This is a genomic window from Bacillus sp. RC240, assembly GCF_044907945.1.
In the GTDB taxonomy this organism is placed as follows: domain Bacteria; phylum Bacillota; class Bacilli; order Bacillales; family Bacillaceae_G; genus Bacillus_A; species Bacillus_A mycoides.
Genome location: NZ_JBIYCT010000004.1, coordinates 173015 through 230685, shown reverse-complemented (window position 1 = coordinate 230685; position 57671 = coordinate 173015). Strand labels below are relative to the sequence as shown.

Sequence of the window (57671 nt, the reverse complement as noted above, 5' to 3'; positions counted from 1 at the left end):
TTGTTTTGGAATGTAAATTGTTTCACCTTGTATATACTTTTGAATTTCGGTAATTAAACTTTCTGGTAAAACCGTCGCAGCTTTTACGTATTTCATGTCTGCTCGCCCCTTATTTTTTATGGTTCATTTCAATAAGGTGCAAAGCCAAATATAAAAAATGATACGAGCTCATTTAGGCGATTGTATATTACTTGTCTACCTCACGCAAAGTATCGCCATTTCCATACTTGGCTTTGCATGAGACGTTGCAGTGTCTGGCAATTGAATTATAATCGCCATATAAACACCTCCTAATATACCTTTTGCATTTTATTATATGATAAATTCCTTCCCCTTGCATCCACATCCTTTTCAAAGCAAAAAATTACTTAGTTTGATATAATACTTTTTAATCGAATCAAAAATAAATATGAGGTTGTATTATGAAGAAAAAAATAATCACTACACTAGTTACACTATTTATTATTACCATAGCATTATTCGGAACTTACAAATTAATGAATGCAAGAAGTTTTCAATTATTCGGCGAACTGACAAACCGCATTGAAACAAATGAAAAGATAGTTGCCTTAACTTTTGATGATGGCCCTACTAACAATGTAAAACAAATACTACCACTACTAGATAAGTACAATGCTAAAGCTACTTTCTTTGTTATTGGAAACGAATTAGAAAACAATTTACCATTAGGTGAAGCGATTGTTCAATCTGGGCACCAACTTGGAAACCATACATATTCTCATAATAGAATGGTTTTCAAAACTCCTTCTTTTATTAAAGAAGAAATAGAAAAAACGAACTCGATAATCCGTCAAACAGGATATACAGATAAAATTGATTTTAGGCCACCTAACGGTAAGAAACTAATAGGACTGCCATACTATTTAAATAAAAATAATATCGAAACAATCACATGGGATCTTGAACCTGATACTTTTTATAAATCTACAGCTGATAAAATTGAATATGTTAGTAAAAATGTAAAACCAGGTTCTATCATTTTATTACACTCTATGTATGATGAGTCTAATGAAAATTTACAGACCATTGAAGGTATTTTAGACTCTTTATCTAAGAAGGGCTATCAGTTCGTAACAGTAAACGAATTACAAAAAAGAGCAAAATAAAAAGGTAGCGTATCATAGAACGATACGCTACCTTTCTTTTTATATAATTCCAAGTACATTTAAGAATACGATAACAATCGCAATTGGTGCAATATAGCGAAGTAAGAATAACCATAATACGAATAGTTTATAGCCTTTATTTTCACTTACACCAAGCTCTTTCATTAATACATCTTTCTTCATTTTCAACGGAACAAAGATGGAAACTAATAAAACACCAAGCGGCATTAGTATGTTACTAACCGCATAGTCTGCTAAATCAAAAATTGTTTTTCCAAATGGCTTCACATCGCTTAACAAACCGAATGATAATGCTGATGGAACCCCAACAACAAAGATTAACAACCCAACAATTAAAGCCATTTTTTCACGTTTCCCTTTGCTTTTACCTTTTGTTGTTAAGGACGCAACGCTAATTTCTAACATCGAAATTGCTGATGTAACAGTAGCAAAGAAGAATAGTAATAAGAAAACGATGAAGAATAATTTTCCGAACGCCATTTTACTGAAAATAGCTGGCAATACGATAAATAATAGTCCTGGTCCTTGAGATGGTTCCATTCCAAATGCGAACACAACTGGGAAAATTGCAAGCCCTGCAAGTAATGTAATAACAAGCGTTAAAGCTACGATAGAAAATGCTGAACGCGGTAAACTTTCTTCTTTCGGTAAGTATGAGCTATACGTTACCATAACGGCTACACCGACGGATAGCGAGAAGAACGATTGCCCCATTGCATATAAAATGATTTCTGATGTTACGTTTGAGAAATCAGGTTGTAAGAAGAATCGAATTCCTTCTCCAGCACCGTCTAACGTAAGTGCACGAACAATTAATACAAAGAATAAAACGAATAGTGCTGGCATGAAATATTTATTTACTTTTTCAACACCATTTTGTACACCTTTACTTACGATAAAAATAGTAATAAGGATGAATAATAGCTGTGATCCAACTGCTAAATACGGATTGGAAATGATTTCACCAAACGTAGCTTCGTATGCTCCATTTCCTTCCCATAATCTACCTGTAATTGCATTCCATAAGTATAATAAAATCCAACCCCCTACAACACTGTAGAAAGAAAGTAATATGAAACATGTTACAATCCCTAATTTACCTAACCACGGCCATAACGTTTTAGGAGCAATCTCTCTATACGCATCAACAGCCTCTTTTTGTGTACTTCTTCCAATAACGAATTCAGCTAATAATAGCGGTAAACCAATTAATAATGTGAAACCGATGAAAATAAGGAAGAATGCTCCGCCTCCTCCGATGCCGGCCATATACGGGAATTTCCAAATCGCCCCAAGACCAATTGCTGAACCTGCTGCAGCTAATACGAAACCTAATTTCGATGTCCATTGCTGTGAATTCATCTTTTTATCTCCTCTCTTTTTCTTTTTCTTTTTCTTTTTCTTTTTCTTTTTCTTTTTCTTTTTCTTTTTCTTTTTCTTTTTCTTTTCATTATAATTCGCTCTATGTTCATATTGTTCTATTACTAGCCCGTTCTAATCCAACCACTTCCTCTCAAATAAAAAACGCCCCTACGTAAATACGTAGGGACGACAAAAATATCGCGGTACCACCCTAGTTATGAAGATACAACAAAGTTAGGACCTAAATAAAAAACGTCCCTACGCAAATACGTAGGGACGATAAAATATCGCGGTACCACCCTAGTTATGAAGACACAACAAAGTTAAGACCTAAATAAAAAACGTCCCTACGTAAATACGTAGGGACGATAAATATCGCGGTACCACCCTAGTTGTGAAACAATCTTCACCACTTTATTTGATAACGGTATAAACTACCGTCTTTCATTTCCTCATAATGTGAGATTTATGAAAGATGCTCCAGGACGAACTTCATGAATAATCTATATACTGATTCACACCAACCATCAGCTCTCTGAAATAGGGAGATTTTCACTACTATACCCTTTCATTGCCCAAATATTATTTTCCGAATTGATTACTATCATTTTTATCATACATTAAAAATAGTGTCAACTTATATTTTGAAATTTTATGCATTACATTCTATTTAAAAATTCAAAATATGACTTTTTTATGAATAGTATTAGAACATTTATGGTTTATACTGTATTAACTTCTCTAGCAGGTTTATAGTAGTATACGATAAAGTGAAACTTTAATCAGTGGGGGTTTTGTTCATCCCTCACTGATTATTAGTTGAACCAATCGGGCGTTTACGGGCAGTTGATCTCCCACCTAACTTCTTTGCTCCAGTCGCATTTTGAGGTGGGAGTCTTACTGCCCGCAAATAGCGGGATAAATGCAAGACAGCACGAGTAGGAGGAAAGAATTTTGTCTACTTCAAAAGTTTTAAAAGGTACCGCTTTATTAAGTGGTGCAACAATGATTTCACGAATTTTAGGTTTTATATACTTTTTCCCCTTTCAATTATTAGTTGGAACGCAAGGGGTCGCTTTATATGGATACGCATACTCTTGGTACGGTATTTTATTAAGCTTTTCAACAGCTGGTATTCCTATTGCCGTCTCAAAATTTGTTGCAAAACATAATGCACTTGGTGATTATAGTACAAGTAAAAAATTGTATAACTCGAGCGTAAAATTAATGATGTTTATGGGCTTTTTAGGATTTTTAACTTTATTTATTGGAGCACCGTACATATCACAATTTATTATTCGCTCGAAAACACCAGATCCACAATTTATCGCAGACGTAACACTTACGATGCGAGCATTAAGCTTCGCGCTTATTATCGTACCAGCTATGAGTGTTACACGTGGTTATTTCCAAGGTTTTCAACATATGAAACCAAGTGCTGTTTCTCAAGTCGTAGAACAAATCGCACGTGTCGTTTTCATTTTAGTTGGTAGTTTTATCGTCTCAAAACTATTAGGAGGTTCAGTAGCTTCTTCTGTTGCAGTTGCTACATTTGGTGCTGTTATCGGGGCACTTGCAAGCGTCTCTATTTTAATGATGTACTGGAAAAAATATAATGGATTAAAACCTCCTGAGGGTGAGCTGAAAACGAGATCATCAAACATTCCGTTAAGAAGTATTTATATGGAGTTACTACGTTATGCAATTCCAATTGTATTTGTAGGCATTGCAATCCCGCTCTATACGTTAGTAGATCAATATACCGTAGCTGATGTCCTTAGAGCGATGGGAGAACCTTTAGAAACCGCGAATGCAGTTTTCGCTTATATAACGAACTATGCCCAAAAGTTAATTATGATTCCGGCTTCACTTGCAACTGGATTCTCATTAACAATTATTCCGGCTATAACGAAATCATTTACAAGCGGGAAGCTAGATGAATTACAAGGACAAATTTCAAAGATATTTCAAGTGTTGTTATTCTTCACTATCCCAGCCGCATTCGGTCTTGCTAGTATCGCTTACGATGCATTCCGCATGGTTTATGTAAATCCTGAAATTGCACTTAGTGGATCACAATATTTAATTTCATTTGCACCTTCTGCTGTATTAAGTGCGATTTTCACAGTTTCAGCTGCTATATTACAAGGAATTGATTATCAAAGAAAAACAATGATTGCATTCTCAGTCGGTATTCTCGTTAAAATTGTGGTGAACACACCGCTCTTACATTTATTCGGTGGACATGGTGCTGTGCTTGGAACAATTCTTGGCTATCTCGTTTCAAATATTATTATGTTGTACTGCATCGTTAAGTTTGCGAAATTTAAAATTGGCGAAACAGCAAAAACAGTATTTCTTATTACGCTTTATTCCGCGGCAATGTCTGCTGTTGTAATCGCATTAAGAGCATTTATAAGTTGGATTATTCCTGGCCAATCTTATATAGAATCATTGATTATTGTGTTTATATGCGCCTCAGCAGGAGGACTTGTTTATCTTTTATTCGTACTAACGAGTGGACTTGCTTCGCATATTCTCGGTGATCGTATTCAACGTTTACCTGTATTAGGAAAGTTAGTAAAATAAAAAAACAAGAGATGTAACGCGTTGTTACATCTCTTGTTTTTTTACTTCGCATATTGAATGCGCTTTTGTTGTTCAGCAATATTTAATTCTGGAGCATATTGTTCTACTAAATGTAATACCTCTTCGATCAACACTTCTAACTCCTGTACACTATACTCCGGTTTCCCTATTAACGTATTCGCCATACGCTCATATAGATTTTCAGGTTTGATATTCATACGCTCTACATTATAAGCCATCCATTTAAATGCAGGATGATGTACATACAGTTTATTCAAACCAAATAAAACACCGAATAAATCTCTTTGTACTTCACAAATAACATCGTAAAGCATAAGCCAATCCTTTCGTGTTAAAAGAGCCTCTCGATTATGCCAACGATTGCTTAACCAAAGATTTTCTGAAATCATCCTTTTCGCCAATTCTTCTGGATATACTTCAATCCTATCTTTTAGAGCATGTACTTTTACTTCTCCATACAAACTTACACCATCATGAACCGATGATACAATACATTGTTTCTCATAATTTGTATCATACTGCTCTATAACTTCTGAAATAATTTTTTCTACTGTTAATGTTAAAAAGTTACTAATCTCTAGTTTAATTCCTTCTTTCGTCAAATACGTTTCCGACCATTCTTCGTCCTCGTAAGGATGATATGACAAAATCGTTCCACCAATATTATTAATTGGACCTAGACGCTCTTCATCCTCTGGTGGTTCTGACCATAAAATATGTAATTCAATATCTGAATGTTCATCTTCTAACTTTCTCGCTACAGATCCTGCTAAAATAATAGCTTCGACTTTCTTGTTTTGCCTATAAATCTCCGACATCTCTACCGCTTTCTCTTTTAATCCCATTGCATTTCCCCCTAAAACTGCAGTACTCCCCTTACTTTTCATTTATCTATTTCGATATTAAACATTACATTACCTTTTCAAATTCCTACTAAATCATATTTCTACCCAATAACGCTGAACAATTTCGCCAGAATTAGAAGAAACTACTTCATTTTCTAGCACACCGCCAACCTTTTGTATTGTTTTAGCAGAACCAATATTTTCTTTATCACAAGTTATTAACACTTTCTTCAACCCTAATTTTTGCGCCTCAGCCAATGAAAGTTGCAGTTGCTTCGTAGCGTAACCTTGGCGACGTTTATTCGGATGGACACTATAACCGATATGACCGCTTTCCAGTAATAATTCTGGATTTAATCGATGTCTAATATTCACAAAACCTATAAGTTCTCCTTTTTCAACACTTAAAAACTGACTAGACGGCACTCGATTAGATGGTAAGTTTTCTCCTACTTCTTGTATACTCACTTTTGCAAACCATTCATCGAGAGAATCAAAATTTTGTAGAGAACTGCTGCCGTGTGGTTGTTCTCCTGATTGTAAAAACGCATGTCTATATGCCATAATTTCCCCACTATATTCATGTATTGGTTTTAATAGTTTCATTGTCATTCTCCCCTCTTAATAACCTAAAACAAACACCTTAATAGCTCTATTTCGCTATTAAGGTGTTTCTATCAATTTCATTCAAATAATCCCATACTCAAATAACGCTCACCTGTATCAGGTGCAATACATAAAACTTTTTTACCAGCGCCTAATCGTTTCGCTATCATAATTGCTGCGTAAACAGAAGCTCCTGAAGATGGCCCTACTAATAAGCCTTCTTGTCTTGCTAAATTTCTCATTGTAGTTAATGCTTCTTCATCCGCAATTTGAATAATTTCGTTATACACTTCTGTATTTAAGTTTTTTGGAATAAAACCAGGACTTGTTCCTACTAGTTTATGAGGGCCTGGAACACCGCCAGATAACACTGGTGATCCTTTCGGTTCTACTACTGCAATATATAAGTTTGGTAGTTTCTCTTTTAATGTTTCACCGGTCCCTGTAATTGTTCCACCCGTTCCCGCCGTTGCTACAAATGCATCAAGCTCTCCATCCATTTGTTCATAAATTTCAAGTGCAGTCGTATAACGATGTATATTCGGATTTGCTGGATTTTCAAATTGCTGCGGAATAAAACTATTTGGAATTTCTTTTTGTAACACTACCGCCTTCGCAATTGCCCCTGGCATTCTTTGTTCAGCTGGTGTTAAAACTACTTCTGCGCCGTATGCTTTCAATAAATTAATACGCTCTTTGGACATATTATCTGGCATAATTAAAATCGCTTTATATCCTTTAGCAGCTGCATTCATCGCTAAGCCAATTCCTGTATTCCCACTTGTCGGTTCAATAATTGTATCACCAGGTTTTATAAGTCCCTTTTCCTCAGCGGCATGAAGTAAATTATAGGCTGCACGATCTTTCACACTGCGTGACGGATTAAACATTTCCAGTTTTACATACACATCAGCTGCGTCCTCTGGAATAAATTTAGATAATCGGACGACAGGTGTATCTCCTATTAATTCTGTAACGTTTTCACATAATTTCATAGCGCATCCCCTATTCTATCGTTTTCTTATCATTCGGCAGTAACCATGAAGTAAGTCCAATTAATGGTAAACAACTACATAATAGCATAATAAATTGAAGGCTATACATATCAGCTAATTTTCCAAGGACTACAGCACCTAATGCTCCAAGACCAAACGCAAGGCCAACAATTAACCCTGATACCATCCCTACTTTTCCAGGAACAAGCTCTTGTGCATATACAACAATTACACTAAAACTACTAGAACTAATAAAACCAATACATAAAAATAATGGTACAACCCACACGAGCGAAACGTGAGGTAGTAAAAGTGCAAGCGGCGCTGAACCGAGCATTGAAAATACAATTATCTTTTTCTTACCGAATTTATCTGCTAACGGACCACCAAAGAAAGTACCTAATACACCAGCAATCATAAATGCGAATACGAAATACTGGGCATTTTTTATAGATAAACCGTAATGCTCAATTAAGTAAAATTGATAAAAATTCCCGATACCAGCACCGTACCAAGAACGTACAAATGTTAGAAAAACAAGAAGTATAATAACAAATTTAATATGTGTACTTACAATTGCATTTTCCGCCTCAAGTGCAGCCCTCTTTTTCCTTCTTACAGCACCATTGGCTAATTCATTTTTATACCAATTTGATACAAAAATTAGTAATACAATTCCTACTGCTGCAAAGGCTGTAAAACCTAAAGAACCAATTTGACCGAGCGGAACGAAAATTAATGCTGTAAAAATAGGTGCTAGAGAATTCCCTGTGTTTCCTCCCACTTGATAAATCGCTTGTGCTAAACCACGTTTGGCACCTGCCGCCATATAAGCAACGCGGGCACCTTCTGGATGAAAGACTGCGGAACCTAATCCAATAAATAAAACAGAAATAATAACAATAATAAAATTCGGGGCAAACGCGAGCCCTATCATCCCAAGCATGCTCGAAAACATACCGAGTGGTAATAAAAATGGTGACGGCTTCTTATCTGAATACATACCAAAAACCGGTTGCATAATCGATGACGTCATATTTAACGCGAACGCTATCCACCCTACTTGCATGTAGGATAAATTCATCGTTTTTTCCAAAATAGGAAACAACGCCGGTACAACTGCTTGCATCGAATCATTCAAAAAATGTCCGAAACTAATCGCAAATAATATTCGATATATCGTTGGTGTTTCCACTGCACTTTTTTGTGAAACTGCCGGCATATACGAATCTCTCCTTCCCGTACAAAATATATATTTATTACAGTAAGTGTAATAAATTCTGAGTTTTGAAACATTTCTATTCTATACTGGTTTCATTTCTTTTTCCAGAAATATCACTTCATAAATATTAAATTTTCCCTATCTGTTTTATCAGATTTATTTATATGAACTCTCTGTACTTTTTTTCATGCTAAGTTAGGACGACGGGAAGGCTTGCAATTATGAAGAAAAAGACGACCCTAAAACATATTAGGATCGCCCTTTTTATTAAATAGCAAAACGCTTATACTTCTCATAATCACTCGTCTTACATTCTAGTGCAATTTTCGTACCTTCGTTTTCATAACTCGTAGATAAAACGTGCGCATGATTGTTGAAATACGAAACTACCTGTCCTTGATCATATGGAATTAACATTTCACACTTCGTATACTCTTTATAAATGTGTGAGCGAACTAATTCTATAAGCTCTTCAATTCCAACATGTTTCTTCGCAGATAGATACACGCGATCTTCTTGCACTTTCGGAATTTCAACATCTACCATATCTGATTTGTTGTATGCATAAATCGTCGGGATATTTTCCACGCCAATTTTCTTCAACGTTTCATTTGTAATATCAATTAATTGCTCATAATTAGGATTTGAGTAATCTACGACGTGAATGAGTAAATCTGCTTCCGCCACTTCCTCTAGCGTTGAACGGAATGCTTTCACAAGATGATGTGGTAATTTACTTACAAATCCAACAGTATCCGTTAATAAAAATGATTTATTATCCGGCAAATCAATATTTCGTACAGATGTCTCTAATGTCGCAAATAACATATCTTTTTCAAATACTTGTTTTTCTACAGTACCATTAAAAATTTCAAGCATTGTATTCATTATTGTTGATTTACCTGCATTCGTATATCCTACTAATGACACAACTGGCATTTCATTTTTCTTACGTTGTTTACGCTGCGTTTGACGCTGTGCAACAAGTGCCTCTAATTCTTTATTTAGAGCTGCAATTTGTTCTTCAATTTTACGACGGTCTAATTCCAACTTCTTCTCACCGACACCTTTATTTTTCGTGCCAACTCCCCCGCTCTGTCTTCCTAACGATTCACGAAGACCGATTAAACGAGGCATCATGTACTGAAGATGGGCCACTTCTACTTGCAACTGCGCTTCTTTCGTTTTCGCACGTTGCGCAAAAATATCCAAAATTAAAATGGTACGATCAATTACTTTACAATCTAAATCCTCTTCTAAATTTCGAATTTGTGAAGGAGACAATTCATCATTAAAGATAACCATATTCGCATCGGCTTCTTTCACATACGCTGCTACTTCTTCAATCTTCCCTTTTCCAATATAATGCGACGGATTTACTCGTTGTAAATTTTGCGTCACTTGACCGATTACTTCCACATCACAAGCTTCCGTAAGATTGGCTAACTCTTCCATCGAATATACAAAATCAGCTTCATTACCTAAATTTACTCCAACTAATATTGCTCTTTGTAATAATTCTTCCATATATTTATTCCTCCATTTCGATTACGCAAAATAAAAAACACAGGTCACTGCCTGTGTTTTCGTAAACGGATAAGGGTTCACCAAAGAAATAGAAGAAAGCAGTGCTTTCATTCTATAACATGGTCAAAAAGTCCCAAGATAGTATACGTATCCAACAAGTGTTCACCTATACTATCCCATTCTATTTATAAAGGCAAAACAAAAAGAGGGCGTATTCGTCCCTCCCTCTTTTTCACATATAAGCTTAATAAAAAGGGTTCCTTTAAAATAGGCAGACCAATCCCGTTCACTCTGTACACAGACAGAGCCTTTGAGCGCTATTCAATTATCGGCACAAAGTATTGAGACGTAATCTGATTAAGATCAAAGGAAGCCCCTCCGTTCATTTTAAGTTACATAAAGTGTAGCATAAGTAATTCGCTTTCACAAGGTTTAACAACCTATATCACACTAAAGAAAATCTTTATATTTTTACTTTAATCGGCATTTTTTGCGAGTTCTTTTCACAATAAAAATAACCACAGCTACAATGAATAATACACCTATAACAATAAGCACAACTTGCCACGAACTTAAGCCGCTCACCATATCACCTTTTAAATCCACTTTCTTCGTAGGAATAGACTCTTTTGCAATATGGCTTAAAGCTGTTTTATCCAACTCTGCCTCATCTAATCTCTTCGTTCCACTGCAGATAGATGTCTCTAACTTTTCCTCTCCTCTATAAGAAGAAAAGACTAAGTACTCTCCTCCCTCTGCAAAACGAAATGCACAGCTACTTACACTTGTATATATAATAACTTGCGAAGAACTTGTCCCTTTCCAAAAAGAGACAATACATATACGATTCTTTTCAAGAATCTCAAACCCTTCATTATCAATTTTAGAAGCTTTCCGTATATTATTTGGACATCACTCCTCAAATCCCTTTCCTTTTATTAAAATATATTAATTTTATTAAACAGAAAATCTTTATTGACATTTTTATAACCTGATATTAGTATCAGGTTATAAAAATAAGTTAGGAGATGTTCCTATGAATTCTAAATCTCGTATTACCGCAATTGGTACTTATGTTCCAGATCAAGTATTGTCTAATAACGATTTAGAAAAGATGATCGATACGAATGATGAATGGATTGTGCAAAGAACAGGAATGAAGGAAAGAAGGATTGCTAACGAAGACGAATACTCCTCACACTTAGCCATTAAAGCAATCGAAAATTTGTGTACAACATATAAGAAAAACTTAGAAGATATTGACTGTATCATCGTCGCTACAACTACTGCTGACTATGTTTTCCCTAGTATTGCTTGCCAAATACAACAATACTTCAACATACCTCATACACTAGCTTTTGATTTAAATGCGACTTGCGCTGGTTTCACATACGGACTGCATGTCGGTAATAGCTTAATCACTTCTGGATCACATGAAAAAGTACTCGTCATAGCGACAGAGACATTATCTAAAGTTACTGATTACACCGATAGAACGACCTGTATTTTGTTCGGTGATGGCGCTGGAGCTATTTTATTAGAAAGAGATGAAAATAAACCAAGCTTTATCGCTGCTCACATGGGAACAAATGGTGCTGGTGGCATTCATCTATACAGAACAAACTTATCTACTACTATGAATGACACACCACTGCAAACAAATGAAAAAATCGTTCAAAACGGAAGAGAAGTATATAAATGGGCAACACGCACAGTGCCAGCAGGTATAAAAGAACTATTACATACCACAAATATGCAAATAGATGATATAGACTGGTTCGTACCACACAGTGTTAACTTACGGATGATTGAATCTATTTGCGAGAAAACTGAAATTCCAATTCAAAAAACTTTAACCAGTGTAAAATACATGGGGAATACATCTTCAGCTTCCATTCCACTCGCTTTAGATTTAGCTAGAAAAGAAGGGAAATTAAATAACGGAGATACACTTTTACTGTACGGTTTTGGCGGTGGTCTTACGCATTTAGGGCTTATTGTGGAGTGGGATTTAGACTAACACTTTTTATACAGCTAACATTACGGTAAATGAAATTATATCAACGATTCCAGTTAAACTATTAGTTAATCACAAAAAGCGGCATTCAAGGATTTATTAGCTCCCTTTGAACGCCGCTTCTTTCATTTAAATTTTATTTACCTGTCCGAGACCATATCACAACTGGAATAAGCAGTAAGGCTACAGCCCCTCCCGCTAATGATAATGCCGCATAACTGGAATTAGCTACTACCATTCCTGACATCGCTCCACCTGAAGCTCCGGCTAACGCAATAAAAACATCTATTTTCCCTTGTGTTTTAGCACGTGTAGAAGGAGTTGTGGAGTCAACGATTTGAGCTGTACCACTAATCAATCCAAGGTTCCACCCTAATCCAAGTAAAGAAAGAGCAACAATTAATAATAGTAAAGAATCACTCGGTGCTATCGCAGCTATGACACCCGCTGCAAGTAAAATCATCCCACCAGCTATACTCATCGTAGTACGGCCAATTTTATCAATTAACATTCCTGTAACAAGCGATGGAAGGTACATTGCCCCTACGTGAAATCCAATGACTAGCCCTACTTCACTTAGTCCATGACCATGGTGTCCCATATGTACTGGCGTCATAGTCATAATCGCAACCATCACTATTTGAGTAAGTATCATTACGATTGCTCCAACAGTAACACCACGTTTATTTTCTATCATTTCTTCTGTTACTGGTTGCCCTTTATATGTATGTTCTTGTTTATATGTTTCTATTATGTTAGCAATAATTAACGGGTCTGGACGAAGCATAACGAAAAGGACAAGACCCGCAAGTATAAATGCCACTGCCGATAATATGAACGGACCAGCAAGGTTAGGAATTCCAATTGAATCGGCAAAATCTCCCATTACGCCTACTAAATTCGGGCCAGCTACCGCACCAAAAGTCGTCATAACCATCGTAATACTAATAGCAGTTGCTCGCTGCTTCCTATCTGCTAAATCGGTACCAGCATAACGAGCTTGTAGATTCGTCGCTGTACCTGCACCGTATATGAGTAAAGAAACTAGTAAAAGAATAATACTATTTGTTAACGCAGCCAATACAACTCCAATAGCCCCTAGTCCCCCTACTATAAACCCTGTTGCAAGTCCTATTCGGCGACCATATTTTTGCGATAACTTCCCAACAAAGAAAGCCGCTACCGCAGATCCCATTGTAAACATAGCAGCCGGTAATCCTGCATATGCATCTGTCCCAAGCATTTGCTGTGCAAGTAGTGCACCTACTGTAATACCAGCAGCTACCCCTGCTCCGCCGAACATTTGTGAAATACTTACTATTATTAACGTTCGTTTATATAATTTTTGCTGCTCTTCTTCTGTATACATATGGTTACTTATTGAAGCATCCGCCTTACCTAGCATTTTCTCACCCTCCTTTTGAAATTAATTCCTCTTGTTAATGTACTATGTTTAACGTTACATATTCAATGTCATTTTTCATCCGTCGCTTTAATTATTAAAAAATCTCTAACTATACTTTACTTATCTCATGCTATATTAAAAATACTACTATTCACAATATACAAGGAGAAAACAATGAAAAAAACACTAGAATTATGCGAAGCTTGCAAACATAATCCAGTACAGCAAATAGAAGAATCTGATGAAGCAAATCAACCTTATAAATTATGTAGCCAATGTCATGAACGTCTTATCTCGTTATCTTTACATCCAAATGAATGGTACAATCTTGCAATCGTTCATTCACCTTATAAGTATTATTTGCACGACGATTTTTATGAAGGAGATGGTGAGGCGACGCAACCAGAATTAGAGATGGATGAGCATAAACTTGCACCCGCGCCTACTTTAGAAGAAGTTCGCTCAAACTTTAAAAACTTACTTGATTACACAATGACTCGATGGTTTCTTCAAGAAGAAGAAATTGAAGCTCTTAATATGTACGATAAAAGCGAAATATTAGATGCTGTTATGAACCGCTTTTCTAACACGATAAATGGTGTAATTAAAACTCGATTACTCGAGATTGTTATATGTGTATTAGGAGAAAATGCCTCTGATTGGATAAGAAAACTGTGGAAGGAATTTGATGAAGATTTAATTGCACCTCTTTCACACGCTGCCGCTTACTGTTTACCATTTGAAGAAGCATTCCCTTTAGTAATAGAAAAGCTAAAATCAGTATTAGAATGTGAGCTTCCGACCACTTCCTTCATTTGTTTACATTCTTTTCAATCCTCAGCAATATTGGATTGGATAGAGGAAAATGCAGTATCATTTCATAGCGATTGGGGACGATTAGCTGCAGTATCACAACTAACTTGGACGCGGATTAAATCTTGGCTAACAAAAGGACAACCATTAAGTTTAATAGCACTGGAAGCAATGGTTAACTGCATACCTTCAAATGAAGATATAATATATGAAATGAATCCCAAAATTTTATTAACAGATCCTTCAGAAATAGAGTCTATTTTAATAGCATACAAAGAAAAAGACAGTGTTTCTAATGTTAAAACAAGTGTTGAAACTATTTTAGAAAACAAAACGGTAATATTTCAACATGCGAATCCTTTACAAATATCTATCAAGAAGAAACCAAAAGACTTTTTAGTTATGGATGGCACAGTACAAATTCATGAAAACAGACTGGATGAATACGTAGAATTCATTAATACAAACAACTATACCCAAGTTTACATTAATGACCTTAGGTATAGTATGGAGCATCTTGATTTTCTAGAACGCTGTCCGCAAATCGAAGCGCTACAAATTAATAGTACCTATATTACCGATTATTCAGCTTTATATAAATTAAAAAACTTAAACTCTTTATCACTAGAAGAACCACAAGTCCCTTTAAACTTAACAGCACTAGAAAGCTTTAAAAATATAGAGGAACTTTACATACAGTGGAATAAAAACATTACAGGGTTCGAATCTTGTTCTAACTTAAAAGAACTATACATTTGGAAATACAAACCGAAACAAAAAAACCTTGAAGAATTAATGTCTTTACAAAACCTTGAAAAACTAAGAATTACACAAGGGAACATTAACTCATTAAAAGGATGTAGAGCATTTCCTAAATTAAAACATTTAGAAATCAATTATGTAAGAAATTTAGAACATATTGATGAAATTGAAAACAATGCTTCAACTTTAAAATACGTCGAATTCGATCATTGCAGTAAAATTAAAAATCACGACTATTTGCGTTATTTAACAGAGTTAGAAACACTCATTCTATCAAGTTGTGGTAACATACAAAATCTACAATTCATTAAAGAGCTACCACGGTTAAAGCATTTTAGCTTCGTGGATTCTACTATTGTAGACGGCAATTTAGAGCCTTGCATCGGAATTGATTTTGTTGGCTTTAATAATAAGAGGCATTACAGTCATAAGTTTAACGAATTAAACCCAGATTTTTCATACTAGCATAAAGAAAAACAGGCTAATAGCAGCCTGTTTTTCTTTACACTTCCTCTACCACTCTTTCCCTTCTCTTTTTACTCAAAGCCTTGCCTTCCCAAAATAACAAACTTACTAAAGCACAAACTAAAATAATTGGCACACTCGCTTTATATAAATCTGTAAAACTCATAGCCATCTGATTCTTAGCATAATGATTCACATCATTCAAAAATGCGAGTACCTCTTTCTTCATACTTTCCTCTTGTCTTTCAACTTCTTTTGTCACTTGACTCATAACTTCTTCTCTTTTTACATCTCTATATTCTACTGGAACTCCGCTTAATACTTCATCCACCTTTTGGTGAATTAATTCTTCTTTTTTCTCTTTATTTAGCCCTACAAATGTTCCATTTTGTTTCTTTTCTATATTTGTTTCTATACTTTGTTTCTCTATCTTTTCTTTTGTTACTTGTAATATTTCAGTTTGCTGAGCACTATCCACATGAATATTACGCACTTTTTCTTCTGCATAACGATATACATTCTCTTTATTTACAGATAAGTTGTGTGTTAAGTTAGATACAAATATCGCTACTGCTAATACAATACCTACTTGACGTAACATCGATACGACAGTTTGAGAAGCAGTTAATAATTCCCCTTCAAACGAAGATGCACTTAAAACTGTAATTGGCCCCACTACTAAACCATATCCAACACCTAATATCATACATGGAATAATAATTTCTATATTTGTTGAATTAACGTCAATCATTTGCAACCAATAGTAGGATAGGCCCATAACAAGAAACCCTGACAAAATAATAGTTACTTTTCCAAGCTTTTTAATTAAAGTTGCTGCAACAGGTGAGATAAAAAATATCATTGCTGAAATAGGTGTCACTAGAAAAGCAGCTTCAATTTCCGTTCGGTGCTGTATTTTTGTCAAAAAAGTTGGAAGCAATACAGTAACGCCAATTAAGAATAAATTACTTAATATAACAACGATAGACGCTCCGACAAACATTCGATCTTTAAATAAATTTAAATTCACCATTGGATTATGAATCTTTCGTTCCACTAAAACAAATAGAATAAGAGAAATAGTGCTAATTACATAACAAGACAAAGCAATATTACTTTGCCATCCCCATGTATTACCTTTTACTAGTATGAGAGTAAAAGAGAAAATCGCTGAACTACTTAATATGAGCCCAATCCAATCTATTTTTGAGATAATACGTTCTTCATCTTTTATTTGTAGCATAATACAGCATAAAATGATCCCAATAATACAAATTGGAACATTGACGAAGAACACCCATCTCCATCCTAAATTTTGCGTAATAATCCCGCCTATTACTGGACCAATTGCAGCTGACAACCCCTGTGTTACTCCTAAAATGCCAAGTGCAACATGTCTCTTTGCTAATGGCATAGCCGATACACCTATTACCATACTCGTTGGAAATAAAATTGCAGCACCAATACTTTGTATAAAACGAGAAAAAATAAGAAAATCGCCTGTATTAGCAAAAGCACAAAGCACTGATCCACCACCAAAAATAATTAAACCGAGAATATACACCTTTGCTTTCCCAAAAATATCAGCTATCCGTCCTAGCGGGATTGCGAGTACTGCAATCGTCATTGTATAAACATTTAATACCCAAGACATCTTCTCTAATGAAGTATTTACACTCGATTGTATTGCTGGTAAAGCTATATTCATAATCGTTGTATCAATCATACAAAGAAAAATACCTAAGCACATTAAAAAGACAATCTTAATACCCTTTGACTGCTCCATGTTAATCTACCCCTTTATTTATTGCGAACACAGTTTCTATTCTTTTGTTTTATTGCTTTCTTTCACTTCTAATTGCTGTAACTTCCTCTTCAACGTCTCTACTTGTGCACTATATGATGCAATACCTACATCGAGCGAAATTTCTTCAACGAAAGTAATACCTTCTCTCCATTGTTCATATTTCAAACGAAGATCTGCAATGTACGCTTCTTTCCTTTCAATTTCGTCTTCAATCCATTTTTTTATCGCCTTATGATCACTATAATTACCAAAATACATCCTCATTAAAAAATCTGAACGTAAAACGTCTTTCTCTACATCCGTTTGCATGTATTGATAAAACTCTTCACGCCCTTCATCTGTAATAAAGTACATTTTCTTATTCGGTTTCCCTTCTTGCATAACAACCTCTTTTTTTATTTTCCCCTCTTTTTCTAATTGTCTTAAAGTTGGGTAAATCATTCCAAAGCTTCCATCAAAAAAATGAGTAAATACATCTTCAAACAAAATTTTAATATCATAACCAGACAATTCTTTTTCCATTAATAAACCTAAAACAACATCTCTTCCCTTCAAAATAAGACCCCCACATAGCATATAATCAATAATCATATTAACAATGTTAATATGATTATTGATTATATACCTTATTCTGTAAATTGTAAAATGTTTCTAACTAAAAAAGCTGCCCTGTAATTTGGTTTTTCCAAATTACAGGACAGCCTCTCTTCATATTTCCTACACAAAACTTTTTACTATTTAACTCCTACATCTTGCATAGATTCAGTTTCCTTTTTCTTACCTTCTTTTATTTCATAGTAATAAGAAGGTAATTCTATATTATGCTCTAAGAAATAGTCCTCAATTAATGTAGTAATCACTTTCAATGTTTTCAAACGAGCGTATAATTTATCATTACTCGCAATAATATTCCATTTAGCATTCGGCTTATTTGTTTCTTCAAACATATCTTCCATTGCTTCGACATACTCATCCCATTTTTCACGATTACGCCAGTCTTCGTCTGTAATTTTCCATCTTTTAAGAGGGTTGTTCTCTCTTTCTGTAAATCTTTTTAATTGTTCGTCTTTACTAATATGATAGAAAAACTTTCCGATTATGTAATGATCATCAGTTAATAGTTTTTCGAAATCATTAATTTCACCATACGCTCTCGTCCACTCTTCTTTTGTAGCAAAACCTTCAACACGTTCAACTAATACACGCCCATACCAAGAACGGTCGAATATAGTAATTTGCCCATATTGAGGAAGTTTCCGCCAAAAACGTTGCAAATAATGATACCGTTTTTCATGAGGAGCAGGCGCGCCAATTGGATTTACTTGGAATCCACGCGGATCAAGATGTTCAGTCACTCGCTTAATTGCTCCGCCTTTACCTGCTGCATCCCAACCTTCCATAACGAGCATAACAGCGATTTTTTCTTCTTTTAAAATTTGCTGCAATGCTAATAAGCGCATTTGATATTTTTCGAGTTTTTTATTGTACTTAGATTTTGATTCAATTCTTTTCGTTACATCTACTTTAGCAAGATGTCCATTTTCCATAAAACAAATCCCCCTTGTTGTATGACAATGTTATTTTAACATATTATTGGGAATTTTTTCATATTAGTACACCTCTTGATTCACGTTTTCAATGAAGAACAGAAATGATAAATCACATCTGCAAATACTTTATAGCAACATCATCAAAGAACGTATATTCCTATTAACTCTTTTCGATAATTACCTTCTAAATTATATATTCATTGATTTTGCCTCACATCGGCTCAATGCTACATAACATGCTCCATATACACCGGCATCATTATGTAATGATGCTAAAGCGATGTTCGTCTTATTTTGATAAATGTCCATTACTTTGTCGTGGAACCTTTCCTGAATTTCTCTCAAAAATGGTTCACCTTGTTCTGTAATACCTCCCCCTATAATAATTAATTCGGGGTTGAACATATGGGTAATATTCACTAAACCAGTAACAACATACTGCAAAAACTGATCATATACATTTTTCGCCAACTGCTCTCCTATATATATACGTTCTATAATTTCTTCACCTGTAATTGTACCTATCTCTATTCCTTGTATTTTAGATGCTTCTTTATATTGACGAATCAGCGCCGAAGTCGATGCATACCTCTCGTAACACCCTGCTCCACCGCAACTACATTTTTCTCCATTATGAAGAATTATCATATGGCCAAGCTCTCCGGCTAGCCCTTTTGCTCCCTGAAGCAATTGGCCATTTGTAATAATCCCACTACCAATCCCGGTTCCAAGTGTTATTAAAACAATATGTTCTTTACCTCTCCCCGCTCCTTTCCACATTTCACCGAGACAAGCTGAACGAACATCATTTTCAACAGTTGCCACGTACCCTGTCTCACTATAAATGTAATCTGCTATTTTTGTACCACTATATCCCGGAATATTAGCAGAAAACATAACTTCTCCTTTTATATTATCAATAATCCCACATGATGATATACCAACAGAATGAATTGTATAACTCTTTTCAAACTCATGTATTACTTCACAAATGCGATGCAAAATTTCTTTTTTTTGATTTTGTCCTGGTGTGTTTATTTTTCCTTGTTCATATACTATTCCTTGTTCATCAATCATTGCATATTTAATAAAAGTTCCTCCAATATCAAAACAAGCAATACACTTCACCATATTTCTCCCCTCCCTACTTTTACACAATTGTAATTTCATTATAGAATTTCTCTACAGTTTTAAGCTGTATATAACCTGTCGCTTGCTCAGCTGCATTCGCCATTCCACACGCCACTGCTAATCGAAGTGCATCCTTTACCTCAGCGAGTGCAAACGTTATTCCTGCTACCATTGCATCTCCTGAGCCAACAGCATTGATAGAGTTTATTTCTGAAATAATTGCCCTAATGCTTTCAACTTTCGTGATAAGTATCGCCCCTTCTCTTCCAAGTGACAGAAGAACATACTGCACGCCTCCCTCGCATATTTTAGTTGCTTCCGCAATCATTTCTTCCTGTGATACATGCTCCTTTTGAAGCAACTGGCAAATTTCTTGCCTGTTTGGTTTAATTAAGAATGGCTTTCCTTGTATGCCATGAAATAATGGCTCTCCACTTGTATCTAATATAAATTTCTTACCATTTTCAGCAGCTTTTTGTGCCAACTGTTTATAAAATGAGTTTGGGATACCCTTAGGTAAACTTCCCGATGCAACAATAAACTCAAAATCTTTTACTATTCTTTCATATTTTTTTATAAAAAGAGCTATTTCATCCTCCGAAATAGCTGGACCTACTTCTAATACTTCAGTAGCCGAAGCAGAATTTTTTGTTACTAACGCTAAACAATTGCGAGTTTCTTCTTTCACGGAAACAAACTCATCTATAATTGATAGTTCTTTCAATTCTCCTCTTATGAACTCACCATTTCTACCACCAAGTAAACCAATACCTGTTACCGCTTCTCCTAGCAACCGAATTACTCTCGATACATTAATTCCTTTTCCACCCGCAGTTTTTTCATAGTCCTTCGTGCGATGCACTTTGTGTGGTTTTAATTCTCCTAATTCATATCGCATATCAACAGATGGATTCAATGTAATTGTCGCAATCATAAAAATATCTCCCTACACTCGATTCAAACTTTTGCACATCTTTATTTTATCCGCAACAACTTGTTTCATGGCCAGAATTGCATCTGAAAAATATTTACGCGGGTCATTTTCTTCTGGATTAGTATGTAAATAATGGCGTAATGCTGTTACAAATACAATTTTTAATTCTGTGGCGATATTCACTTTACAAATTCCTAAGCGAATTGTTTCTTGGACTAGACTGTCCGATAATCCAGATGCTCCATGTAGTACAAGCGGAATATCAACTTGCTTCCGAATTTTTGTTAATCTTTGTAAATCTAATTTTGGTTCCCCTTTATATAGCCCGTGAGCCGTCCCAATTGCAACTGCTAGTGAATCAATGTTGGTACGTTCTACAAATTCTTTAGCTTGATAAGGATCTGTATAAATTGAGTTTTCTACTATTATATCTTCTTCTATTCCTAATAATTGCCCTAACTCAGCTTCTACTGTTGCTCCATATTGTTTTGCATACGCCACAACTTCCTGAACAATCTGAATATTCCTTTCAAACAGATGATTTGATGCATCGATCATAATAGAACGAACTCCTAAATCGATACAATTTTTAATATCTTTTATATCTTCATGATGATCCAAATGTAGGCTGATTGGTATATCATATCGCTTCCTTGCTGCTTCAATCATATACAAAAGATATTCTTTTCCCATATATTTTATCGTACCTGGTGTAGCAGCAATAATAACAGGTGACCTAAGTTCTACTGCGGTTTCAATTACCGCTTTTAAAGTTTCTAAATTATGAATATTAAAAGCAGGAACCGCATAGCCATTTTCTTGTGCATTTCTCAGTATAAATTGAGTTGAAACAAGCATATTCTCAAATCCTTTCTTTTTTCTTTTTATATTTCATTTCTCCCCCGACAAATGTCCCTATAAGGTTTAAATCCTCTGTTAATATAAGAAAATCAGCTCTTTTCCCTGGTGCAATACTTCCAATTTCATTGTCAACTCCAATACTTTTAGCCGGTATTAGCGAACCCATATGGACGCTTTCCCATAACGATGCATTTGTCCATTTCTCCATATTCTTCACACCATCAATAAATCGAAGTGTGCTTCCCGCTAAAGATCCCGCCTCTGTTCGGGCAATTCCTTCTTTTACATGGACAACAAATTCCCCTAAATTATATGCACCATCCCCTAATACGCCTGCTCGCATACAGTCACTAACTAAACAAGTTTTATCATATCCTTTACATTTATATAAAATATTCACTACACTCGGATGGACATGATGTCCATCTGGAATGATTTCACCATACACACCCTCAGTAGAAAGTACTGCCCCAACAACGCCAGGTTCACGATGATGTAACCCCTTCATTCCATTAAACGTATGCACAAAGATTGTCGCTCCTGCCTGAATCGCTTTCTGACATACCTCATAGTTTGCATTCGTATGACCAATTGCTACACGGATATTCTTTTTCACAGCTTGCTGTATAAACGTAATAGCACCTTTTCTCTCTGGTGCCATTGCAATTTTTTTAACCGTCCCTTCTGATGCAATAATCCACTCCTCTAATAATTCAATAGTTGGATCAATAAAATACTTTGGGTTTTGTGCACCTTTATAGACTTCCGTAAAACAAGGTCCCTCAAGAAAAGATCCAATAATACTTGCCCCTGCCACTCCCCTCTTTTTTGCATGAGCTATATTCCTTAAGGATCTTACTGTATTTTCTAAAGAATCAGTTAATATAGTTGACAAAAAGCTCGTAACACCATTTTCCAATAACATAATAGAAATATTATTTAACGATTCATATGTGCTATCCATTACATCATGTCCCGCTACACCGTGAATATGCGTATCAACAAATCCTGGAGAAATAATACTTCCTTCAAAATCCATTACCAGCGCTCCGTCTACTGTTTCTTCAACATGTTTTAGAAAGTAGCCATTTACAATATGTAAATATCCACTTTCACAAACACCATCTTCTAGTAGATACATAGATGCTTTGACGTAATAATTCATAAATTGCTATTCCTTTCCTTTATAAGGATGTACTGTTACCCCTTGAACGATACGATTTACACTTCCACTCGGACAAGGATTATCTGGAGTAATCCCTAACGCAATAGATTTATATAGCGCTAAAATTTGACCATATAATACATAAATGAACGTGATATATATGTCATCTTTCATGTCTCGCCCATCATTACATAAAAACGTATTACAATGCTGCCTTGCTTCCTGATTATCTTGATGTGCTATAACAATAATCTCGCTTCTTTCTTTCTCTTGAAAAATCTCTTTTAATAAATCAAGATCATATTTTTTCGTATGTTCATCATTAGATAAAAATAATACAACAACTGTATCCTTATCTAAAATTGATTTCGGTCCATGTCTAAACCCAAGCGGTGTGTCAAACATAACTGGGATACGCCCAGCAGTTAACTCTAAAAATTTTAAAGCAGCCTCTCGAGAAAGTCCTTCAAATACACCTGATCCTAAAAATACAATTTTATGAAATTCTTTTTCTGCAATTCTTTGAATTTCTCGTTCTTGTTTTTCGATAACATCTTTTCCTAAACTTACAATATCCATAATGCTAGATTCTAAAAGGTGGATATGATTATAGTTACATAACATAAGCGCACTTAACATCATAGAGGTAAAACTTCCTGTCATCGCGAACCCTTGATCATTTGCCCCCTTCGGCATATACATAACAAAAGAGTTCTCTTTATGTTGAAATTGCTTCGCTAAATTTCCTTCTTCATTACATGTTAAAATAATATGATAAACTGAATGAATAATTTGTTCTCCTAACTCAACTGCCGCTACACTTTCTGGACTATTACCAGAGCGGGCAAAAGATACTAAAACTGTTGGGATGTCCGGCTGAAGATAGTAATAAGGACTTGAGACTATATTTGTTGTTGGAATACTTTCAATGTGCATTTTCTTTAAATTTGTTATTCTTTTGATATACGGAACAATTGTGTCTCCAACAAAAGCGGATGTCCCTGCACCAGTGAAAATAACTCGCACTTGTTCATGCTTTCTTGAAATACGTGAAAAGAAATCTATAATTTCATAATGATTACTTTGAAAATTCGAATATACTTGCTCCCAAAGATCTGGCTGTTGTGCAATCTCTTTCGCTGTAAAACATGCTCCATATGTTTCTCTTACTTCATCATTTGCATGTAATAACATTTGAGACCCCCCTTATTATTAGTTCACATCTTATCACGTCATCATTACCAGTTGAATTACAATAAGTATAATTATACTTATTGTAATTCAACTGTGTAAGTAAATTTATCTCCTCTTGCAATTGTCTGTGTGTATTCGATTATATTTTCTTTCGCATATGCAATCCGTTCTAGTGATAAAGATGGTTCATTCTCTTCAATTTGTAGCCATATTGCATGCTCTTTTTCTGCTGCAATCGCTTTGAAGCTTTCCGCTGCGCGCGTGATATGGACTTGATATTTTGTACGGAAAATCTCATACATTGGTGTTTCTTCTAACTCTTTCTTCGTTAAATATGGAAAGAACTTTACAGGAATATAAGATGTTTCAAATAGCATTGGTTCTTTATCAGCTAACCTTAGTCTAGTGATTTGATAAACCTCTTCTTCAAAATCAAGATTCATAATTTTCGCTATTTTCTTATCGCAATGAATAATGGAAAATGATACGACGGTTGATGACGGAACTTTTCCAAACTTTTTCATTTCTTCTGTGAAACTATAAAAGCGAACAAGACTTTGATTAAATACACGAGGTGAGACAAAACTACCTTTACCATGTTTTTTATAAATATATCCTTCTTTTTCTAATTCCTGCATCGTCTGTCTCACTGTTGTTCTACTTACATCATGAATCTCACATAACTCCCGTTCGGATGGAAGCTTATCATGTTCTTGTAAATTCCCAGTTTCAATTTGTCCTACAATAATATCCATTAATTGATAATATAATGGTGTTCGATTATCTTTTACAATCATGTTTTACTCCCTCATCTATAAAGTTGTTATAACCAGTTTATGGCTATTATATCGAATGAAAATAGGAATTACCATCACTTTCTCACATACGAAGATAAGCTTATTCCATCGGTAAAAACTCATTTCAACTGTACGTTTAGTTTGTCCCTTTATATGCACTCTTCTCACTTCGCTGGATTCATCGCTTCTTTTAACCCTGTCACATATTGCTTAAGAGATACCGTTTCACCCGTTATTCTTGATCTTTCAGCTGCAAAAGCAATCAAATGACTATTTGCCGAAGTCATTGCAGACGTTAAACTTTCTGTTTTATTGCTTTTTACTTTTTCGATGAAATCAGTCATAATTGCATTATCTGCTCCCATATGTCCACCTTCTATTGTTTCTGGGTAAACAGTTTCAACCTCACCAGAAAAATATTTGACCTTCAATTCATTTAGTACATCATGACCATGAATTTCACCATGTGTGCCCATAATTTTAAACGTACGGCAACACTCTTTCGTAAATGCAGACATTGTAAAAGCAACTGTTACATCATTATCAAACAGCAAATTTACAACTTGATGATCCACAACATCATTGTCACAATGGTACACACAACGCCCATAAGGTCCTTTTTTTAGTGCCTCCAGTCTATTTTCAATACTTGTATCAATAGAAACTACATTCGCCGGCCATTCATCTCTCTCATGTAAATACCACTTTAAAGCAGAATATTGGCAACTTTCCTCAACTTCACAACCATCTGTACATCGTAGCGTCGAACCCTTAGGTGCATGTTCAGATTTAAAATGAGTCAAACTTCCAAAAGATGAAATCTTTTCACATTCTGCACCAACAAGCCATTGTAGCACATCCATATCATGACAACATTTTTGCAAAATCATTGAACTTGATTCAGACTTATTACGCCAATTTCCTCTTACAAAGCTATGTGCTTGATGCCAATGACCTACATTTTCATTCCATTGAATCGAAACGATATCCCCTATCTTCTTTTGATCAACAATTTCTTTTAAAGACCGATAAAATGGTGCATACCTTAATACGTGACATACGGTTAATAACACGTTATATTTCGTTGCAGCCTCTGCAATTTCCAATGCCTCTATAGGGCTTGGTGACATTGGCTTTTCTAATAAAATTTTGTATCCCTTCTCAATTGCTTGCATAACAGGTTTATAATGAAACCGATCTGGCGAACAAATAAGCAATACATCACAAAACTTTTCTTTCGCTAATAACTCTTCCCATGTTTCAAATTGCATATTTTCCGAAACGCTATGCATTTCAGAGAATTTCCGTCTTTTTACATTATCCAATTCTGCAACTGCAACAAAGGTTATCTCTGTTGGATGTTCTAACGCGTAAGAAGCATAAGCGTACATTCCACGACTTCCTGCCCCAATTAAGGCTGCTGTAATCATAAGTATCCTCTCCTATTCTATTATTCTTATTTTCCACCTGTAATTGTAATTCCTTCAATAAATTGTTTTTGCAAAAATACAAATAATAACAACATTGGTAAAATCGCTAAAAATGATCCTGCCATTAACACCGGATAGTTTGTTGCATATTGTCCCTGTAGTGAAGATAAACCAACTGACAATGTCATCATATCTGGTGAATTATTTACAATCATCGGCCACATCAATTCATTCCAAGACCAAAGTGTTGTAAATATACCAAGCGCAATTAAACCTGGTTTTGCAAGTGGCAGCATAACATACCAATAAATTTGGAAATGATTGCAACCATCTAATCTTGCTGCTTCTTCTAGTTCCTTTGGAACACCCATAAAAAACTGACGTAATAAAAAGGTACCAAATGCACTAAATAACCCAGGCACAATTACTGCTTGTAATGTATTCAACCAATCCAGTTTTACCATAATTAAATATTGCGGGAGTAAAAATACTTGAGCTGGAACCATTAAGACAGAGAGGGTTAGTAAAAACAATATATTTCTACCTGGAAATTGTATTCTAGCAAAAGCATACGCTGCTAATGAGCATAAAAATAACTGACCGACCGTTCTAGCTATTGTAACAATTAAAGTGTTCATCATAAATTTTAAAAATGGTAATAAGTTGAATACTTCCGTATAGTTACTCCACATAAATTGAGACGGGATAATAACTGGTGGAACTTGAACGGATTCTGCATATGTCTTTAGAGACGTTAATATCATCCAAATAAAAGGACCAATGGTTAATAAAGCACCTATGATGAGCATTGCATGAATCATAATCGTATTTTTATTGACTGCACCTACTCTTTTATTCATCATAATGCACCCACTTTTTCTGTAATATCATTTGAATCGCTGTAATGACTAATATAATAATTAATAATACAACTGCTATGGCTGCCGAATATCCTTTTTCATTTAAAATAAAGGCATTTTGATAAAATAAATAAACAATAGATTGTGTGTTTTCAATTACATTACTTGTTCTACCAATCATCATAAAGATGAGATCGAATACTTGAAATGCTCCAATTAAAGACATAATCGTTACAAAGAAAATAACTGGTGATAAAAGTGGCAATGTAATCTTAAAAAAAATTGTAATTGGCCGGGCTCCATCCATAATTGCTGCTTCATAGTATGTTTTAGGGATGTTTTGGAGACCTGATAGAAAAATAACCATGTTATACCCTATCCCACCCCAAATCGCAACTATAACAATTGAATATAATGCAATGTTTGGATTGGTAAGCCAATTAGGACCATCAATTCCAAACCATGATAATATGTAATTGAGTAGCCCATAGTCAGAATTATAGATCCATTTCCATACCATCGCGATTGCAGCCGGCATTGTAATAACAGGTAAAAAATATAATGTTCTATAAAGGGATTTCCCTTTAATGTTTTGGTTTAATAGTACTGCTAGTATGATGGATAAAAATATACCAATTGGAACGGTAAGTACGATATAAATAAATGTATTTTGAAATGCCTTTCCTAAATCTTTATCAGTAAACATCTTTTTATAGTTTTCTAATCCAATCCATTCATAGCTACCAAACGCATCCCACGCTGTAAAACTAAAATAAATATTTTGCAAAATTGGCCACATATAAAAAATGAATAACCCTAACATAGTTGGGGCAATCATGATATATGCCCATATATAATCTAATTTCTTTTTCTTTTTATATTTTTTTTGTATTTGTGTGTTTTTTTGATCCACTATCTTTATTGATAGATTCTCCATCTCTTCACTCCTCCCATAATTTTTGATTTAAAGCAAGGAGAGGATCCCTCTCCTTATTTTTTAGAAAGAATTTCATTTGCTTTCTCTGTTAATTCTTTTGTTGCTTCTTCAACATTCACCTCTCCTCCCCATACTCTTTTTAATGTTTTTGTTTCCTGCTCCCATAAAGCCCCTGTATTTTTCACACTTGGTAATGGGTAAGAATAGTCGACTCCAGTGATATACGCTTGTAAATTCAAGTTTGGAACGGATTTAACCCATGCTTCTTGTGTTCCATTAAAAGCAGGAATGACTGTTCCAGTTTCTGCAAATACATCTGCGGCCTCTTTAGAACCTAAATATTTTATAAATTCCCAAGCTGCATCTGGATATTTTGTTTTCGCTGAGATAACATTTGCTAGACCATGAATCATAACAGCTCTTTCTTTCCCTTTTGGCATAACAGCAATATTTAAATCAGGATTTTTCTTATATTCTGGTACCATCCATGGCCCATCAAAAATCATCGCTACTTTACCTGATAAAAACAAATCAGATGCTGTTGTCTCTGTCATTTGAGCAAATGTTGGTGATAATCCTTCTTTAATAAAACTAATGTTATAATTAAGTGCGTCAATTGCTTCTGGTTTATTAAATCCAACTGTTTTTTTATCTTTAGCAAGAACATATCCTTTGTTTTGGTAAATAAGATCATAATAGCCACCTTGATTACCCATCGCTGCTGCAAATCCCCATACATTTTTTTCCTTTTTTGTCAATTTCTTTGCTGTTTCTTTCATTTTCTCCCAGTCCCATGAATCATCTGGATAAGCTACTCCAGCTTCATCAAATAATTTTTTATTGTACCAAAGTGCCGTTGTATCAAAATCTTTTGGAATACCATATGTTTTATTATCCACTGTATATAAATCAACTAAAGATTTCGGATAATTTTCTAGTTTATACTTATCCTTTTTCGCTTTATCATCCAAAGGCATCAATACTTTTCCCGAAGCGTATTTCACGACATTTGGTCCATTCATCCAAAATACATCTGGCAATGCATTTCCTGTTGCTGCTGTTTCAAGCTTCTGAAAATACTGCCCATACGCTGTTAATTCTATTTTCACTTTAATATTCGGATGTTTTTCATTAAACTGTTGAACCACTTTCTCCACTGCTGGTAGTTGTTTCTTATCCCAAAGTGCATACCGTAATTCTACTTTTTCATCTTTAGATGACGTGTTAACCTTTTCGCCACTATTAGAACATCCCACTACCGCCAATAGCAATACTGACAAAAAGAAAATAAACCACTTTTTCATCTCATTCCCTCCTCTATAAACAATCATCTATATAACAAAATCTTTACTTACGTTTCTTGTAACTCACTGATGATAAATTAAACTAATAAAAGCAACTTTACAAAAGGTCTGAAACGCCTTGTTAATAAAGCGTTTATAAACTTAATTTTATTAATCTATAAAGACAATGCTCTTCTCTCCCTTCTCTATCAATTTAAGTAGACTTATGTCATTATCAGTTGAAGGAATAAACTATCATTGATATATTATTTATACATATACCAATTCGATAACGACATGATGTTGTCATTACCAGTTGTTATGAAGTATAACACTATCACTTTTTCCTTCGCAATATATTTTCTGAATCTTTTGATTTTTTTATTGATTATATTCTATTTAATTTTATATGCCGCTAACATAAGTAGAAATATTTTTCTAATCCATTACCCCTATAAAATTTGTTATTAATAAATAATATAAAAATAAGGAGTGTTTATATGATTCAACAATTAAAAAGATATTACGATAAAGATATAAAAATTAATGAAGCAATACTTTCTGAAGATTTTAGTTGGTTTTTAATTGACGGGAATAGAGTAGGAATTCGTAAATCTCGCTTACACCAAAGGGAGTGTCAACTACTTTCCTCTCTCTTAACTCCCCTCTATACTGAAACATGTTTTGAAACAGAAAAAGAAAAGTATTGGCACGAAGCGTTATATCAAAGTAAAGATATTCAAATAACATCTGTGCGCTTTTTACACTTCTTCACAACGCATCCTATAGTGGAACGTGATGAATTTCATAATGCTTTACAGTCGATACTTGATTTTGATACCCCTACAATATGGGAAACTTCACAAACTGGAGTTCTCATCTTAGCAGAGAATATATCTGAATATAGATTGCAAACAGCCCTTGATACGCTAGAAACAGATTTTTTTATATCCTTATCCTTTTTTGTCGGCAGACACTACACCCAAACAAATCAAATTTCTCACCTGTATCAATGGGAGCGAAATTTATTTTCTTTTCTTTCTCCCTATTTATCAAAGAAAATTACATATATTGAACAACTCCTTCCTTACCAATTAATGATCTCATTACCAAAAGAAAAGAGGGAAAAATATACACATCATTTATTAGCGCAGGTTTCCAGTGATAAAGAACTAATAGAGAGTGTTAAAGTATTCTTCCAATGTAATTTAAATGTATCACTTGCTGCCAAGCAATTATATTTGCATCGAAATACCTTACAGTATCGAATTGATAAATTTATTGAAAAAACAGGTTTGAATATAAAAACATTTGAAGGTGCTGTGGCTGTTTATATGGCCTTTCTTTCTTTGAACATCTCGTAATTTTGCATAAAAAAAGTAACATTTTTTGTGCAACTTGCCGATTCATCTTGCGACTAAAAAGACTTATAATTCAATTAATTATAGAAATAGAGGTGATTCATAATGGCAGAACTCGTATTAGATCACATTTTCAAATTGTATGACAATAAAACAACTGCTGTTTCTGATTTCAATTTACATATCCAAGATAAAGAGTTTATTGTATTTGTTGGTCCTTCTGGTTGTGGAAAATCAACTACTTTGCGTATGATTGCAGGTTTAGAAGACATTTCTGATGGCTCATTTTATATTGATGGAAAACTTATGAATGATATCGCTCCAAAAGATCGTGACATTGCTATGGTATTTCAAAATTACGCACTATATCCACATATGTCTGTTTATGATAATATGGCGTTTGGTTTAAAACTGCGAAAACTACCAAAAGATGAAATCAATCGTCGTGTAACAGAGGCAGCAAAGATATTAGGACTTGAAGATTATTTAAAACGAAAACCAAAAGCATTGTCAGGCGGGCAGCGGCAGCGTGTTGCATTAGGAAGAGCTATCGTTCGTGACGCAAAAGTGTTTTTAATGGACGAGCCTCTATCCAATTTAGATGCTAAATTACGTGTAAGTATGCGTTCAGAAATTTCTAAACTTCACCGCCGTTTAAACACAACTACTATATATGTAACACATGACCAAACAGAAGCAATGACAATGGCATCACGCCTTGTTGTTATGAAAGATGGTATCATTCAACAAGTTGGTACACCTAAAGAAGTATATGATACTCCTGAAAATGTTTTTGTTGGCGGATTCATTGGTTCTCCGGCCATGAATTTTTTTATCGGAACATTGAAAGATAACTATTTTTATATAGAAAACATTCGTTTCAAGGTACCTGAAGGACAATTGAAAAAATTACAGAAAAAAGGGTATAGCGAGAAAACACTTATACTTGGTATTCGCCCAGAAGACATTCACGATGAACCAATTGTCCTTCAATCTTCTCCTGACTCGACTGTCGAAATTACAGTTGAAGTAGCTGAGTTATTAGGTGCTGAGACTATGCTACATGGAAAACTTGTAAATCAAAGTTTTGTTGCACGAATCAACGCTCGATCAGAACCGAAAGCTGGCGATAAGCTTTCAGTAGCATTTAGTCTAACAAAAGCACATTTTTTTGATATTGATACAGAACAACGTATACGTAACAACTAAACATGTCTAATTGGCCGTTCCCAGCTTAGTTGGGTATGCAAACAAGCTGTGCAGAAAAATCTCTACACAGCTTCTTTCTCTAATTCCCCTTTATAAATACTATTTATCATCACTTTAATAGTATTTATCCATTGACACATCCTCTTTACTTTTTAACATTCTGTTGTTGAGTTGAAACGTTTCTAATATTTTTTCCCCTTCCTCTGTTGAATGCAAAATAAAAATATATAGTGTTGCAACAAAATAGCACATACACTTCATAATTCAATAGCACCTAATTATAAAATAATCGAAATACATATTCCCCACTTTTCATGTACAATCCCTAAGCTGATATACATGACTCCAATCATTAAAATATACGGTATATTATCTTAAAAAGTCCAAATAATAACAAATAAATCCATTAAAGAATGGGAGCTCTCTAAAATGAAACGAAAAATAATAACTCTCTTTACGCTTATATGCTTAGCACTACCAATACAAGCTAGTGCATACACATTTCAATCACTACCAATTGCGTCAAAGTCTAAACAGTGGTATATCGAAATTGACAAATCTCATAACTCAAACAAGCAAGCCGTGCAGCCAAAACAAGGTGTATATGATACGTATAGTTTACTCTTAAAAAATATTGGTAATGATGTTGCAAATGTATCGGTGGAAATACTTGATAACACACCTACATCTAAAGCTACCTTTAATCCTACTTCATCTAATAACAACGTTTCAAAAAGTCATACAAGCTTTGACTACATGGTATTCCCATTAGACTTTAATAGCCATAATTTTAAAGTTGTCATTACTTGGGAAGAAAAGAATTTCTCTTACAACGGTCATCCAGTACATGAGAGTAAAAAAATGAAGCAAACATTTGTGTTTAATGAAGAGTAAGTCCTAATTTGATTAGGGCTTACTCTTTATTTACAAAACCCGATTGAATTGCTTCTGTCACTTCTTTTGCAATATGTATTTTTGTAGCGTCTACACAGATTTTTTTGTCCCAAACATGTACGGAAGGCTCTTCATTAGACAAATGCTTAATTAAGATGAATCGATTATATGTCATTTTATTTTCTATAGGAGTAGCAATATACACCGTGAAATTCCTTGCTTCAAATACCTTTTCTCCCAAAACGTATTTACATCCCAACTCATGTACTACTAAATCATGTAGATTTTCTATAGTCATATACCATTCCCCCTTTTTGCCTACATAATCAATCGAACCGCCGAATACTTGGTACAGACAATGCCATTCCAATTGTTATGAGTACTAAAATAGCTAGCATTATAATTGTTATCTTTCCACCTATTACAGTAGCTAACCAGCCTACCACCACATACCCTAATGGTAATAAAGCAAATGAGCCTAACATATCAAGACTTGCCACTCTTCCAAAAGCTTCTTCTGGTACAAGCTCTTGTAAACTTGTTTCCCAAATAAGCCCAAATATCATAATACCGAATCCTTCAATTGCCATTAATCCAATTAAGGCGGGTGCCCAAGAAACGAAAGGCATAATTAATAACGCCATTCCACTAATTAAAACACCACCATACGCAAGTAATCCTCTCTTATGCCACCGCTGCCTCCCACCAAAAATTAGTGCTGCAATTACAGCTCCAGCACCAGAAGCAGCCATACCTAAGCCATACACGTAAGCTTCAAAATGATGATGAACATTAAACAACCATGGAATTAATACAACGATAACGCCTGCATAACAAATATTAATGAAAGAAAAGACTAGAATGGTAATCCACAACCACGGATGACTTTTTAAAACTAAAATACCTTCCATAAACTCTTGTTTGTAATCGATCTTACTCTTTTCAATGGGTTTTACTTTTTTAAACTTAATTTCTTTTAAAAATAATAAACATAAAAATGATAACAAATACGTTGCTGCATCTAGTCCGAAGCCTATCCCTGCAGATGTAACTGATACTATTAACCCACCAAGTGCTGGGCCAATTAATCGTATTCCTTGATTACTCATTTGCGTTAATGCATTAGCTGCATTTCGAATTTCCGGTACAAATACTTTCGCTCTTACAGCTGAATACGCCGGCTGAAATATCCCTTCCATAAGTCCATATAATGCCACGAGTACATATAGAAGTGGAATTGTTAAAACGTCCATAAATATAAGCGTTGCAAATAATAGCATTAATATGCAACGGATTATATCCGTAAATAACATCAATTTCACCCGGTCAATTCGATCCACGACTAATCCAGCAAACGGTAACGCAAGAATATTAGGAAGCATATACATTGCCATAGTCATTCCCATTACAACTGTTGAACCAGTTAATGAATATACAACGACTGGCAGAATAACCATCGTTATCGAACTACCTAAAGTCGAAAGTAATTGCCCAATCCATAAAAACTTAAAGTGCGGTGACACTTTAACTGGCAATAACAATTTACCGACATAACCTAAATTTTTCTCTGTTGGTATTTCTCCTTGCATATCTCTCTCCTCTTTTCAAACTAAGTTAATACCCGAAAATAAACACAGAAAATTCAATCTTTAATAACTTTAATTATATATGAAACTGTTAAATTATTGGTAGAAATATAAAAAAGAACATCGTAATGAATCTACACATATTATGTGTTGAATATAAATAAAAAAGGTGTTTTCATATATGAAAACACCTTTCCACTTTATAATTTTAAGTTCTTCTTCAATGTCCAATATTTTTCTGGAGCATTTTCAAGTGAGAATTCTACCCAGCCATTTGGATCTTCACGATATACGTTTACTTTTGTACCATTTTCTAATTTCCCAACTTCATTTTGTGTAACGTTTGGTACACTCTTAATTGGGTTGTTAAACGGGAATGGAACTTGATAGTAAGACCCTACCGACTGAACAGTAGTTTTTGCGTCTTTTGCATAATCTTTATATGGAATTGTTTCGCCTAATGCATCTACATTTAATGTATTAGGGTTTTTCGGTAATCGTTTGACATTTTGATAATCCTTGTTATTGAAAGGCTTAATACGTTCCATAATATTAGCAATTTTGCCAGCCCATTCTTTATCAGTTGAATACATTACATTCATCGCAGGTAATGTGTAACCTTTGAAATACTTAGCACCTTGTTCTAAGTAATTCTTTCTCACATAATCAGCATTGTATGAAATACTTAATCCATAAGATGGTAAATATTTTGCATGTGCGAATGGATCCCAATCATACGCTCGTAGTCCAAATAAATTATGTTTACGATATGCAATTTCTGATTTCCCGTATCCAGACTCTAAGATTGCATGTGCTGCTAAATATAAAGAGTTCACGCCATACTCGTTTTGCGCTTTAATAAAGTCTTGTCCAACTCCAACAAGCGGACTATCGGGATGATATCTTTTAATATAATTATCAATCTCTTGAGCTGTTACATTAGAAGGTAATGTTACATCTAAATCGATATATGATGCCATGGCGTTATATAAAAATTGTGCATATTCTTCACGTGTTAAAACACCTGTTGGATTAAATGCACCTGCTCCATTACCTGCAGCAACACCGTTAGACTCTAATGCACTAATCGCTTCATTTGCCCAATGATCTTTCGGAACATCATTAAATGTATGATTAGCTTTTACTTTTAGTTTAAAGGCTTTCTGTAAAATTACAGCCATTTCAGCACGAGTTAAAGATTCTTTCGGTCTAAATGTTCCTTTACCATCACCTACGAAAATCCCCATATCTGTTAAAGCTAAAATTTCTTTTTGGAACATTGTTGTCCCTTCGTTAATATCAGAGTATGGATTTTTATATTCGCTTTTCGCTTCTGGTTTTAATGCACGATATATTAATGCGGCTACTTGCTCACGATTTACAACATCCCCGAATCCAAACTTACCATTATCATATCCTGCAATAATTTCTTTTGATGTTAAATTAGTAATTGCTTTATACGACCAATGATCTTTCGGAACGTCTGGAAATTCTTTTTCAGCTGCAAATGAAGTTGCCGGAGCCATCACTACTTGAAGTGCGACTGTCACTGCTAACACATTAGAAATAACTTTTTTCATATTTTTTAACACGTTATGTATATGCTTGTCCCGTGTTAACTTGCCTCCCTTTATAATAAAATTTTCCCTATCAAACTAACAAACTCTTAATTAGTCAACAGTAAAAGTATACGTGATACAAATAAACTAATCTACCATTATTTTATTTATAATCAGCATAATACGATATATCTTTTTATTTTGATACAAAATTATATAAACTCATATGAAAAGCCCATCTCTATATAGAAGATGGGCTTAGCAAACGATGTTTTTATTTAGCCAAACGATATTTTGAAACATTGAAACCTTTCCACTCATAATAATCTAAAATACCAGCATAAACTGCTTCAGCAGCAATTTGTCTTCCTGATTCTGAAGCCAACTTCTCATAATCTGCACTATTATCTAAAAATGCTAGTTCAGTTAATACTGCAGGCATCTCATTTTCTCTTAGTACATAAAAGTCTTCTGGTTTCGCACCACGATCTCTTGTATCTAGAGCTTTAACTACTCGTTTTTGTATTTTCTCTGCTAACATACGACTATCTTTTTCACGTTCAGTTAATTCTTTCGTTTCAGATCCTTTATAATAAAAAGTCTCCGTTCCATATCCATCATGATTGTTAGAGCCATTTGCATGAATACTTACAAAAATATCTCCATTATGCTCTTTCGCGAACTCTACACGGTTTTTAAGGTCCTCAGGTTGATTTTCACCAAGACGGATATCCGTTTCACGTGTTAACAACACATGGAATGGAGTATTTTTATCTAGTAATTTTTGTAATCTTTTCGATGTATCTAATACAATATCACTTTCATATAATCCTTGTGTCGGCTTCCCAGAATCTTTCCCACCATGACCTGGATCAATAATAATTACTTTTCCTTCTAATGCATCTGGAATTTTAAGAGAATCTGATTTTGCAATAAATTGCGCTGTTTCTGCCTTCGTTACAGTTTTATTAGGTAGCCAAGCTGTACTAGTTACACCTTGTGAAATATTCAATTCTACTAAAATGTTCTCTTTATCTTTTCCCCAACTAGGATTTAAATATGCAAATTTTGTTGGTAATGGTTGTTTTACTTTCGCATCTAATTTATACGCCCCAACAAGCATCGCTGCCATAGAAACTCGGTCAATTTTACCGTCTGGATCAAAAATCCCGTTTCCTTTCCCTGCAATTACTCCTGCTTTTTCTACAGCGGCAATAAATCGAGTTGCCCAATGAGTTTTAGAATCTGTAAAGGTTGGCTGAGCCGCATTATCAATCGGTAACTTTAAAGTTTGCGCAATAATTGTTGCTGCTTCTGCACGAGTGATTTCTTTTCCAGGCTCGAACATTCCTGCATCATTACCTTTAATTGCACCTTTCTCTACTAAATAGAACCTTCTGCCCAGTCCCCTGCTGGGACATCTGGAAATGTTTTTGTTTGTGCGAAACTACTAGATGAATAAGATAATATACTAGCTGCAATTATTCCTGCTGCGATTATTCTATTTTTCATAGAATATATTCCCCTCTCAAGTACAATGTTTTTATGTAACAGACTAATTATAGTTCTGAAAATTAGTAATAGTCAATCTAATTTTGTATAATTTTGTATTATTATTGTATTTTTTGTCATAAATAACTACAATAAAAAACTATAAGATTTTATAAAAGGAGAGATTCGTATGAGTAAGAATTGGAAAGATATAGAACACCGCATTTATACAATGTGTATGATTCAACATAATAACGAAGTATTACTAATACGACGGCCGGATCATCTAGGCTTCCCTGGTTACATCGCTCCTGGCGGTAAAGTAGATTTTCCAGAAAGTATCGTTCAAGCTGCTAAACGAGAAGTAAAAGAAGAAACTGGATTACTTGTTTCAAATTTAACTTTTAAGGGATTAGATGAATACGTAAATCCGAAAGAAAATGTTCGATATATGGTATTTAACTATTGGACAGATTCATTTGAAGGTGAACTCCTTTTGAATCCTCCTGAAGGCGAATTATTATGGGTGCCAATTGATACAGCACTCAATCTTCCTATGCAAGATTGGTTTAAAGAGAGATTCCCATTGTTTTTTGAAAAAGGTACGTTTGAAATTCAGCGTGTTTGGGAACAAGACTTGGATAAACAAGTTGCTATGTCAATTACCCATACGTAAAAAAGCTTGGAATCTCTCCAAGCCTTTCTTACTTTCCCTCTATTTTCTTAATCTCATAATCAATTTCTAAAAACTTAACTCCAAATATCCACATCCTATGATTAGCTTCTAATATTTGATCCTTGCGCCCTTTAATAATAAATGTCTCTGCTAATGGTAAACGTATTGTAAAGAAACGAGTATGTAAATAAATCCCCTCATCTCCCCTGCCATTCTCTCTTAACTTACTTGTAATGATTAAAGCATTATCATCATTGCATAACTTCAAAATACCAGTCATATTCGAATATGGTAAAGGCAATGCGATATTCATATATGTCTCGTTCTTGTATGCATGCTTTGAATAGAGGGCTACAAAAACAGACTCTCCTGCTTCATTTTTTCTTAGCCAAGCCCTTACATTCTCTCTTCCATCCTTCTCATCTATTATCCCAATGATAGAGCCATGCATCGTTTCCCACTTGCCGCCCATTCCTAAATATATTTGTCCTACACGCTTACTCATTTTCTCATAACAAAATGCAACTGGGCGGAACCAACGAGTCCATTTAATATGCGATTGTAACTCATACTCTTTTGTATTTTCATAAAAACGAATAATACTTAAAGGAATCTTCGTCATGTCAAATGCCTCACTATGAAAATCATTCATTTTATCAACTAAACCTTTGTATTCCTTGCTATCTATTAAATTTCTGTTATGTAAAAATGCTTCACCAACTGTCGCATTTCCTCTTAACCTGCTCATTGTTTTCCCGTAATATTTATAATTCGGAGTACTCTTTTCAATCATCCAACCAAGAAAAGCTGGTAACGCTACTCCAATTCCATTTACAACACCGTGAATCCAGACCATTTGTGCAATTGTAATCGTCATTACTTGTTTGAAATTTCCGTATGAATATATGAGTGAAAACATTATTGTTACCATAAGTGTACTGGATGAAAGAGTAAGGAGAATCTTTGCACTTATAGCATTGAATTTCGTTCTCCATACGTAAATCCCATATCCATAAATGGCACATAAATATATGAACACTGCAAAAAATTCAAATACCCTCGAATACGTAATTCCTATTGCAACTGTCATTGGAGAAATGACGATGATAAACATAATAGAGTCATATAACTTACTTCCCTGTTCTCTTTTTCTTCCAAGTAAACCAGCTGATAACGGCAATAAAAATGCCGAGTAATGAAAGTGTGCCGCTGTGAGTAAGACAATGTCAGAACTAAAATGCATAATGGAAAGTTTCGCTACAGAAGCAAAGAACCAAAAACCACCTAGAAACAAATAAATAAACGCACTATCTATAGCTACTTCTTCTAGAGGCTTCCATCCTCTTTCTAGCAATCTACTTACACCAAATAATGCAACGATTCCTGTATATACAAACCAAAGTAGCGCAAAGAAATAGTGATTTGTTACGAAAGCTAGCATTGCACTAACTGCTGCAATTGGATATAAAAGCGATACAAATTTATAAGATAATAAATACGATCCATTTCTTGTTTTCTTATCAACAATGCAAAATGACATCGGTATAAATAACAAAATAGATAACAATATGATTGCTTCAACAGGATTTACATTCGACCACTCGTATATTAGAAATATAATATAACAAGCAAGTCCAAATATTATATTTTTCATCTCGTTTATTCCCTTTCCACAAATGTTCCCTTATATGAAAATAACGAACCAATTAACGGATTTCGTACTTGTACATGAATTCGAAAACATTGTAGTGTTTCATCATAACTTTCTACAATTTTTGCCTCTCCGTATAAAAATCTAGGTAACGGTATTTTTCTTCCAAACATAAAAAACCATTGTTTCTTTGAAGAAATATGCATCCCGCCTTTTTCATCAATATAAAAATTCAATGTAGAAACGAGTAAATGCGGCTCACCAAAATAATCTACAATTTCATTATTCTCTTCATCCAACTGCATAACAGCGTTAAAATATCTTTTCTTACTATGAAAATAAAAAGTACGATTCCACCGTACAAATTCATTTCCATGTTCATCTCGCTCAGCGGTATTATGTATCAAAAACGGAACTTTTTGCCCTCGCTCAGAGAAAAACATTCGAAACTTCGATGTAATTTTTAATATTAATTTAACGAAAAAAGATCCTCCATAAATTTCATCCATTTCCCCTTCCCCAATAAAGCTATTTTCCTTTGTTATCGCATATCGTTCCTGCAATTTTGGATGAAGCCTTTTATAAGAATCCCCTAATAATCTTTCATAAATATTAACCATATACTTATCCCTTTCTCGTCCTCTTGCAATTTTTTGCGCTTGGCAAATTAGTGCTATTTATATAACCGACAATCGATAACCCTATTAGAAGAAAATTTAATGTAATCGGATTAAACGGTTGCGTAAAACTAGCGATATTCGTCGATCCTGCCGCTAATGTTAAAACTATCAACAATATAATATGCAATATAAATAGTTTTCGCTTTTGAAGTGGCAATAGCCACATAACACCCCATATTATTTCTAAAAATCCAACTATTTTAAGTATAAAAATACTACTTTCATTCGATCCGATTAGTGCAGAAAGCATCTTTACTTCTTCTGAATGAGTAAACATCAATTTCGGTACAATCCCTTGATATAACCATACGAAAGCAAATAAAAAGCAAACTAGCCAATACGTCATCGTTCTTCTAATTAGCAACTTTGGATGAAGTCCCTTTTCTAACCATAATTTTAAAGCATCAAAACTCCATGCTGTCCCCCAACCTAATAGTGGACGAAAAACATATAAATCTATCACATTTCCTATACGACCAAATCTCGTATCATAATCATATTGCGTTTCAAAATGAATATGTTCTTCATTCGGTGTATACTTCCAATAACCACGCCCTATTTGTATAAGTGATAATTGATTGTCTGTCCAAAATTTTAAAGAGGAAATGCGTTCTCCAGTTTCTTTTCTTATTTCACCTATCGATTCCCCTTCTCCGGCTATTTCAAGTCCAAATCCGATCTTTGTTTTATATAAAAACTTCTGTGGTTCTCCCTCTTTTTTTTCTAAATACGAAATCTCAGTAAAACGAGCATCCCACTCTGTATGTATATCAGGCTCTTGTGTATATGCCCATAGTTTCTCCATTGTTGTGTTCATTTCTGTGGCTACATAAATAGGCTTTTTCTTCCCCATCCTTCCACCTCCCAGGCGCTATATTTTCAATGTACATGCAATGAATCGATTTTGCTACATTTTTCACAAACTAATTTAATAAAAAGATAGAATTTCAAAAAAATACAAAAAACACTTGATTCCCTGAAAAATTTAAATTATTATAAAACAAATGTTACCAACAACTTCATAAATCATACACTCTCGCCTAAAACGTGAGATAGAGGTTGCAACGCTTATAAGTATTCTAAAGGAGACACAGAGATGTCTATGATTTTAGAGGAAAGGAAGTGTTGCCGAAATTGATAAATTTCTCTGCATTTATCAATTGGGGCTGTTTTCGAATAGAAACAGAACTGTCATATGTACAGACGTGTACGTATGAAGAGCTATCTACAAAAAAGAGATATCATTTTTATGATATTCCTTTTTTGGCGGTTTTTTTATTAGCTCCGTTTTCTGTTTCCCTTTTCCTGTAACAGCACCATCCTCACTTATTTGAGATGGTGTTTTTTATTTTTCTCTCTGGTAACTACAGGAATATTGGGATTTGTATATGTCCTAACCTATTCTTAAAAATGGACGAAAGAAGGAATTCGTAATGGAAACGATTGTACAAAAATTTGGCGGTACTTCTGTCGGAAGCGTCGAACGCATTCAACATGTAGCAAATTTAATTATTGAAGAATATGAACGAGGACATAGTATTGTCTCTGTCGTTTCAGCAATGGGAAAAAGTACGGATAAACTTGTAGCACTTGCTAACGCTATTACTGAAAATCCAAGTAAACGTGAAATGGATATGCTCCTATCTACAGGAGAACAAATAACTATTTCATTATTAACAATAGCACTACAAACAAAAGGTTATAACGCAATTTCATTAACAGGATGGCAAGCTGGTATTACGACAGAATCTGTACATAGTAGTGCACGGATTACTGACATTAACACCACTCGTATTCAGTCTTACCTTACTGAAGGCACGATTGTTATAGTAGCTGGTTTCCAAGGAATAAGTGAAGAAAATGAAATTACCACACTTGGCCGCGGTGGCTCCGATACGACTGCTGTCGCATTAGCTGCTGCACTAAAAGCAAAAAAATGTGATATTTATACGGATGTGACCGGCGTATATACGACTGATCCACGAGTTGTACAAGATGCTTATAAATTAGATGAAATTTCTTATGACGAAATGTTAGAGCTTGCCAACCTCGGTGCTGGCGTATTACACCCACGCGCTGTTGAATTTGCTAAAAATCATAATGTAATTTTAGAAGTTCGCTCAAGTATGGAACAAGAAAACGGAACAATTGTAAGGGGAGAATGTAACATGGAACAACAATCAATCGTTAAAGGTATTGCATTTGAGGATAATATTACACGTGTCACAATTAAAGGGTTAGAACAAGGTGCACTTTCAACAGTTTTCTCTACATTAGCAGCAGCACATATTAATGTAGATATTATTATTCAAAGTATTACAAATGAAGGAACTGTTCACCTCTCCTTCTCAATCCATTCTAATGATTTAAGAGAAACATTAGAAGTATTGGAACAAAATCAAGAAGCACTTCACTATGAATCTGTAGAACATGAAAATCATTTAGCAAAAGTATCAATTGTAGGATCTGGTATGGTATCTAACCCAGGAGTTGCTGCGAATATGTTCACTACTTTAAAAGAAGAAGATATTCATATTAAAATGGTAAGTACATCAGAAATTAAAGTATCTGTCGTTATTGACCGTCTTCATTTAGTAACGGGTGTTGAAGCACTTCATCAATCATTTATGGTGAAAATTGAACCTTTAGTGCAAATGATTTAATTTCCACCAGTAAAACTTACAACAAATTATATGAATCTATTTCCTTCCTATATAAATAGAAAGCTGTTTGCATAGTGGAAAGTGAGAAAAAGGTTATTTAGTTTAAAATAAAGTCGTTTGAAGAACAATAAAATTGTTAAAAAACGGAAGCAAGTCATTCTATTCAACAATCGGGCAGTTATCTCCCACCTAACTTCCTCGCATTCGCCGAATTTTGAGGTGGGAGTCTTATTGCCCGCAAATAGCGGGATAAATTTTTACACATAAGGAGATAAAGACTATGGCAAACAACAGATTACTAAGAATGGACAATGTCAGCATCGTTGTAGAATCTCTTGATAACGCAATCTCTTTCTTCAAGGAGATTGGATTAAAACTCGAAGGGCGAGCTACTGTCGAAGGTGAATGGGCTGGTCGCGTAACTGGACTCGGTTCTCAGTGCGTAGAGATTGCTATGATGGCTACGCCAGATGGTCACAGCCGAATTGAACTTTCGCGATTTCTCACCCCACCTACTATAGCAGATCACCGGACAGCTCCTGTAAACGCCCTCGGTTATCTGCGCGTCATGTTCACCGTCGAGGACATTGACGAAATGGTATCCAGACTTACTAAGCATGGTGCTCAGCTCGTTGGCGAAGTAGTTCAGTATGAGAACTCGTATCGACTCTGCTACATTCGTGGAACCGAAGGAATTTTAATCGGTTTGGCGGAAGAACTCGGTAACAAATAAGTAAGTGATGTTTTATAAAAAGCCTTTACTGAAATATGCATTGCTGAAGTAAAAATATTTGAAGAAAATTCTTATTCAATAAAACTTAGATTTTCAACCCCGTCCTAACTTTAGAACGGGGCTATACTCGTTTGAGCTTTTAAAATTAAATAACTTTATTATCATTTTACACATAGATTTCAAGACTCTATACAAACAGCTTTTTAACATATTACCTATATCTAAAAATCGTTATAAAACAATTAGATTATTCGCAATACCTTTTCCTAGGAAATATAACGGACTCTTCTCACTTCTTATCATATATATCTTTTCCTTTAAATAACGAGCGAAATTCATTCAAAATAACTTTCTTCACGTCGGAATAAAAGACCATCATGAATAGCGCAGCCCCTAATAAAATCTCTTGAATTCCTTCGTAATCAATGAAAGCACTCATAATTAGCAAACCAAATCCAATATAAAAACCAAACTCATTCTCTTTCTCAAAATCCTCATCTTCTTCATCAATATGTATTTTCTCTTTAAAGTTTTGATTCCCTTTTATTAATTCATCGAGCGTAACATTGTACATTTCGCTCAATAAAATTAAATTATCAATGTCAGGGTAACTTTTATCATTTTCCCACTTATACGCCGCTTGCCTAGTTACACCGATTTTCTTTGCAACATCCTCTTGCGAAAAACCCTTTGACTCTCGTAGTTTTTTTAGCTGTGCTCCTAAGTTCATAACGTCCCCTCCTTTAACAAATTATTACATAAAAGGAGATGAAAAAGAAAGAAACTATTAGTAACACTCACTGTAAACCACCAGTTTACACAATAAAAAAGGAAGAGTAACTCTATTTTCGAGCCACTCTCCCTCTCACTTATATTAAAACAAATGAATGTTTTCTTTCTTGCAAGCTTCACGTAAATCATCAGGCCATACAGAAGATTGAACTTCACCGATATGTGCTTTACGTAAGAAGTACATACACATTCTTGATTGTCCAATACCACCACCAATTGTTAATGGTAGTACGTCTTCTAAAATACCTTTATGGAAATCATACTCACGTTTGAAGTCTTCACCAGTTTTCGTTAATTGCTCATCAAGTGCTTTACTATCAACACGAATTCCCATTGATGATAATTCGAACGAAGCTTGTAGTACTGGGTGCCAGAATAAAATGTCACCGTTTAATTTCCAATCATCATAATCGGACGCGCGTCCATCGTGCTTTTCACCTGAACGGAGTGCATCACCAATTCCAATAATAAAGACTGCACCGTGTTCTTTCGCAATTGCATGTTCACGATCTTTCGGTGTTAATTCTGGATATTTATCTTCCAGTTCTTGAGAAGTAATGAAAACAATTTCTTCTGGTAAATACTTTCCAAGGAACGGATACTTTTCAAATAAGTGATCTTCTAATTCTTTGAATATTCCATAAATTGTTTGTACTGTTTTTTGTAAGTAATCGATAGTACGCCATTCTTTTTGAACGATTTTTTCCCAATCCCATTGGTCAACATAAATGGAATGCGTTGCATCAAGTTCTTCATCACGACGAATCGCGTTCATGTTTGTATATAAACCTTCACCAGCTTCATATCCGTATTCATGTAATGCGAATCTTTTCCACTTCGCTAGTGAATGTACAATTTCTAATTCTTCTCCTGAATGTAACATATCAAATTCAATTGGACGTTCTACACCGTTTAAGTGATCGTTTAATCCTGATTTCTTCGTTACGAATAATGGTGCAGATACGCGGAATAGTTCAAGGCGCTTTGCTAATTGATCCTCGAAAAATGTTTTAACTTCCTTAATTGCGATTTGAGTCTCTCTTACTGTCATTAATGATTGATACATGGTGGTTTCCTCCTAAAATGTTTGGATGTTGTGAAAAGAAGCCAACAAAAAAAGCCCTTCTTTCCCAAAAAACTGGGACGAAAGACTTTGGTTCCGCGGTACCACCCAAATTAGCAACAGAGGTTGCTCACTTATACAATACGGAGATTAAAAAATCTCGATACTGTTCTTCTTGTAACGGCGAAGTTCCCGGCTAAGTCTACTTTCCTATAAAGGATTTCGGTTAGCGACTCCAGGAGGTTCTTCATAATAGGCTTCGTATCAGGCTCACACCGTCCCTGACTCGCTTAAACTACATCCTACTACTACTCGTCCTTTCATAGTCGTTTTATTGTCACATCTCTGAAACATTTTATTAATGATTATTCTATACAAAAAATAGATAAAGTCAACAAAAAGTTTTAAAAAATTTTTCAATTCTTTATTTTATGCCTTTACCGATTGTTCTTAATATAACATTTTTATTTCCTTTGTCTCTTCAATCCAAAAAACATTTCACTAATTGAAACTAACATATATACAACAACTAGTGTGATTGTTCGAAATATAGAATCCGCAGTATTTCTTATTATTTTCATTTTCTTTATAATTCCTTTCAGTTTACTCGCAATTTCATGATATACTATAGCATTCAAGCAGTTTGTTTTTATTTAAAGCAAGCATAGTCATTTATCGATAGTATTTTTCTAAAACATTGGCTATTATCAAATCAGATTTTTTATATAACGGAGTGATCATATGAGTAAAACGAAAGCAAAACCGAAAAAAGGTGTAGGACAAGGTACAGGAAGTAAAGGATGGAACCGTTGGCAATCAAGTGCGAAAAAGAAAGCTGCAAAACCATACAAAAGTAAAGGTACAAAGAAATAAAATAAATAGTGGGAGATGAACAACTCCCACTGATTAAAGTTTCACTTTATCTCTTTACTTTGTACAAAACAAAATATAATTATTACAACAAAAAAGCTATGCTTTCATCTCTATGAAAGCATAGCTTTTTCCATATTAAATCATAAGAATATCGCGGATTTCTTCCTCCGTAATAGAAGATAACTTCTCTTCTCCTGGCTCGATAATTTCAGCGATTAAATTTTTCTTACTCTCTTGTAACTCGTGCATTTTTTCTTCAATTGTTCCATGTGCTACTAACTTAATCACTTGCACTGTATTTTTTTGTCCCATTCGATACGCTCTATCCGCAGCTTGTTGTTCAACAGCTGGATTCCACCACAAGTCGTACAATATAACTGTATCTGCACCTGTTAAATTTAGTCCTGTTCCACCAGCTTTTAACGAAATAAGAAATAGATCCCCTTCTCCTTCGTTAAACCGATTGCATAGCTCTACACGTTCTTGCGCTGGTGTACTCCCGTCTAAATAAAAGTATGGAACTGCTTGACGATTTAATTCACGTCCGATTATCGAAAGCATCTTCGTAAATTGGGAAAAGATAAGAATTCTCTTCCCTGTACTTCTGCATTCCTCCAAAATTTCTAGCAACTGATCAAATTTAGCTGAACTACCTTTATAGTCATCAACAAACAAAGCCGGATGACAACAAATTTGCCGTAGTCTCGTTAAACCAGCTAAAACCCGAATTTTATTTTTACGTAACGTATCTTTATCCAAATGTTTTAACGTTTCTTCTCTTAACTTTGCTAAATAAGCTGCGTAAAGCCTCTTTTGATCTGGTAAAAGTTCTGATGATTGTAAGTGCTCAATTTTTTCTGGGAGTTCATGTAATACATCACCCTTTAACCTTCTTAACACGAAAGGTTTTACCCGCTTCGCAATATCTTCACGTCTTAAATCACCGAACTCTTTTCTTCCCGGTAATAATTCTGGGAAGACGACGTGGAAGATAGACCATAGCTCTTCTAATGAATTCTCTACAGGTGTTCCCGTTAATCCAAAACGGTACTCTGCTTGAATCGTTTTTACTGCCTTCGCAGTTTGCGTCGTATGATTTTTAAACGCTTGTGCTTCATCAAGAAATAACGTATGAAATGGCTGCGCATATAACCTTATATCTCTTCTCAGTAAAGGATATGACGTAATTACTACATCAAATTTCGTTATATCTTTTAAAATTTTTCGGCGCTCTGCTTGATTTCCATCGGCAATAACTGCTCTAATATGTGGAGCGAATTTTTTTAACTCGCTAAGCCAGTTGTAAACGAGGGACGACGGAGAAACAACTAATATAGGCAGTTTCTTCTCTCGAATTTCCGGCAAAACAGAGTCTATAAAAGCAATACTTTGCAACGTTTTCCCCAGTCCCATATCATCAGCTAAAATGCCGCCAAAACGATAATAGGCAAGTGTTTTCATCCACTGGAATCCGTATGTTTGATACTCTCTCATTATCGCATCTAAGCCACTTGGCACCGCAAACTTCAGCTTTTTAGGGTTTTGAATGTTCTCTACCAATTCTTGAACAGACTCATCTAAACTTAATACGTTTCCTTCTTGCAGTGAATTCATCCATTTCACACTACGAATAAGAGGGACATCTATTTCTTCGCCCTTTAAAAATTCTTTTCGAATACTAGATTCTTTTATAAACTGATTAATATCATTAAACTCTTTACTCTCAAGTGATAGTAGAGCACCACTTGCTAAACGATAATATTTCCGTTTCTCCTCAAGAGCGACTAATACCCCTTTAATTTCTGCCTCTGGAATACCTTTTATATCAAAGCGGAATGATAACCAATCAATTCTCTCTTTCCTTCTAACTCTTATAAGAGGAGCTGTGTCTCCCTTATGAATTCGTAATTTGATGGCTGACGTCGCATAAATATCAACTAAACCTTTTAACGTTGGAACAGCATGATATAAAAAGTTATACTCAGCTTCTTCATTATGCATAAAATAACCGCCTTCCGTTTTCGCGAAGGCACTTTCACTCATAATGTCTAAAATCTCTTTTTCCTTTTTCTCATCACGATTAAAAACAGATGGCTGCCCATCCTCTTCTAACGGATTAATCACGACGTTTCCATAATGAAATTCGAGACCTGCTAACAAACGATTTTTCACTCGATCTAAATACAATTTTGCTTTTAGCGAAGGCGTTTCAACACGATCTGATATTACTTCATCAATTCGCACAGTACCAAGCTTCATTAACCCTGGTACAACTTTTGCTACAAAGTGTTCCATCTTATCTGCTGGAATATACAATTGGTTACTACTAGAACGATTCATCATTTTTTGTAATTCGATAAGCCGCTTACAATCCTCAGCGTTCAACTGATACAGTTTCCCTCCAAATAGAGCATAACTATACGTATCCATTACTTCTACTTGTTGTAAGCCGTCAATATAAAGTGTAAACCCACCGTTACTCCCTTTATTAAACTCAAAATGTAAAGGAAGTAGCCCTTTTGAGATTTGTAAACCGTGAAAAGATTTTCCATCTTGATTAAGTCCCACAAACTCAACTTTAGAAAGTAAAGAAAGCATATCCTTCCATGAAGCTGGCGGTATTAAAATCATACTATCATCTTGTTTTGCATGTACTTCCAGTGTATCCTCATACATTTTTTCATTATGATAAATTTTAATTAGCTGCTGAATAATCGCATCCGTTTCTTGCCTGAAGCTATGTACATCCGGTGTATATGTAAATTCATTTGAACAATTATAGGACTCTCTTTTCTCCACATTGGAAAGAAATTCTCTAATATGATTTACAAAATACATCTTGGCGAGTTTAAACTGAATACCTAGCAGTGCCCCACCATTTTTCGTAACTACTGGCGTACATATAAATTCAACATGAAGTATTTCACGTGTATCAAAACGGTGTTGTTTACTTTTTGGTCTTAATGGTTTTTCTGCAAATAAATGAAACATCCCGCTTGTTAATTGTTCATTTCCGCTACTAATAGGCACCATTCCACCGGTTTGCTGATTATAATTTATTTGTATCAATACTGCCGCAACATGTTGACAGTATGTTTGAAAAGACGCTAACGAAGGACAACTACATTTCGCAACAACATCACCTTTTTTAGCTTTTTCTACTGTAACATGAAAATCTTCGTTCCCTTTTACCGTCGCTTCGCAAATTTCTTTATTTTCATCATAATGATTTATTATTACTTTATTTGATTTATAATAAGCTTCGCCTCTTTTATATGAGGTTTCTCCGCATACTTCTTTAATAATCGATTTATTTATTGTAAAACTCATTGTTTTGACACTTCCTTACTTTAAAACCAGTTTCTCTTAACTAACATTTTACATGCTCCAAGAGAAAATATAAAATGTAGATTTAATAAAAAAAGATGCTTGTATATAAGCACCTTTTTTCACTCTATCTCCATCAACCGTTTCGCCTCAAAATACAACACTTGAATAAATTTCTTCGTATTAATTCGTATATGGCCAGAAGTTGCTACTTCATCCTTTGTCATTTCTGTCATTCGTTTTCTAACTACAGTGAAATCAAAAAATTTCGGCGCATAGCTTTCAAATTTCGGATTTGAAAAGTCTGTTAATCCAAGGGAAGCTAAGTGATTTAACGATTGATAAATCGCTCTACGTACCCTTTGTTCAGATGCTTTTCTCTCCTTATCTATATCTGCATCTGAAGCTATATTCTCTAATTTTCTTATAGTTATATGGTGAAAGATATCTTTTAGCGCAGGAAATCCAAATTCAAACGTTTGCTCTTTTTCTTGTCCATATAAATATTCCAACATACTAAGTAAATCTTTACTTCCATTCTCTCCCGCAATACCGAGTTCTGATAATAAATAGCGCCCTGAATCTGCTATTCTTTTTCCTTCCTGCATTGGCTCATTTCGAACTTGCGGCTGTTCCCACTTAAAAACGTTATTCAATGATTTTTGAATATCATGTATAGAGCGCTCTAAACGAATACGTTCCATTACTTTACGTACAACAGATACAACCTCAATTTTATTTAATGGTTTTGTAATATAATATTCAACACCAAGTGTATACGCCTCACCAATAAGCTGTTTCGATTCAACTTGAGAAATCATAATGATTTTCCCTGTAAAGGAGGACGCAATATGGCGAACTGTTTCAATCCCATCTCGCATTGGCATTAATAAATCAATAAATAAAATATCTACTTTTTTAAAATTTAGTTGATCTGCTTCAATAAAAGCTCCATCTTCCGACTCTCCAATTACTTCCCCAAGATCGCCATCTTCAATAATTTGTGAAAGCATGGAGCGGAAAACTTCATCATCATCTACGATATAATAAAACAACTTCATTCTCCTTCCCGCTTTAAACTGCACTCCGGTAAACAAACGATAAACTTACACCCTCCGCCAGTTTCTCGGTCTTCTAATCTCACTTCTCCTCCGAGCTCTGTTACCATTTCGTTTATGTAAGAAAGTCCAATACCTGTTGAAGGTGTTCCCGTTTGATCATACTTTGAAGTAAATCCTGGCTTAAATACCAATTTTTTATATTTCTGTGCAATACCAGGTCCATCATCAATTACTTCAAAGAATATATGTTTATCTCGTTTATATAGCTTAATAATAATGAGACCTCTACCCTCAATTGCTTCAACTGCATTTGCAACTAAGTTATTAAAAATGGATAAGACCGTGTACACATGATATTCTGCATGCTCACCTTCTATATGTTCCGAAAAACGTATATCTTTTTCTAACATTTCAGCATACTTCTCATTAATTCTTACAATCATTTCCGCTAATTCATGTCCTTCTACATACTCAGCCACATTTTTATCTAATAACAGTTTAGATAGTCCTGCAAAAATTCTTTGATTATCCTTTTTGATTTCGTGCACTTCTCCTGCTATTTTTAATGCTGTTTTGCTATTTAAATCATCGTTCGCTTGTAAGTTTCGATATAGTTGATATGCTTCTTGTGTAATTAACTCGGCATTTTGTAACGTTTTTTTCAAATGGACAGATTCCACATATAAATTAGAGAGGTACATTAACATATTTTCATTTTCTTTTCGAACTTGTGATTCTTTTAATTTTGTTTCATATAAATTCATCATATTTAAAAAACCAAGTGCAAAGAAACTACGGAAAATAGCAATAATAATTAGTTTATTCACTTCAGAAACTGTTATCGTTGTCCCCAGCACTAACATATGATAAAACGCAAGTTCAGACATACTTGCGATAATTTCAATTGTAATTCCAAGACATCCTATCACAATTGGCTTCTGATGAAACTTATTCACCCTACAAAGCGAAAAAAGACTTCCATAAATAAAATAATAAAAGAACACAGGATAACGCAAATAAAATGATTCTGTCATATGGAATGAACCTTGCAATACCCAGTCAAGACATACACGAAATAAGACTACAGATATACCTACAAGAATACCTGCAGCTGCTGCTGGCACTCTTCTTAAAAATAGTAATAAAAAGAAGAAAAGCGGTGTCCCGAAACTAACACGAAACATATCATTAAAAGGATGAAAATTCAGCTCTCCAGCAATCGGAACAACAACCATTAATATAATTAAAAGATACATATCTTTCTTCCATAATTGATTCCAATTCAAAGGTGCCACTTCCTATGCTTTTTTTCAATTGTAAAAGTGAAAGCCCGCTTATAATTATAAACGGGCTTTATTTCTATATTCTAACCTTTTCTACCGCTTTTATTTGGCGATACTCCGGTTCCCATATTGCTTCTTTTACTGCAATCTTAATATCGTCATCACTTAAGTTCTCTCTAGCAACACCTTCTGCAACTGCAACTTTCGCTACTTCAATCGCAACCAGTTCAGAGATATTACGTAACTCTTCAACTTCTGGCAAAATAGGCGCTCCTGGCTGACTTGTATCTACCATACTTGCAACTGCTTCTGCTGCTGCTGCGAACATTCCATCCGTCATGACGCTTGCACGAACAACAATTGTACCAAGACCTAGTCCTGGGAAAATAAGTGCGTTATTTGACTGTCCAATCACATACGTTACACCGTTATATGTAACCGGTTCAAACGGACTTCCTGTTGCAACTAATGCTTTTCCTTCTGTCCACTCGATTAAATCTGCTGGTTTCGCTTCAGCAAGTGGCGTTGGATTCGACATTGGTAAAATGATTGGTCTTTCTACGTGAGAAGCCATTTCTTTAATAATTTCCTCTTTAAATGCGCCTGCAACAGTAGATGTACCAATTAAAATTGTCGGTTTTACATGTTTCACAACTTCAGCAAGTCCGATAGCATCATTTTGTTTCCAATCACTTACTTCAGCTTCTTTTCTTGCATATGGAATTTGGAAATCAAGAAGATCTTCCATATTATCTGTAACCAACCCATTACGGTCAATACACCAGAAACGATTATGTGATTCTTCGTCTGATAAGCCGACACGAACCATTGCATCTCTTACTTGATCTGCGATACCGATTCCAGCCGTACCAGCACCAAACACAACTACACGGTGTTCACTTAACGGTACACCAGAAGCTTTTACTGCCGATAATACAGCAGCAAGTGAAACTGCCCCTGTACCTTGAATATCATCATTAAATGTACAAACGTCATGACGATATTTATCTAAAATTTTTCGTGCATTTCGAGAACTGAAGTCTTCCCAATGTAGAAGTGCTTTCGGGAATTGTTTATTTACCGCTTGAACAAACGTATCAATAAATTCATCGTAAGCTTCACCTGTTATACGAGGGTGACGATTTCCAATATAAAATGGATTGTTTAATAATTCCTCACGATTTGTACCTACATCTAGAATTACCGGTAATACACGGCTAGGATCGATTCCAACTGCGGCCGTATATACAGCCAATTTCCCGATTGCGATGTTAATTCCACCAACACCCCAATCACCAATTCCTAATATACCTTCTCCATCCGTTACAACGACTAAATCAATGTTTTCAGCTGTTGCACCGATATTTGCAAATGCATCTTCAATACCTGATGGATCGTTAATTGATAAATAAATGCCACGTGGTTTACGGTATTCATGACTATATCTTTGAATTGCTACACCTACAGTTGGTGTATATACAATCGGTAACATTTCACGTAAATGCTCTGTTAAAATACGATAAAATAACACTTCATTTCGATCATGTAACGCTGTTAAGTATACATTCTTTAATAAATCATCCGGCTGAGAACTAAATTGTTCATATGCTCGGCGTGCTTGTTCTTCTAACGTTAAAACCGCTGGCGGTAATAACCCTTTTAAACCTAACTCTTCTCTTTCCTCTTGTGTGAAAGCTACCCCTTTATTTAAAAGTGGTGTTGATAATACTTCTGCTCCTCTTAATGTTGTTTCTAATGCACCATTAGAAGCCACTGTAAACTTACTCATAACATCCCTACCTCTATTCATATATAGCATTTCTATATTGTAAACAAAAAAGAGGGGATTGTCCCCCTCTTCTTTTAATTTTTCTTTAAAAGAGTTGCTCCTGCAATCCCTGGGTGTGTCATTTCGAATGGATCTAGAATTAACTCTAATTCTTCTTGTGACAATACACCATTTTTCACACATAGTTCTCGAACGGATTGCCCTGTCGCAATTGCTTCTTTCGCAACGCGAGCTGCTGCTTCATAGCCGATATGAGGGTTCACGGCTGTAATAATTCCTACACTCTTCTCAACGTACTCTTTTAAGCGATCTTCATTCGCTTCAATTCCTTTTAAGCAATTATCTGTAAAGGCACGGAAACCGTTATTCATAATGCTAATAGATTGAAGTAAGTTGAAAACAAGTACTGGTTCCATAACATTTAATTCTAATTGTCCTGCTTCTGAAGCAAGGCAAATTGTATGGTCGTTACCAATTACTTGGAACGCAATTTGATTAATTACTTCTGGCATAACAGGGTTTACTTTCCCTGGCATAATAGATGAACCTGGTTGACGAGCTGGTAGCATAATTTCCGCTAATCCAACGCGTGGACCTGATGCCATTAGACGAAGGTCGTTCGCAATTTTAGACATATTCATCATACATACTTTAAGTGCTGCAGATACTTCAGTGTACGCATCCGTATTTTGAGTTGCATCTACTAAATCTTCTGCACCAACAAGTGGTAGTTCACTAATTGTAGCTAAATGTTTTACAACTGCTTCAATATATTCTGGATCTGCATTTAAGCCTGTACCAACTGCAGTTGCTCCCATATTTACTTCATATAAATGTTGACGTGATTGCTTGATACGTTTCATGTCACGTTCAAGTACGCGGGAGTATGCTTTAAATTCTTGTCCAAGACGAATTGGCACAGCATCTTGTAAATGTGTACGACCCATTTTAATAACATGATCGAACTGTTCTGCTTTTAATTCAAATACATCATGCATATAACCCATTGTTTGTAATAAGCCTTCTAATGCATTTAATGTTGCAATATGAATCGCTGTTGGGAATGCATCGTTTGTTGATTGTGCCATATTTACATGACTGTTTGGACTAATATAATCATAGTCTCCCTTTTCCATTCCTAATAATTCAAGGGCACGATTGGCAATGACTTCATTTGCGTTCATATTCATTGAAGTTCCTGCACCACCTTGAATTGGATCAACGATGAAATGATCATGCCATTTCCCCTCAAGGATTTCTTGTGATGCTTCTGCAATAGCACCACCCTTTTTCAATTCCAATCTTCCTACATCTGCATTAGCAAGTGCTGCCGCTTTTTTTACAATTGCTAACGCTTTAATTAAACCTTCATGGACTTTGTACCCTGTAATCGGGAAATTCTCTACTGCACGCATTGTTTGTACACCGTAGTACGCATAATTTGGTACTTCTTTTTCACCTAAAAAATCTTTTTCAATTCTTACTCCATTTTTAACTTCAGTTAATGTTGTCATGATTACTCACTCCTTAACAATCTCTTACGCTGCTTTTGTTTGTTTGACCGTTTCTACATATTGTTTTGCTTTCTCATCATCGAATTCGCCTTCCCACTTCGACATAACAATGGCAGCTAATGCATTTCCTAATACATTGACAGCTGAGCGAATCATATCTAAAATGCGGTCAATTCCCGCAATTAATGCGATGCCTTCTAGCGGTAAGCCCATTGATCCTAACGTCGCTAATACAACAACGAATGATGCACCCGGAACTCCCGCCATACCTTTGGATGTTAACATGAGAACGAATAATAGCGTTATTTGCTCCGTCAGTGACATGTGTACACCGTACATTTGTGCAACAAACAATGCCGCTAACGCTTGATAAATAGCTGATCCAGTCAAGTTAAATGTATAACCTGTCGGAATTACGAAAGAGGCAACTGCCTTTGGACAACCGAACTCTTCCATTTTTCTCATTATATTAGGTAAAACAGCTTCTGAACTTGCTGTCGTAAATGAAAGAATAAGTTCTTCTTTTAAAATTTTCATTAATGTAAAAATATTTACTCCAACCATTCGCGCATTAATACCTAATACAATCACAACGAATAGTATAACAGTTACGTATACAGCTAGCACTAGTTTTCCTAAAGGAAGTAGTGTTGCTACACCAAATTTCGCAACCGTAACAGCAATTAATGCGAATACACCAAATGGTGCGAATTTCATCACTTGATTTGTAACCCAGAACATCGCTTCGAGCACACCTTCAAAAAAGTTAAAAACAGGCTTTCCCTTTTCACCGATTGCTGCAACTCCTAAACCGAATAGTACTGAGAAGAATATAATCGGTAATAAGTCACCTTGTGTAATAGACTCAAATATATTTTTCGGTACAATATGAACAATCGTTTCTGCAAAGCCTTTCTTCTCTGTTGCATCTGCTGTTTGTTTATAAGAAGAAATATCACTTTGTTGTAAATTACTCATATCAACGCCAGTACCTGGTTGGAATATATTTGCTGCAAGTAATCCCATTAAAATAGCAATCGTCGTAATAATTTCGAAATAAAGAATTGTCTTACCACCCAGTTTCCCAAGCTTTTTCATATCGCCTACACCAGCTACCGCAACAATTAATGCTGAAATAACAATTGGTACTACAATCATCTTAATTAAGTGAATAAATATATCCCCAATTGGTGTGATATAAGAAATCGCCGTTTTATTGCCATAAAAGACTGCCCCTACTACAATCCCTAAAACAAGCGCGACAAAAATTTGTGTTGCCAATCCGAATTTTTTCATTTATGTTCATCCCCTTCATGCGAACGCTTTCAATTTGAATTTATAAAAGCTACTCACACATCATATAAGCGAACCTACAAAATCATACAAAAACCTACAAGTTCGTCACAAAAAATTCAAATTTATTTCTTATAATATTCATTGACACTTTTTATAAAAAAGAAATAAAATAACCTTGATAAAACATCAGATTATTTCGTATAATCTAAAAGATATACGTATTCTAAATAAATGGGGATGAAAAGGAGTGGATGTTATGAAAAATCACGTGAAGAAGTTCATCATATCTATTTCTTTTCTATTTCATTTTCTTACGAAGGAACAAAGGCATTCGCCTTTGTTCCTTTTTTATTGCAATCTATATAGGGGGAATTGTTATGAAACCATATAAACGCGTCTTAATTAAACTAAGTGGCGGCGCACTTGCTGATCAATCTGGAAATA

Annotated in this window: 48 protein-coding genes, 1 pseudogene, 1 riboswitch and 2 other annotated features (2 of these 52 running past the window's edge); of the genes and pseudogenes, 12 read left to right on the top strand and 37 right to left on the bottom strand. The window is 34.8% G+C overall.

What is annotated here, in order from left to right; all coding sequences use genetic code 11:
- Positions 1–96, bottom strand: partial view of a CD3324 family protein gene (locus tag ABH955_RS16280; RefSeq protein WP_377866100.1) — the 5' end (the start) only. 168 nt of this gene lie to the left of the window's left edge; 96 of the gene's 264 nt are visible here — the first part of the coding sequence; the start codon lies at positions 94–96; the stop codon falls past the left edge of the window.
- Positions 97–422: 326 nt separating this feature from the next.
- Here ABH955_RS16280 and ABH955_RS16275 point away from each other — a divergent pair, with 326 nt between their 5' ends.
- Positions 423–1127, top strand: coding sequence for a polysaccharide deacetylase family protein (locus ABH955_RS16275; RefSeq protein WP_404456289.1), 705 nt, complete (start codon positions 423–425; stop codon positions 1125–1127).
- Between the two features lie 39 nt (positions 1128–1166).
- On the opposite strand, the gene ABH955_RS16270 is transcribed toward ABH955_RS16275, so the two are convergent.
- Positions 1167–2510: a sodium-dependent transporter gene (locus tag ABH955_RS16270; protein ID WP_404456287.1), complete on the bottom strand. Its 1344-nt coding sequence runs from the start codon at positions 2508–2510 to the stop codon at positions 1167–1169.
- Between the two features lie 358 nt (positions 2511–2868).
- Positions 2869–3091: a binding site (T-box leader), on the bottom strand.
- Between the two features lie 373 nt (positions 3092–3464).
- On the opposite strand from ABH955_RS16270, the gene ABH955_RS16265 reads away from it, so the two are divergent.
- Positions 3465–5099 (top strand): putative polysaccharide biosynthesis protein, encoded by a 1635-nt coding sequence (locus ABH955_RS16265; RefSeq protein ID WP_404456284.1) that lies wholly within the window; start codon positions 3465–3467, stop codon positions 5097–5099.
- A 41-nt stretch (positions 5100–5140) separates the two neighbouring features.
- Here ABH955_RS16265 and ABH955_RS16260 read toward each other — a convergent pair whose 3' ends face one another.
- The 6 genes from ABH955_RS16260 to ABH955_RS16235 form a co-directional block, all read right to left on the bottom strand.
- The gene (locus tag ABH955_RS16260; RefSeq protein WP_404444467.1) at positions 5141–5965 is read right to left on the bottom strand and encodes a DUF4037 domain-containing protein; all 825 of its coding nucleotides are present in this window, start codon (positions 5963–5965) and stop codon (positions 5141–5143) included.
- Positions 5966–6058: 93 nt separating this feature from the next.
- Entirely contained in the window at positions 6059–6571 is a 513-nt protein-coding gene (locus tag ABH955_RS16255) for a GNAT family N-acetyltransferase (RefSeq protein WP_404456281.1), read from the bottom strand.
- Positions 6572–6648: 77 nt separating this feature from the next.
- The gene (gene cysK / locus ABH955_RS16250; RefSeq protein WP_404456278.1) at positions 6649–7566 is read right to left on the bottom strand and encodes a cysteine synthase A; all 918 of its coding nucleotides are present in this window, start codon (positions 7564–7566) and stop codon (positions 6649–6651) included.
- 10 nt (positions 7567–7576) lie between these two features.
- Complete coding sequence (locus ABH955_RS16245) at positions 7577–8788, bottom strand: MFS transporter (RefSeq protein ID WP_404491362.1); 1212 nt, start codon at positions 8786–8788, stop codon at positions 7577–7579.
- A 267-nt stretch (positions 8789–9055) separates the two neighbouring features.
- On the bottom strand, positions 9056–10315 hold the full coding sequence (gene hflX, locus ABH955_RS16240) for a GTPase HflX (protein WP_404456272.1): 1260 nt from the start codon (positions 10313–10315) through the stop codon (positions 9056–9058).
- Between the two features lie 471 nt (positions 10316–10786).
- On the bottom strand, positions 10787–10975 hold the full coding sequence (locus ABH955_RS16235; RefSeq protein ID WP_404456269.1) for a hypothetical protein: 189 nt from the start codon (positions 10973–10975) through the stop codon (positions 10787–10789).
- 376 nt (positions 10976–11351) lie between these two features.
- On the opposite strand from ABH955_RS16235, the gene ABH955_RS16230 reads away from it, so the two are divergent.
- Positions 11352–12335 (top strand): ketoacyl-ACP synthase III, encoded by a 984-nt coding sequence (locus ABH955_RS16230; protein WP_404456266.1) that lies wholly within the window; start codon positions 11352–11354, stop codon positions 12333–12335.
- Positions 12336–12468: 133 nt separating this feature from the next.
- On the opposite strand, the gene ABH955_RS16225 is transcribed toward ABH955_RS16230, so the two are convergent.
- The gene (locus ABH955_RS16225) at positions 12469–13737 is read right to left on the bottom strand and encodes an MFS transporter (RefSeq protein ID WP_404491360.1); all 1269 of its coding nucleotides are present in this window, start codon (positions 13735–13737) and stop codon (positions 12469–12471) included.
- A gap of 174 nt (positions 13738–13911) precedes the next feature.
- Here ABH955_RS16225 and ABH955_RS16220 point away from each other — a divergent pair, with 174 nt between their 5' ends.
- Positions 13912–15777 (top strand): leucine-rich repeat domain-containing protein, encoded by a 1866-nt coding sequence (locus ABH955_RS16220; RefSeq protein ID WP_404444478.1) that lies wholly within the window; start codon positions 13912–13914, stop codon positions 15775–15777.
- Positions 15778–15814: 37 nt separating this feature from the next.
- On the opposite strand, the gene ABH955_RS16215 is transcribed toward ABH955_RS16220, so the two are convergent.
- The 13 genes from ABH955_RS16215 to ABH955_RS16155 all read right to left on the bottom strand — a co-directional run bounded on the left by ABH955_RS16215 (position 15815) and on the right by ABH955_RS16155 (position 29747).
- Positions 15815–17563, bottom strand: a complete 1749-nt coding sequence (locus ABH955_RS16215; protein WP_404456260.1) for an MFS transporter — start codon at positions 17561–17563, stop codon at positions 15815–15817.
- A 36-nt stretch (positions 17564–17599) separates the two neighbouring features.
- A complete protein-coding gene (locus ABH955_RS16210) occupies positions 17600–18139 on the bottom strand; it encodes a PadR family transcriptional regulator (RefSeq protein WP_404444484.1) in 540 nt (179 codons plus the stop codon).
- Positions 18140–18318: 179 nt separating this feature from the next.
- Positions 18319–19131 carry a polyphosphate kinase 2 family protein gene (locus tag ABH955_RS16205; RefSeq protein ID WP_404456493.1) on the bottom strand — a complete coding sequence of 271 codons (813 nt, stop codon included), beginning with the start codon at positions 19129–19131 and terminating at the stop codon, positions 18319–18321.
- A gap of 192 nt (positions 19132–19323) precedes the next feature.
- Positions 19324–20265 (bottom strand): ROK family protein, encoded by a 942-nt coding sequence (locus ABH955_RS16200; protein WP_404444490.1) that lies wholly within the window; start codon positions 20263–20265, stop codon positions 19324–19326.
- A 19-nt stretch (positions 20266–20284) separates the two neighbouring features.
- A complete protein-coding gene (locus tag ABH955_RS16195) occupies positions 20285–21199 on the bottom strand; it encodes a 1-phosphofructokinase family hexose kinase (RefSeq protein WP_404456257.1) in 915 nt (304 codons plus the stop codon).
- 12 nt (positions 21200–21211) lie between these two features.
- On the bottom strand, positions 21212–22057 hold the full coding sequence (locus tag ABH955_RS16190) for a tagatose-bisphosphate aldolase subunit GatY (protein ID WP_404491358.1): 846 nt from the start codon (positions 22055–22057) through the stop codon (positions 21212–21214).
- Between the two features lie 4 nt (positions 22058–22061).
- The gene (nagA, locus tag ABH955_RS16185) at positions 22062–23225 is read right to left on the bottom strand and encodes an N-acetylglucosamine-6-phosphate deacetylase (protein ID WP_404456251.1); all 1164 of its coding nucleotides are present in this window, start codon (positions 23223–23225) and stop codon (positions 22062–22064) included.
- A 6-nt stretch (positions 23226–23231) separates the two neighbouring features.
- The gene (locus ABH955_RS16180) at positions 23232–24419 is read right to left on the bottom strand and encodes an SIS domain-containing protein (protein WP_404491356.1); all 1188 of its coding nucleotides are present in this window, start codon (positions 24417–24419) and stop codon (positions 23232–23234) included.
- Positions 24420–24496: 77 nt separating this feature from the next.
- Positions 24497–25216, bottom strand: coding sequence for a GntR family transcriptional regulator (locus ABH955_RS16175; RefSeq protein ID WP_002086331.1), 720 nt, complete (start codon positions 25214–25216; stop codon positions 24497–24499).
- Positions 25217–25380: 164 nt separating this feature from the next.
- A complete protein-coding gene (locus ABH955_RS16170; protein ID WP_404456245.1) occupies positions 25381–26646 on the bottom strand; it encodes a Gfo/Idh/MocA family protein in 1266 nt (421 codons plus the stop codon).
- Between the two features lie 26 nt (positions 26647–26672).
- Entirely contained in the window at positions 26673–27506 is an 834-nt protein-coding gene (locus tag ABH955_RS16165) for a carbohydrate ABC transporter permease (protein WP_404456490.1), read from the bottom strand.
- A complete protein-coding gene (locus tag ABH955_RS16160) occupies positions 27499–28443 on the bottom strand; it encodes a carbohydrate ABC transporter permease (protein WP_404444509.1) in 945 nt (314 codons plus the stop codon). Before ABH955_RS16160 ends, ABH955_RS16165 begins: the two co-directional genes overlap by 8 nt.
- A gap of 53 nt (positions 28444–28496) precedes the next feature.
- A complete protein-coding gene (locus ABH955_RS16155) occupies positions 28497–29747 on the bottom strand; it encodes an ABC transporter substrate-binding protein (protein WP_404491354.1) in 1251 nt (416 codons plus the stop codon).
- 479 nt (positions 29748–30226) lie between these two features.
- Between ABH955_RS16155 and ABH955_RS16150 the strand changes: the two genes are divergently transcribed.
- The 3 genes from ABH955_RS16150 to ABH955_RS16140 all read left to right on the top strand — a co-directional run bounded on the left by ABH955_RS16150 (position 30227) and on the right by ABH955_RS16140 (position 33190).
- On the top strand, positions 30227–31090 hold the full coding sequence (locus ABH955_RS16150; protein WP_404456239.1) for a PucR family transcriptional regulator: 864 nt from the start codon (positions 30227–30229) through the stop codon (positions 31088–31090).
- Between the two features lie 102 nt (positions 31091–31192).
- Positions 31193–32296: an ABC transporter ATP-binding protein gene (locus ABH955_RS16145; RefSeq protein ID WP_404444515.1), complete on the top strand. Its 1104-nt coding sequence runs from the start codon at positions 31193–31195 to the stop codon at positions 32294–32296.
- Between the two features lie 429 nt (positions 32297–32725).
- The gene (locus ABH955_RS16140) at positions 32726–33190 is read left to right on the top strand and encodes a hypothetical protein (protein ID WP_002168672.1); all 465 of its coding nucleotides are present in this window, start codon (positions 32726–32728) and stop codon (positions 33188–33190) included.
- A gap of 19 nt (positions 33191–33209) precedes the next feature.
- Here ABH955_RS16140 and ABH955_RS16135 read toward each other — a convergent pair whose 3' ends face one another.
- The 4 genes and pseudogenes from ABH955_RS16135 to ABH955_RS16120 all read right to left on the bottom strand — a co-directional run bounded on the left by ABH955_RS16135 (position 33210) and on the right by ABH955_RS16120 (position 37847).
- Positions 33210–33488, bottom strand: coding sequence for a hypothetical protein (locus tag ABH955_RS16135; protein WP_002135550.1), 279 nt, complete (start codon positions 33486–33488; stop codon positions 33210–33212).
- Between the two features lie 28 nt (positions 33489–33516).
- The gene (locus ABH955_RS16130) at positions 33517–34779 is read right to left on the bottom strand and encodes an MFS transporter (protein ID WP_404456233.1); all 1263 of its coding nucleotides are present in this window, start codon (positions 34777–34779) and stop codon (positions 33517–33519) included.
- Positions 34780–34976: 197 nt separating this feature from the next.
- A complete protein-coding gene (locus ABH955_RS16125) occupies positions 34977–36356 on the bottom strand; it encodes an S-layer homology domain-containing protein (protein WP_404444758.1) in 1380 nt (459 codons plus the stop codon).
- A 253-nt stretch (positions 36357–36609) separates the two neighbouring features.
- Positions 36610–37847, bottom strand: a pseudogene (locus ABH955_RS16120) (N-acetylmuramoyl-L-alanine amidase).
- Positions 37848–38016: 169 nt separating this feature from the next.
- Here ABH955_RS16120 and ABH955_RS16115 point away from each other — a divergent pair.
- Entirely contained in the window at positions 38017–38502 is a 486-nt protein-coding gene (locus ABH955_RS16115; protein WP_404456230.1) for an 8-oxo-dGTP diphosphatase, read from the top strand.
- 28 nt (positions 38503–38530) lie between these two features.
- Here the strand turns inward: ABH955_RS16115 and ABH955_RS16110 are convergent, their stop codons facing one another.
- From ABH955_RS16110 to ABH955_RS16100, 3 genes are read right to left on the bottom strand one after another with little or no spacing between them, the layout of a single operon-like run.
- Complete coding sequence (locus tag ABH955_RS16110; RefSeq protein WP_404491352.1) at positions 38531–40156, bottom strand: YndJ family protein; 1626 nt, start codon at positions 40154–40156, stop codon at positions 38531–38533.
- Positions 40157–40161: 5 nt separating this feature from the next.
- The gene (locus ABH955_RS16105; RefSeq protein ID WP_404444534.1) at positions 40162–40773 is read right to left on the bottom strand and encodes a DUF4166 domain-containing protein; all 612 of its coding nucleotides are present in this window, start codon (positions 40771–40773) and stop codon (positions 40162–40164) included.
- A 4-nt stretch (positions 40774–40777) separates the two neighbouring features.
- Positions 40778–41686 (bottom strand): DoxX-like family protein, encoded by a 909-nt coding sequence (locus tag ABH955_RS16100; RefSeq protein WP_404456224.1) that lies wholly within the window; start codon positions 41684–41686, stop codon positions 40778–40780.
- A 192-nt stretch (positions 41687–41878) separates the two neighbouring features.
- A riboswitch (Lysine riboswitch) is annotated at positions 41879–42065 on the top strand.
- A gap of 201 nt (positions 42066–42266) precedes the next feature.
- Here ABH955_RS16100 and ABH955_RS16095 point away from each other — a divergent pair.
- The gene (locus ABH955_RS16095; protein ID WP_404456221.1) at positions 42267–43496 is read left to right on the top strand and encodes an aspartate kinase; all 1230 of its coding nucleotides are present in this window, start codon (positions 42267–42269) and stop codon (positions 43494–43496) included.
- 280 nt (positions 43497–43776) lie between these two features.
- The gene (locus ABH955_RS16090) at positions 43777–44229 is read left to right on the top strand and encodes a VOC family protein (protein WP_404456218.1); all 453 of its coding nucleotides are present in this window, start codon (positions 43777–43779) and stop codon (positions 44227–44229) included.
- Positions 44230–44518: 289 nt separating this feature from the next.
- Here ABH955_RS16090 and ABH955_RS16085 read toward each other — a convergent pair whose 3' ends face one another.
- Both ABH955_RS16085 and asnA read right to left on the bottom strand, forming a co-directional pair.
- On the bottom strand, positions 44519–44959 hold the full coding sequence (locus ABH955_RS16085) for a helix-turn-helix domain-containing protein (protein WP_404491350.1): 441 nt from the start codon (positions 44957–44959) through the stop codon (positions 44519–44521).
- 144 nt (positions 44960–45103) lie between these two features.
- Positions 45104–46087 (bottom strand): aspartate--ammonia ligase, encoded by a 984-nt coding sequence (asnA, locus tag ABH955_RS16080; RefSeq protein WP_002126735.1) that lies wholly within the window; start codon positions 46085–46087, stop codon positions 45104–45106.
- 70 nt (positions 46088–46157) lie between these two features.
- Positions 46158–46417 (bottom strand) — a binding site (T-box leader).
- A 408-nt stretch (positions 46418–46825) separates the two neighbouring features.
- On the opposite strand from asnA, the gene ABH955_RS16075 reads away from it, so the two are divergent.
- Entirely contained in the window at positions 46826–46957 is a 132-nt protein-coding gene (locus tag ABH955_RS16075) for a DUF3934 family protein (protein WP_000047589.1), read from the top strand.
- 135 nt (positions 46958–47092) lie between these two features.
- Here the strand turns inward: ABH955_RS16075 and ABH955_RS16070 are convergent, their stop codons facing one another.
- The 6 genes from ABH955_RS16070 to ABH955_RS16045 form a co-directional block, all read right to left on the bottom strand.
- Positions 47093–50287: an SNF2 helicase associated domain-containing protein gene (locus tag ABH955_RS16070; RefSeq protein ID WP_404491349.1), complete on the bottom strand. Its 3195-nt coding sequence runs from the start codon at positions 50285–50287 to the stop codon at positions 47093–47095.
- A gap of 119 nt (positions 50288–50406) precedes the next feature.
- Complete coding sequence (locus tag ABH955_RS16065; protein WP_002135525.1) at positions 50407–51339, bottom strand: response regulator; 933 nt, start codon at positions 51337–51339, stop codon at positions 50407–50409.
- A 2-nt stretch (positions 51340–51341) separates the two neighbouring features.
- Positions 51342–52640: a sensor histidine kinase gene (locus ABH955_RS16060; RefSeq protein WP_087946990.1), complete on the bottom strand. Its 1299-nt coding sequence runs from the start codon at positions 52638–52640 to the stop codon at positions 51342–51344.
- A gap of 64 nt (positions 52641–52704) precedes the next feature.
- Positions 52705–54417 carry an oxaloacetate-decarboxylating malate dehydrogenase gene (gene malS / locus ABH955_RS16055; RefSeq protein WP_002012227.1) on the bottom strand — a complete coding sequence of 571 codons (1713 nt, stop codon included), beginning with the start codon at positions 54415–54417 and terminating at the stop codon, positions 52705–52707.
- 74 nt (positions 54418–54491) lie between these two features.
- Entirely contained in the window at positions 54492–55931 is a 1440-nt protein-coding gene (aspA, locus tag ABH955_RS16050; protein WP_002086363.1) for an aspartate ammonia-lyase, read from the bottom strand.
- 24 nt (positions 55932–55955) lie between these two features.
- Positions 55956–57227, bottom strand: coding sequence for a cation:dicarboxylate symporter family transporter (locus ABH955_RS16045; RefSeq protein WP_002086365.1), 1272 nt, complete (start codon positions 57225–57227; stop codon positions 55956–55958).
- A 377-nt stretch (positions 57228–57604) separates the two neighbouring features.
- On the opposite strand from ABH955_RS16045, the gene pyrH reads away from it, so the two are divergent.
- Positions 57605–57671 carry the 5' portion of a UMP kinase gene (gene pyrH, locus ABH955_RS16040; RefSeq protein ID WP_002064732.1) on the top strand. 677 nt of this gene lie beyond the right edge of the window, so only the first 67 of its 744 coding nucleotides appear in the window; it begins with the start codon at positions 57605–57607; the stop codon falls past the right edge of the window.

Bases quoted from the DNA above. Each gene is read 5' to 3' on its own strand.
- ABH955_RS16275 (WP_404456289.1), top strand. From the start codon at position 423: ATGAAGAAAAAAATAATCACTACACTAGTTACACTATTTATTATTACC.
- ABH955_RS16270 (WP_404456287.1), bottom strand. From the start codon at position 2,510: ATGAATTCACAGCAATGGACATCGAAATTAGGTTTCGTATTAGCTGCA.
- ABH955_RS16260 (WP_404444467.1), bottom strand. From the start codon at position 5,965: ATGGGATTAAAAGAGAAAGCGGTAGAGATGTCGGAGATTTATAGGCAA.
- ABH955_RS16255 (WP_404456281.1), bottom strand. From the start codon at position 6,571: ATGAAACTATTAAAACCAATACATGAATATAGTGGGGAAATTATGGCA.
- cysK (WP_404456278.1), bottom strand. From the start codon at position 7,566: ATGAAATTATGTGAAAACGTTACAGAATTAATAGGAGATACACCTGTC.
- ABH955_RS16245 (WP_404491362.1), bottom strand. From the start codon at position 8,788: ATGCCGGCAGTTTCACAAAAAAGTGCAGTGGAAACACCAACGATATAT.
- hflX (WP_404456272.1), bottom strand. From the start codon at position 10,315: ATGGAAGAATTATTACAAAGAGCAATATTAGTTGGAGTAAATTTAGGT.
- ABH955_RS16230 (WP_404456266.1), top strand. From the start codon at position 11,352: ATGAATTCTAAATCTCGTATTACCGCAATTGGTACTTATGTTCCAGAT.
- ABH955_RS16225 (WP_404491360.1), bottom strand. From the start codon at position 13,737: ATGCTAGGTAAGGCGGATGCTTCAATAAGTAACCATATGTATACAGAA.
- ABH955_RS16220 (WP_404444478.1), top strand. From the start codon at position 13,912: ATGAAAAAAACACTAGAATTATGCGAAGCTTGCAAACATAATCCAGTA.
- ABH955_RS16215 (WP_404456260.1), bottom strand. From the start codon at position 17,563: ATGGAGCAGTCAAAGGGTATTAAGATTGTCTTTTTAATGTGCTTAGGT.
- ABH955_RS16205 (WP_404456493.1), bottom strand. From the start codon at position 19,131: ATGGAAAATGGACATCTTGCTAAAGTAGATGTAACGAAAAGAATTGAA.
- ABH955_RS16200 (WP_404444490.1), bottom strand. From the start codon at position 20,265: ATGGTGAAGTGTATTGCTTGTTTTGATATTGGAGGAACTTTTATTAAA.
- ABH955_RS16195 (WP_404456257.1), bottom strand. From the start codon at position 21,199: ATGATTGCGACAATTACATTGAATCCATCTGTTGATATGCGATATGAA.
- ABH955_RS16190 (WP_404491358.1), bottom strand. From the start codon at position 22,057: ATGCTTGTTTCAACTCAATTTATACTGAGAAATGCACAAGAAAATGGC.
- nagA (WP_404456251.1), bottom strand. From the start codon at position 23,225: ATGAATTATTACGTCAAAGCATCTATGTATCTACTAGAAGATGGTGTT.
- ABH955_RS16180 (WP_404491356.1), bottom strand. From the start codon at position 24,419: ATGTTATTACATGCAAATGATGAAGTAAGAGAAACATATGGAGCATGT.
- ABH955_RS16175 (WP_002086331.1), bottom strand. From the start codon at position 25,216: ATGATTGTAAAAGATAATCGAACACCATTATATTATCAATTAATGGAT.
- ABH955_RS16170 (WP_404456245.1), bottom strand. From the start codon at position 26,646: ATGATTACAGCAGCCTTAATTGGGGCAGGAAGTCGTGGAATGTACGCT.
- ABH955_RS16165 (WP_404456490.1), bottom strand. From the start codon at position 27,506: ATGAATAAAAGAGTAGGTGCAGTCAATAAAAATACGATTATGATTCAT.
- ABH955_RS16160 (WP_404444509.1), bottom strand. From the start codon at position 28,443: ATGGAGAATCTATCAATAAAGATAGTGGATCAAAAAAACACACAAATA.
- ABH955_RS16155 (WP_404491354.1), bottom strand. From the start codon at position 29,747: ATGAAAAAGTGGTTTATTTTCTTTTTGTCAGTATTGCTATTGGCGGTA.
- ABH955_RS16150 (WP_404456239.1), top strand. From the start codon at position 30,227: ATGATTCAACAATTAAAAAGATATTACGATAAAGATATAAAAATTAAT.
- ABH955_RS16145 (WP_404444515.1), top strand. From the start codon at position 31,193: ATGGCAGAACTCGTATTAGATCACATTTTCAAATTGTATGACAATAAA.
- ABH955_RS16140 (WP_002168672.1), top strand. From the start codon at position 32,726: ATGAAACGAAAAATAATAACTCTCTTTACGCTTATATGCTTAGCACTA.
- ABH955_RS16135 (WP_002135550.1), bottom strand. From the start codon at position 33,488: ATGACTATAGAAAATCTACATGATTTAGTAGTACATGAGTTGGGATGT.
- ABH955_RS16130 (WP_404456233.1), bottom strand. From the start codon at position 34,779: ATGCAAGGAGAAATACCAACAGAGAAAAATTTAGGTTATGTCGGTAAA.
- ABH955_RS16125 (WP_404444758.1), bottom strand. From the start codon at position 36,356: ATGAAAAAAGTTATTTCTAATGTGTTAGCAGTGACAGTCGCACTTCAA.
- ABH955_RS16115 (WP_404456230.1), top strand. From the start codon at position 38,017: ATGAGTAAGAATTGGAAAGATATAGAACACCGCATTTATACAATGTGT.
- ABH955_RS16110 (WP_404491352.1), bottom strand. From the start codon at position 40,156: ATGAAAAATATAATATTTGGACTTGCTTGTTATATTATATTTCTAATA.
- ABH955_RS16105 (WP_404444534.1), bottom strand. From the start codon at position 40,773: ATGGTTAATATTTATGAAAGATTATTAGGGGATTCTTATAAAAGGCTT.
- ABH955_RS16100 (WP_404456224.1), bottom strand. From the start codon at position 41,686: ATGGGGAAGAAAAAGCCTATTTATGTAGCCACAGAAATGAACACAACA.
- ABH955_RS16095 (WP_404456221.1), top strand. From the start codon at position 42,267: ATGGAAACGATTGTACAAAAATTTGGCGGTACTTCTGTCGGAAGCGTC.
- ABH955_RS16090 (WP_404456218.1), top strand. From the start codon at position 43,777: ATGGCAAACAACAGATTACTAAGAATGGACAATGTCAGCATCGTTGTA.
- ABH955_RS16085 (WP_404491350.1), bottom strand. From the start codon at position 44,959: ATGAACTTAGGAGCACAGCTAAAAAAACTACGAGAGTCAAAGGGTTTT.
- asnA (WP_002126735.1), bottom strand. From the start codon at position 46,087: ATGTATCAATCATTAATGACAGTAAGAGAGACTCAAATCGCAATTAAG.
- ABH955_RS16075 (WP_000047589.1), top strand. From the start codon at position 46,826: ATGAGTAAAACGAAAGCAAAACCGAAAAAAGGTGTAGGACAAGGTACA.
- ABH955_RS16070 (WP_404491349.1), bottom strand. From the start codon at position 50,287: ATGAGTTTTACAATAAATAAATCGATTATTAAAGAAGTATGCGGAGAA.
- malS (WP_002012227.1), bottom strand. From the start codon at position 54,417: ATGAGTAAGTTTACAGTGGCTTCTAATGGTGCATTAGAAACAACATTA.
- aspA (WP_002086363.1), bottom strand. From the start codon at position 55,931: ATGACAACATTAACTGAAGTTAAAAATGGAGTAAGAATTGAAAAAGAT.
- ABH955_RS16045 (WP_002086365.1), bottom strand. From the start codon at position 57,227: ATGAAAAAATTCGGATTGGCAACACAAATTTTTGTCGCGCTTGTTTTA.